A 53,644-nucleotide genomic window follows, 5' to 3' on the forward strand; every position below is an offset into this window, starting at 1 on the left:
GGCGGCGGGCGTGGCTGGAATCCCGATCACGGCACCGGCGTGATCAACGCGGCGGCGGCGCTGAGCTCTATGCGGATGCGGGCGCCACTGGTAGGCTGAGCCAGGGATGGAATGGCTGGTGACATATTGCGGCCCCGAGACGGACGAGGAAGTCCGTCGGCGCCTGCGTGCGGCGGGGGCGTCGGTCGATCCGGATGTCACCGCCATTCCACTGGGCGAGGCCGAGCGGGTTTTCGAGGTCAAGGCGCCTGGGGAAGTGGCAGCCCGGTTGTCGACATTGCCCGGTGTCAGGGGCGTTTACCCCCATTCCGAGCCAACGGCCTATTGAGCCGGTGCAATATTCACAGGATTGACCGCCCAGGCGTTGTCGGGCGATTGACTCTGGCTGCGGCAGCGCAATAGGAGGGGCGGGCTGGCCGCGTGGTGCGGCGGGCACCGTTTTCCGATGGAGATCACAGCGAAATGTCTGAACTGCGTGAAACCGCCCTCGCGTCCAAGGCCTGGCCCTTTGAAGAGGCGCGCCGGGTGCTCAAACGCTATCAGAAGTCGCCGCCGGAAAAGGGTTATGTGCTGTTTCAGACCGGCTATGGCCCTTCGGGCCTGCCGCATATCGGCACGTTTGGTGAGGTCGCGCGCACCTCGATGGTGCGGCATGCGTTTGAACAACTAAGCGACATTCCGACCCGGCTCATCTGTTTTTCGGACGACATGGACGGTTTCCGCAAGGTACCGACCAATGTGCCGATGCAGGAAGAATTGCGGCAGGACCTGCATCTGCCGCTGACCAAGGTGCGTGATCCGTTCGGTACGCATGAGGGGTTTGCCCAGCACAACAATGCGATGCTGTGCGACTTTCTCGACAGTTTCGGGTTCGAATACGAATTCGCATCGGCCACCGATTATTACACCTCTGGCCGGTTCGACGAGATGCTGCTGACAGCGCTGGCGCGGTTTGACAAGATTCAGGAGATCATGCTGCCGACGCTGGGGCCGGAGCGGCGCGAGACCTATTCATGCTTCTTGCCGGTTTCGCCCAAGACGGGGCATGTGCTGCAGGTGCCGACGCTGGAGCGCAATGTCGAAAAGGGCACGATCGTTTATCAGGAGCCGGATGGCGAGAAGGTCGAGATCCCGGTCACCGGCGGCAACGTCAAGATGCAGTGGAAGCCCGATTGGGCGATGCGCTGGGCGGCGCTGGGCGTGGACTATGAGATGTCGGGCAAGGACCTGATCGACTCGGTCACGCAGTCGTCGAAAATCTGCCGCGCGCTGGGCAAGCAGCCGCCGGAATCGCTGAGCTACGAGCTGTTCAATGACGAAATGGGGCAGAAGATTTCCAAGTCGAAGGGCAATGGCCTGTCGATGGAGGAATGGCTGACCTATGCGGCGCCGGAATCCCTCAGCTATTTCATGTATCAGAAGCCGAAAACGGCCAAGCGGCTGTATTTCGATGTGATCCCGAAGGCGGTGGATGAATATCACCAGCAACTTCGCGCCTATCCGGGACAGGAGTTGAAGGCGCAGCTGAACAACCCGGTGTGGCATATCCATGGCGGCGAGGCGCCCGAGAGCAATCTGGTGGTGCCGTTCGCGATGTTGCTGAATCTAGCCTCGGTGTCCGGGGCTGAGGACAAGGATACGCTGTGGGGCTTTATCCGCCGTTATGCGCCGGAGGCCAGCGCCGAGACGCATCCCGACCTGGATCAGGCGGCAGGCTTTGCGGTGCGGTATTTCAACGACTTCGTCAAACCCACCCGCCAGTTCCGCGCGCCGACCGAGCAGGAGCGCGAGGCGCTGGAAGCTTTGAAAACCGAACTGGAAGCCTATGACGGGCCGCTCGAGGACGAGGCGCTGCAATCGGTGGTCTATTCCGTGGGGCGCGAGCGGTTCGAACCGATGCGGGCCTGGTTTACCGCGCTTTACGAGGTACTGCTGGGGGCGTCTCAGGGGCCGCGTTTTGGCGGGTTCATCGCGCTATATGGCGTACCAGAGACGGTTGCGCTGATTGATCGGGCTCTTGCGGGCGAGTTGATCTGAGACCTCTTCGGGGCCTTGAGGGCCCTCATCGGACTGACCCGTTGGCCTGACGGCCTGCGGGGATGTGCCTTTTCGGAACTGTGCAGTTCAGCGGCGTGTTGCAACGGCACCGTCACGGTGCCACCAGTCGGGTTTAAGCTTTTTCCCATATTTCGGTTTCTCGCATTCGGGGGCACCCGAAAACGGGAACGACGCGCTTGTGGCGGCTTGCACGCGGCGCATTTGGGAAAGGGATACGTATGAACAAGGCGATCACCGACGGTATCGAGTTTATGCCGCCTCGGTTCAGGGACGGGCTGGATGTCTGGTCAAGCGGCGACGGCACCCCCGGATCGGACACCTATGACGGATCGGTCAGCGCCGCCTTTGTTCCGGCGGATGCGGATTTTGGCGGCTGCCTGGAAGTCTTGAAAACCGACACGCTGCAAAAAATCCGGTATATGGGTCAGACGCCGATCCTGCCGGGGTGCTATTTGCAGATCAGGGCGCGGGTCAAGGCGATCAGCGGACCGTTGCCCACGGTCCGGATTGCCGGCTGGGCCGGACGCGCTGGTGAGGTGCATCTGACCGGCGTGACCGAGGTTGGTCCGGCAACGACGCTTGTCACCTATGGCGATGTCGTCGAGATTTCCGCAATCGTGGGCACCGGATTTCGGGATGGTGTCGACCTGCCCTGGGGGCCGAGCGCGCTGTACGGCCATTTCGGCCTGAACATCGAAGGGCCGAACGGGTCGGTGCTGCGGGTGGACGATATCGAAATCGCGGATGTCACCGGGGTATTTCTGCGAGAGCTCATCGGGCTGGTCGATGTCCGTGACTTCGGTGCCAAGGGGGACGGCGCGAGTGACGATTCTGCCGCCTTCGAAGCGGCGGACCAGGCCGCAGGCGGACGCCGGGTTCTGGTGCCCGAAGGCAATTTTTTCCTTGGTCAGACGACCAGCATGAACGCGCGCGTCGAGTTCGAAGGTTCGGTGACCATGCCAGCAGACAAGATGCTGCTTTTGACCAAGAGCTTTGATCTGCCGACCTATGTCGCGGCGTTCGGCGATGAAACGCTGGGCTTCAAGAAGGCATTTCAGGCGCTGCTGAACAATTCGGATCATGAATCGCTCGATATGGGAGGGCGCAAGGTTTCGGTTTCCGCGCCCATCGACATGCAGGCGGCGGTTCCGAACCGGACAAGCTATGCCACGCGCCGGGTGATCCGCAACGGGCAACTGGATGTCAAATCCAGCGCGGCCTGGGATACCGAGACCTTCAGTTCGCAAGCGACCTATAGCTCGGGCAGCCCCTTTACGCTGACAAATGTTCTGAACGTCGCCAACATACCCGTAGGCGCGCTGGTGACCGGCAACGGGGTCGGGCGCGAGATCTATGTCTCATCAAAGAATGTGGGCGCGCAGCAAATCACGCTGAGCAACCCGCTATACGACGCGGAAGGCACGCAGAATTTCACCTTTACCGCCTTCAAGTACCTGCTGGATTTCAGCGGCTTCAGTTCGTTGCAGAAATTCGGGATGGAGGACATCGAATTTCAGTGCAATGGCCAGTGCAGCGCCATCCGGCTGGCCCCTACAGGCAGCACGTTTTCGCTGAAGAACTGTTTCATCAGCCGTCCCAGGGATCGCGGCATCACCTCGACCGGCAGCGGCTGTCAGGGGATGCTGATCGACGGGTGCCAGTTTCTTTCGACCGAGGACAGCCTGAACGTGCCGGCCCGAAACTCGATTGCCCTCAACACCAACAACAACGACGTCAAGCTGCGGCACAACCGGGCGACCCGGTTCAGGCATTTCGCGGTGCTGGGCGGCGACAACAACATGGTGCTGGGCAACCACTTCTTTCAGGGCGACGGCGTGGCCAATGGCAGCCGCACTGCGGGTCTGGTGATGATCGGAACCTATATCAGCTCGACCATCGCCGAGAACTATGTGGACAACTGTTCCATCGAATGGACGAACGAACACGATCCGAACCCTGATTTCGTTTCCGGGTTCTCGTTCAGTTCGATGAGCATCACCGACAACATCTTCCTGTCGGGCGACGTGGCGCCGTGGTTCAGCTATGTCGTCATCCGGCCTTATGGAACCGGGCATTTCCTGAACGGGCTGACGGTGACCGGCAACAAATTCCGTTCGATCAACGGCAGTATCGACCGGGCCGATCGGGTTGATACGACCTTTGCCGATCTGAATTACAGCCGGTTTGTGAACGTGGTTTTCGAGGCAAACATGTTCCACGGGGTCTCCGCAAAGAGCGCCAACCCGCTGCGGTTGCGGCACACGCAGAATACGGCGGCGCAGACATGGGTCGTCGATCCGGGGCAGAACCTGCCCTTTGGCGGTCAGGCACGCGGGTGCGACAGCGTTGTGGCGCTGGATGCGTTGAAGACCGGAGGCAATGCGATCCGGTATGCCTCGCCCTATGTCAGGCTGCAGCAGGGCGCGGACAACGACCAGATCAACCTTGTCTGGTCCGAGGCGTTGAAGGGAACGGTCGCGACCTCGATCCGCATCGACACGTAAATCCGGCGCGGGCGGGCCAGACCCGCCCCTTTCACTCAGAAACTCTGCCACACCGCCAGCTTGAGCCCGGGAAGTGAGATGGCGGAGTTCTTTTCGATCCCCACAACCCAGGCGGCTTTCCATTTCCTGGGCGTGATCATGATCGAGGGCGTCACGCTCCAGTACAGCGGTGCGCCGCTGATCTTCGAGGTTTCGATCTGCACTAAAGGGTTGATACGCCGCTCCGAGGACAGGCCCGCCGTTATGTCAAGCTTTCCGACCGTCTGCCGCCCCCTGAGAAAATCGGCGCCCGCGTCGACGGCGAGCCAGCCATTTGTGTTTCGAATGCGGAATCCTCGCCCGTATGACAGTTTCAGGCGCGTCATGGCGCGGGTCTCGCTTTGTTTGTGATAGGCCCCGATTCCGACTTCGGCGGCTAAGCGTCCGCCATGGTCAAGGGTCAGCACCGGCAACCGTGCAAACAGCAGGGCGTGACCGGCGAGGCCCTGATATTCGTGGGCGTCGAGGCCAATTGTCAGCCGGTCCCTGAGACCCCATTCGAAATAGAGCGAGTAATCGCTGCCGATCGCACCGCTGTCTTCGAGATGGACTGTGGTCGAGATTGCGGAAAAGCCGGTTCCCTTGTCACGCATCCAGGCGCCGGCCTGTGCGGTTCCCGCGGTCAGCAGGCATAGAAGAATGGCGGTCAGGAATTGGCGCACGGATTGTCCTCGTGCGGCAATCTTTCGCTAGTCTTGGTTAACGGATGGTTACGCGCAAGAACGTTGCGGTGCCAACGGCACGTGCAGCGACCCAAGTGATCTTTTCCCGGCGAAAGCACAAGAATTTCGGGCCCGGAAGTTACTGGATTAATGTCAGAAATCGGAAGCATTCCCAAAAACCTGTGCTAGGCTGGGACAAAAGAGGAGGAGCAAGATGCCGAAAATTTCAAAAGACGCATCCATTCAGACCGTCATCACTACATTCGAAATGACGCCGGGAACCTGTCAGGACCTGCTTGAGGCGTTGACCGATGCCTATTCCAATTTCATTTCGAAACAGCCCGGATTCGTTGCGGCGGGCCTGCATGTGAACGACGCGCAGACGCGGATCGCAAACTATTCCCAGTGGCAGCGGCGCGAGGATTTTCTGGCCATGCTGCGCACCGACGAGATGCGCGCCCGCAACCGTAAAATCAACGAACTGTGCAAAAGCTTTGAGCCGGTCATGTATGACGTCGCGGAGACCTTTGGCTGACCTGATTTGAATCAAGGCCGGACCGGCCGGAAAAGCTCAGACTCAGGCTATCTCAACAGGAGGCACAAGCCCATGTATCATAACATTCTTGTTCCGATTTCCTTTGATGCCGAGCGGGACGTGTCAGGCCCGATGAAGCTGGCCGAAAAGCTGGCGACCCCGGATGCCAGGATCACGCTGATGCACGTGGTCGAACATATTCCGGATTATGCGATCTCGTACATGCCGGTCGAGTATCTGGACGAGGCGCGCAAAGCGATTCAGACGGAGCTTGACTCGTTGGCCACCAAGCTGCCCAACGCGCGCGCCGAGGTGGTCGAGGGCCATTCGGGCCGCACCATTCTGGACTGGGCCGAAACCAACAAGCCCGACCTGATCATTCTGGCCTCGCACCGTCCGGGCATGCAGGACATCTTTCTGGGCTCGACCGCGACCCATGTGGTGCGCCACGCGCAATGCGCGGTGCTTGTGGTCCGATAAGGGATGGTCCCCGGCCCCGGAACGGGGGCCGGGCCCGGCAGTGTCAGTGGGTGCAGCAGAAAGAGCCGTGCCGGGCATCCTTCATCAGGCGGTCGAAATCGCTGCCTTTCATCTCGACCAGGGTTTGGTGATCACCGGCCTCGAACCAGACGCGGTCCAGACCGGTCAGGCTGTCATCCACGATCGTCGGCACGTCATAGGCCGAACCGACCGGCGGTGCCGCGCCAAGATCGCAATCGTCAAAGACCTCTTCGACCTGGGCCTCGGGGGCCAGTCCGATGCGGCGCGAAAGAATTGATTGCAGGTTGGTCAGGTCGACATGATGGTTTGACGGCACGACGGCCAGCATTGGCCCTTCTTCCATATGGATCAGGACGGATTTGGCCAGATGGTCGCCGGGCACATGTGCGGCTTCGGCGCATTCCGCCGCCGTGGGCGCATAGGGGTGCGGGACCATGTCGAAGGGCAGGCCTTGGGCTTCGAGGTGATGTTTCAGGCGCGTGGCAATGGTCATGGTGTCCTCCATGGATCCATCGGCAACCCGGCCATGCGCAACTGGCGCGCCAGGCGCCGAGTTTGGTGTGCGAGAGTTCCAGTCTGCGCCGTTCAACCGAGTCGGGCAAGCCCGGCGTCAGAAATCGGTGGCGTCCAGACGATAGGCTCTGCCGAATCCGGCATTGAGCAACTCGTCGGTCACGTCGAAACGGACAAAGCGGAAATCGGCGAAATCCGCGTAAAGCGCGGCCTTGGGGCGTAGCGACAGATAGCGGGCGCGCGCCCGGTCATGTTCCGGCGTGCCGCGCGGGATCAGATCGGCCGTGCAATGCAGTGTCAGGCGCGGGTGGATCAGCGGATTGCCCCTTGGGCCGGGTTCTCCGATCAGCAGGGCACAGGCCGGGTTGGCCTCCAGCGCCTGCGTGTGGCCGGCGAGGTTGGAGATCAGCGAAACCGGGTGCCCGCCGAGGTCGGTCGCGAGGGCGATGCGGGTGACGGAGGGCAGGGCGGTGCCCGGTTGCAGAACTGCCAGCGCTGCGTGGGTCGCGCCCTGGATCAGGTCGCGGGCCAGTGCCCGCGCGCTGTCGTCGGCGGGTAGGAAAGGATCTGTGCGGGCCATCGTGATGCCATATTCCGAAACTATCCCAGCATTCATGGCAAAAGACCCGATGTCGAGCGAAGAAATCATTCCGAACCCCCGGTCCAGCCGACGGCACCTGCGGGCCGACGCGTTGCGCCGCAAGGCGCTGTCGCCGGTGCGCATCCTGATCATGATCCTTGCGCTGCCGATCTCGATTGCCAGCATTTCCCTTGGCGTCTACATGCGCACCAGCCCCTATGTGCCAGCCGAAAGCCTGTTGCATATCGTGGCGCTGGCGGGTTGCGATGCGGCGCGGGCGGTGGACGTGGCCCCGGCCTATCGCGGCATGCTGGGTTATCACCCGCGCAACGATCCGGACGGGGACGGGGTGGCCTGCGGCGAGGGTCGCCCGGTGGATGCCGGACCCGCGATTGTTTCCCAAACCGCAGCGCCCTCGCCGGAAGTGAAACAACGGATGGTCGGCGGCGCGAAATTCGTGCGCCCCTGAGCGGGCGCGCAGCGTGGGCCTGAACGCCGCGCCAACAGGTGTCGCCCAAAAGATCAGCCCGCGCCTGCCGGACGGTAGGCAAACCGGTACGCCAGCGCGACGCCGCCCGCACCTCCGGCGATGTTGCCGAGGGTGACCCAGAACAGGTTTCCCAGGGCGGCTGCCCAGCCGATCCCGGCGCCTGCGAATGCGCCCTGCGGCAGCAGGTACATATTGGCGACCGAATGTTCGAGGCCAAGCAGGACAAAGCCCGATATCGGCCACAGGATCGCAAGAATTTTCCCTGCCGCCGTGCGCGCGGCGAAGGTCAGCCAGACGGCCAGGCACACCAAAGCGTTGCAGAGCGCGCCGCGCATGAAGGCCTCGACCGGCGACAGCGTGGCCTTGCCCCGGGCAATGGCCTGCGCGGTGTCGCCCATCGGCCCGTCCAGCAGCCCGGTCAGCGCAAAGGCCACGGCCAGCCCGGCGGCGCCGGCCAGATTGCCCGCATAGACCAGCCCCCAGTTCCGCAACAGCGCGCGGAGCGTGATCCGCCGGTCCACCGCCGCCATCGTCATCAGCGCGTTGCCGGTGAACAGTTCGGCCCCGCCCACGACCACAAGGATCAGGCCCAGCGAAAACACCACGCCGCCCAAAAACCGCGCCGGGCCGAAACCGGCATCGAGGCCGGTCATCACCATCGTATAGGCCGCGCCGCCAAATCCGATGAAAGCGCCGGCCAGCAAGGCCAGCGTCAGGGTCTGGCCGGTGGCAAGCCGCGCCTTGGCCACGCCGGCGGATTCGACCAGCCGGGCAATCTCGGCTGGCTTATAGACGTCAAGACCGGTGGGGTTGGTGCGGGTCATGGCGAGTGTCCGACCTTCTGTTGTGCCGCCCGCAGGTTAAGCGGATGGGCCAGGCCTGCAAGCCTGAAACCGAGGTTTGCATATGTCATTTGCAATGTGTTGCGAACGGATGCCGCCAAAATTTCCGTCGCTGCAACAGGATCGGCCGACGGAGCTGTGACCGCAAAGGCGAAGCCCCCGGCGATGACCCGGGGGCTTCTGGCAGCGCGGCACGGGGTGCGCGTGTTCAGTTGATCGACACAGGGGCCAAGGCGTTCGACAAGCTCGCCTCTCCCTGACCGTGAATCGCGGGATTGTAACCGAGGATAGTATCCGCGCGCGCTGTTGATAAAAGCTGATTGGCGACATCCGAAGGGGTCGCCGTAGTAAATTTGTTCGACAAGACAGCCGCATAGCCGGCAACGATCGGTGCGGCGAACGATGTCCCCGCCAGGGCGGTCGTACCGCTTTCGACGCCGACGACCAAAAACTGATCCTGAACCGTCACATCGGTTCCGGCATAGTTGGAATAGCTGGCCAGGGACGCCTTGCTGGCGGTCGAGCCATGCCCGTCAAGCGCGCCCACGAAGACTGCCGAAGGTGCCCCGATCAGGTTTGTCGCCAGATAGTCGATCTGGCCCGCATAGGTGCCCGTGGCGATGACATCCCCGATCGCCACGCTTTCGTTTCCGGCCGATTTCGACACAAAGGCCGATCCGTCAAATGCGTAGTTGACGATTGAAGTTTCCTGCGCGTCCAACCCGCCGTAATTCGAGGGAAGCTCCACCCAGCCATAACTCGCATTGATGACGTTGAACCCGTCGCCGAGCGAAAACCCGGCCCCGGAGGTGAATTCATGCGAAGCCATGGTCGCGGACGGGGCCAGCATGGAGATCTGTGCCGAGGTCCACTCGCCATGCCGTTTGCGCTTCAGGCCTTCGCCCAGATTGCCGAACAGCTTGGTGCGGCTGTTGAAATCGTCGACCACGGTGACCGTGACGTTCTGACCCAGATATCCGGCGCTCCACGCGTCCTGAATGTCCGAGTGCATCCAGGAGTAATATGTCGGGGTGCTCGGGGCAGGATCTTCGCCGCCGCCGTTTCCGGGTTTGTCCGGTTTGTTCCCGCCGCGTGCGGCGATCAGCAACGGGCTGTCCTCAGAGAAAACCGGGGTTGGTGCAAAGCTCATGAGCGCGACGGCAGAGGCGAGCATGGGTGTCAATAATTTCAATTTCATCTGGCCCTCCATTTGGCAGCTGGACATTGGGCGATCCAATAAGAGTTAAAAATTACGGTGAAAATTTGACATTAATGCAGACATATTGTCATTTTGGCGCGAATTTATTGGATTATTGCGCACAGCCTGGTTCAATCCTTCGGGTTTGTTTGGATTGTCGTCAAAAGCGGAACAGATATCGCACGTGAAGCTGCAGCCGCTCCATCGGCGACTCATCGAACATGTAGTCCAGCGTCTCTTCCGGCGGCAGGGAGGACGCGGCCAGCCGACAATTGACCGTCTGGACACCGCCGATGGCACCATAATTCGCGGTGCAGCTTTTTTCGCTCAGATTGCCGCCGATCAGACCGAGCACCGACAACGATAACGTGCTGCTGCGCGTCGGTTGCGTCTGATAGACGAATCCCAGTCTCAGCGCCGGATCAATGGTGTATTTTTCACCACGCTCGCCGGTGCTGAAACCCCAGTAGACGCCGAAATTCGGGTGAAACTCGGTCATCCATGTGAAATGGGTATCTGACCATCGGCTGCCATACCACTCTCCGAACGACACCCGCCCTCCATTGGCCAGTTCATATCCGTTGCGCCCAACCTTGCGGACGCTGTTCGACAGCGACGATCCGTCATTCGCCGAGATAAAGTGGGTTTTGCTCCACCAGTGTTGCGCATGACCCGCGGCGGGCGACAGGCAGGTGAAAACCGCTGTAAGCAGCAAGGCGAGTCCGTTTCGTCGGACATTCAGCACTCTCCGGGGCGCGGGGTGGGTGCAAACCTTGTATGCAGAACCAGGTTTCATCTCCGGACCGCCTCGGCCAACCTGCGACAATGGTGTGTCAGGGGTGGCACGACAACCTGCCAGGTGACGGTTGAAATCAGCAGCGGCAATGACACCGGCGCGGTAAGCAGCAAGACCCAGGCAAAACTCATTTTGGCGACACCCTCCCATTGGCAGCTGGATTTCGGGCTGTTCAAAGAGAAAGGAAAATCACGGCAAATGTGGGGAGCAATTTGAGCGAAGGCGGCAATTGTGTGGCGGAACGCGAATCACCGTTTCCGTCATCAATTCAATGGTACGTTTCGGAGCGGAATGGCCTCAGAAGCGAAACAGATACCGGACCTTTAGCCGGACCTTTTCGACGGGAGAGCCGTCGAACAGGCGCGACAGGGAATCGCGCACGGGCCGTGATTCCTTGGGCCGGCAGTGCCCTGACCAGTTCACGGTTTCACCGGGGTCGAGCGATCCGCAGGAGGACCCGCCTTCCGTGGCGGGCGCAAGGTCGAGCAGCGAAAAGGACAGGGTGCTGTTTCTCGTGGTTTCCGCCTGCAGGGTCAAACCCTGACTGAAGGCAAAAGAGGTTTGTTCTGTCTCTTGCGGCTTTGATGGGTCTTGCGGGTAATATAAGTCCGCCTGCGTCGCCGCGTTGGATTTCCAGCGGAAGTTCGGGCCATTCCAACCATTCGGAATGAGATCGCGGAAGCTCCACTTCTTGTCCGCCCCGGGTGCTGCGTCACCTGTGGGCGAGTAAGGAGTCGTCACGGCGTCTGCGGGCGACAGACCATACTGCAATCCGTCACCGCCGTCCTGCTGGGCCAACGCTGGTGTCGAAAGAAAGCAGAGCAAGGACATGGTAAGAAATGCCAGCCGCCAACAAAGGGCTGCCGGGCCGGTTAGGTGAATGCGCTGCGCTGCCTTTCCGGTCACGTCCATGTCCTGTGTGGAATCGCCTTGAGCGGAGCTGCAGAATATCAAAACTCGCGACGGGCGGTGTGACTTTCATACAAACCGGTTGGCGGGTGTGGCATTGCAGCATCAAAGAGGCCGGTTCCCCGGGCAGCGACAGGCGCTGCGTTGCTCTTTGGACCCCCAAGTTGCCACGGAAGCGCCGGCGCGGGGCGGCGGCCTCTTCCACCTGATCGGATTATCCGCTAAACGCGATCCGACCCGAGATTACTGGCGGATTGCGACCGATGAAATTCACTCTTTCCTGGCTCAAGGATCACCTGGATACCGACGCATCGGTTGACGAGATTGTCGAGGCGCTGACCGACCTCGGGCTTGAGGTCGAAGAGGTCGTGAACCCGGCGGATTCGCTGGGGGCGTTTACCCTTGGTTTTGTCAAACATGCCGAAAAGCATCCTGATGCCGACAAGCTCCGCGTGTGCAGGGTGGAAACGGACGAGGGTGAGTTGCAGATCATCTGCGGCGCGCCCAACGCGCGCGAGGGGATCACCGCCGTGATCGCCAAGCCGGGCGTTTATGTGCCGGGCATCGACACCACCATCGGGGTTGGCAAGATCCGCGGCATCGAAAGCCATGGCATGATGTGTTCGGAACGCGAGATGCAGCTTTCGGAAGAGCATGACGGCATCATCGAACTGCCCTCGGGCGAGGTCGGCGACCGCTTTGTCGACTGGCTGGCCGAGAACGATCCGGCCAAGGTCGATCCGGTGATCGAGATCGCCATCACTCCCAATCGTCCCGACGCTCTAGGCGTGGCCGGGATTGCCCGCGATCTGGCGGCACGCGGGCTTGGCACGCTCAAGATTCGCGATTACGCGCCGGTGCCCGGCGATTTCAAAAGCCCGATCGCCGTCAGCATCGACGACAACACGCTGGACGGCGCGCCGCATTTCACCGGGCGTCTGATCAAGGGCGTCAGGAACGGCCCCAGCCCGCAATGGCTGCAGGATCAGCTGCGCGCCATCGGTCTGCGCCCGATCTCGGCGCTGGTCGATATCACCAACTACATGACCTTCGATCACAACCGTCCGCTGCACGTGTTCGACGCGGACAAGGTACACGGCAACCTGCGGGTTCACCGTGCCAGGGGCGGTGAAAAGCTGGTGGCGCTGGACGAAAAGGAATACACCCTGCAACCCGGCATGATGGTGATTTCGGATGACAACGGCCCCGAATCGATTGCCGGGATCATGGGCGGGATGGAAACCGGCTGTACCGAAGCCACCGTCAACGTGTTTCTGGAAAGCGCGTTCTGGGATTACGTGCAGATCGCGCTGACGGGCCGGGCGCTCAAGATCAATTCGGATGCGCGCTATCGGTTCGAGCGCGGGGTCGACCCGGAATATACCCGCGAAGGGCTGGAACACGCCACCCAGATGATCCTCGATATCTGCGGCGGCGAGGCGTCTGATGTGGTCGAGGCCGGCAAGGCGCCGGACCACGCGCGCGCCTACAGGCTGGATGCCGAGCGGGTGCAGTCGCTGGTCGGCATGGATATTCCCGAAAGCGAGCAGCGCCAGACCCTGACGCGCCTGGGTTTCCGGCTGGAGGGCAGCATGGCCCACGTGCCCAGCTGGCGCCCTGACATCATGGGCGAGGCCGATCTGGTCGAGGAAGTGGCCCGGATCGCGTCCCTGACCAAGCTAGAGGGCAAGCCGCTGCCGCGCATCTCGGCGGGCATCCCGAAACCGGTGATGACCCCGGCGCAGCGCCGTCAGTCGATGGCGCGCCGGACCTGCGCGGCGCTGGGTTACAACGAATGCGTCAGCTATACCTTTATCGACAGAACCTCTGCCGCGCTCTTTGGCGGTGGTGACGACGCCACAATGCTGGAAAATCCGATCTCGTCCGAGATGAGCCACATGCGCCCCGACCTGTTGCCGGGTCTGTTGCAGGCGGCGGCGCGCAATCAGGCGCGCGGGTTCTTGGATCTGTCGCTGTTCGAGGTCGGCCCGGTGTTCCACGACGGCGAGCCGGGCGAACAGCAGAGCCAGATCACCGGCTTGCTGGTTGGCCGCTCGGGGCCCAAGGACACGCACGGCGCGTCGCGCCCGGTCGACGTGTTCGACGCCAAGGCCGATGCCGAGGCCGTGCTGGCCGCCATCGGCGCGCCCGCCAAGGTGCAGATTCTGCGCGACGGGCCGGACTGGTGGCATCCGGGGCGGCACGGCAGGATCTGCCTTGGCCCCAAGAAGGTTCTGGGCATATTTGGCGAGTTGCACCCGCGCGTGTTGCAGGCAATGGACATCAAGGGCCCGGCGATGGCCTTTACCATCTGGCCCGACCAGGTGCCGCTGCCGCGCAAATCCGGAGCTACGCGGCAGGCGCTGGAACTGCGCGACCTGCAGGCGGTCGAGCGCGACTTTGCCTTTGTCGTCGACGCGCAGATCGAGGCGCTGACGCTGGTCAACGCTGCCGCCGGGGCCGACAAGGCGCTGATCGAAGAGGTGCGCGTCTTTGACGAGTTCATCGGCGGCAGCCTGGGCGAGGGCAAGAAATCGCTGGCCATCACCGTCCGGTTGCAGCCGACCGAGAAGACGCTGAAGGAAAAGGACATCGAGGCGGTGGCCGAAAAGATCATCGCCAAGGTCACCAAGGCCACCGGTGGGGTGCTGCGCGGCTAATCCCTCCTCACCATGACATCCGGAAAACGCGCCTTCGGGCGCGTTTTTTTTTGGTCGCCGTGCGATCTCGGCCCGAACTTTGCCGGGGTCAGGCCGACAAAAGTGGACCCTGAGAAACTTGTCTTGTCAGGTGACAGGCGGGGCGTTTTTCGTGGCCAGAAATTCCCCCAACAGATCGAAGACCAGCCTGATGCGCCGGCTGGTATGAAGCTCGCGATGCGTGGTCAGCCAGACCGGAAACCGGATCGGGTCCATGGGCGGCAGAACCGGTTCCACCTCGGGGAATTTTTCGGCAACGCTGTCTGACATCGCCATCACGCCGAACCCGTTGCGTACATATTCCCAGGCCACGACGCCGTTTTGCGTCTCAAGACGAAAGTTCCGGTGCCGCAGATGAATGTCCAGCGGCGCCATGAATTCCATCATCCGGGCGGGATCGCCAATGGCGATAAAATCCAGATCGGAAAGCTCCGGTTTTCCGGCCGGGCGGCCCACCCGGTCCAGATAGGCCGAGGCCGCGTAAAGTCGCGCATTCGCCTCGCCGACAAGGCGCGCGATCAGGTCGGGCTGTTCGGGCCGGACATGGCGAATGGCGATATCCGCCTCGCGCCGCATCAGGTCGCGGATGTCGTTGGCCGCGATGACTTCGATCTCAAGCAATGGTGCCTGGCCGCGGATTTCCCGCAAGGCCTCGGGCAGATCATAGGCCGACAGGATGTCGCTTGCGGTGATCCTAACCCGCCCCTCGACCGATTGCGCCTGGCCCGAGGCGGCCAGAGCGATCCGGTTTGCCGCTTCTCCCATCGCCCGCGTGTGTTCCAGAAGTTCCAGACCGGCCTGTGTCAGCTCCAGCGACCGGCCGATGCGTTCGAACAGCAAAACCCCCAGATCGGCCTCAAGCGCGGCGACCTGCCGGCTGAGCGTCGGCTGTGACTGGCCCAGCCGCCGCGCCGCCGCCGACAAGGAACCCTCCTGTGCCGTCTCCAGAAACGCCCGGACGTGGTTCCAGTCGAAGTCCCTGAATTTATCCATTCGTAAATGTATAAGCGTCCTGCAGTTTTCGGCAATTTCTATTTCAATTCCGCATGTCTATTTTGACGACAAGGAGAACGATCATGAATGCCACCGCAAAATTCTGGGACGGAATCGCCGAGAAATATGCCCGTACACCGGTTCGGGATATGGAGTCCTACGAACATACTCTGGTGCGGACATCGTCCTTTCTGAATCCCACCGATCGCGTTCTGGAACTCGGGTGCGGCACCGGCACGACCGCGTTGCGCCTGGCGCCGAAGGTGGCCGCAATAACTGCAACCGATGTGTCGCCGGGGATGCTGGCCGTCGGTCATCGCAAGGTTGCGGAACAACGGCTGGCAAACGTGCGGTTTGCACGGGCCGATGCCGCATCCCCGCCCGTGGGGCCGTTCGATGTGGTCCTGGCATTCAATCTGTTGCACCTGGTCGATGATCTGGATGCGGCCCTGTCTGCTGTCCGCGCGGTGATGCAGCCCGGCCGGCTGTTCATCTCCAAAACCTTTTGCGCGCCGCCGGCCGGGGGCAGCCTGAAATACCGGATGATGCGGTTGATCTTGCCGGTCATGCAGCTTTTTGGGCGGGCCCCGTTCGTCCGCTTCATGACCGAGGCAGAGCTTGACGCGGCGATTGAGCGTGCCGGGTTCGAGCTTGTCGAATGCGACAGCTTTCCGGTCAGGGACGCGCGACGGTTCATCGTCGCCAGAAAGGTCTAGCCGCTCGGGTCCTGTATCGCGCCGGTGAATGGTGGCCGGAGAATTCAGCCGCCTGTCCTTTGCCTTGCTGCCGTGATACACGCGCGGCGAACAAGGGAGATTGCAATGGGTTTGAACGTTTACCTTTCGGGCGAGATTCACACGGACTGGCGCGAACAGATCATTGCCGGCGCGCAGGGGCTGGACATCACCTTCAACAGCCCGGTGACCGATCACGCTGCGAGCGATGATTGCGGTACTACCATCCTGGGCGCCGAGCCGAACAAATACTGGCACGACCACAAGGGGGCGATGGTCAATGCCATCCGTACCCGTAAGGGCATCGCGGATGCCGATGTCGTTGTGGTCCGGTTCGGCGACAAATACAAGCAATGGAATGCCGCGTTCGACGCGGGCTATGCCGCCGCTCTGGGCAAGTCGATCATCGTCCTGCACGGCCCCGATCACCAGCACGCGCTGAAAGAGGTCGATGCCGCCGCTCTGGCGGTGGCCGAGGAGCCGCATCAGGTGGTGGAGATTTTGCGCTATGTCCTGACGGGCAAGCTGCCCGGCTGAACGCAGCGTTACGGGGAAAACCGCCAGGTCATGCCCCTAGACCCACGCAACGGGGTCTGAAATACCGCGCCAAATCCGCGAATCGGCGCGGTTTTTTGCATTGAACTAAGGAGAGGCCGGTGGAAGAGGTCATGACACAGGCCGGAGCATTCGCTCCGCTATTGCTGAACGCGGTCAAGGCGTTGATCGTACTTTTTTTGGGGTGGGCCGTCGCCGTTGCCATCAGTGGCATGGTCCGCAGGCGCATCAACTCGACGCCGAAGATCGACCCGACGCTGGGCAACTTCATGGCGAGCCTGGTGAAATGGGTGATCCTGGCGATGGTGCTGGTCGCCGTGCTGGGCATCTTTGGTATTCAGGCGACAAGTATTGTCGCGATTCTGGGTGCGGCGTCGCTGGCAATCGGCCTGGCACTGCAGGGCACGCTCAGCGATCTGGCCGCCGGCGTCATGCTGGTGGTGTTCAGACCCTACAAGCTGGGCCAGTATGTCGATATCGGGGGCACCGCCGGAACGGTTATGGACCTCAACCTGTTCACCACTGAACTGGTGACGCCCGACAATGTGCAGATCATCGTGCCGAACGGGCAGGCCTGGGGATCGATCATCACCAATTATTCGGCCCATGACACCCGCCGTGTCGATCTGGTGTTCGGCATCGACTATGGCGACAGCGCCGACAAGGCGATGGAGATCATTCTGGAAGTGGCCAGAGGCGATAACCGGATCATGGCCGACCCGGAGCCGTGGGTGAAAGTGACCAACCTGGGTGACAGTTCCGTGGATCTGACCGCGCGTCTGTGGTGCGCGGCGGCCGATTACTGGGACGTCAAGTTCGAACTGACCAAGGCGGTCAAGGAAGCCTTTGACGCCAAGGGCATCTCGATTCCCTACCCGCATTCCGTCGAAATTCAGAGAGCGGGCTGAAAGCTCCCGCCCGTCGTCACGGCGCGTACGCGCCATTCCTCCGGTTGGGCCCGGCGCCGCGCGTGTCGCGCGGCGCTGTCGGTGTTGGCCGATGGCGCCCCTGAAACGAAACCGCGCCGCGCCTATGGCGCGGCGCTTGGCCCAACGTTGGTAAGCGGCCTCGTCGCGAGGCCGCTTTCAATGGCGGGAGCGCGCCCCTCGTTTTGGATTACAGCAACGAGTTGGGGTCGACCACGTCAAGGCCCAGCGCCGCGCCGACCGCGTCATAGGTCAGCTTGCCGGCATGCACGTTGAGACCCGCCAGCAGGTGCGGATCATTGGCGCAGGCCTGTTTCCAGCCCTTGTCGGCCAGAGACAGCATGAACGGCATGGTGGCGTTGCCCAGCGCGATGGTCGAGGTCCGCGCAACTGCGCCCGGCATGTTGGCCACACAGTAATGCATAACGCCATCAACGTCATAGACCGGATCGGCATGGGTGGTAGCTTTGGAGGTCTCAAAGCAGCCGCCCTGGTCGATGGCGACGTCGACCAGCGCCGCGCCCGGCTTCATGGTCGACAGCTGTGCGCGCGAAATCAGCTTCGGTGCGGCTGCGCCCGGGATCAGAACCGCGCCGATCACCATGTCTGCGGTCTCGATCAGCTCGGCCACGGCGCCCGCGGTCGAATACTGGTTCTTGAAGGTGTCGCCAAAGACGTCGTCGAGGTAACGAAGGCGCGGGATCGACCGGTCGAGGATGGTCACGTCAGCACCCATGCCTGCAGCAACCTTGGCTGCGTGGGTCCCGACAACACCGCCGCCGATCACGATGACCTTTGCCGGGCCAACACCCGGAACGCCGCCCATCAGCACGCCGCGGCCGCCATTGGCCTTTTGCAGGGTCCATGCGCCGACCTGCGGTGCCAGACGACCGGCAACCTCGGACATCGGCGCCAGCAGCGGCAGGCCGCCATTGCGGTCGGTCACGGTTTCATAGGCGATGGCGGTACAGCCCGAGGCCAGCAGGTCATGGGTCTGATCCGGGTCCGGCGCCAGATGGAGATAGGTGAACAGCAGCTGGCCTTCGCGCAGCATCTTGCGCTCGATTGCCTGCGGTTCCTTGACCTTGACGATCATGTCTGCAGTGGCGAACACCTCTTCGGCGGTGTCGATGATGCGCGCGCCGATGGCGGTGTAGGCAGCGTCGTCAAACCCGGCACCCAGGCCGGCGCCGGTTTCGATGATGACCTCGTGGCCGCGCGCGATGGCTTCATGTGCGGCATTCGGCGTCATGCCGACGCGGAATTCCTGAGGTTTGATTTCTTTGGGGCACCCGATTTTCATTTTTGCGGTCTCCGTTCATAAACTGCACAAATTATGTGCAACTTCACCTGCAATTTCTGTGAAACCCCGCTCGCGTTTTGCGGAAAATTCGGGATAATCTTCGAAAGTTCTTAAATCTCTTGCAATGGATGTGCGTGAATGAGCCTTGATACAACCGATAGAAAGATTCTCGCGGCCCTTCAGCGCAAGGGGCGCATGTCCAATGCCGAACTGTCAGAGCAGGCAAACCTGTCGCCTTCGGCCTGCCATCGCAGGGTTCAGCGGCTGGAGGCCGAAGGGTATATCCGCGACTATGTCGCCCTGCTGAACGCGCGCAAGATGGGCGTGCCGACGACAGTGTTTGTCGAGATCACCCTTCAGGGTCAGGCCGAAGAGGTTCTTGATGCATTCGAAAAGGCCGTGGCGCGCATCCCCGACGTTCTGGAATGCCACCTGATGGCGGGCACGGCGGACTATATCCTCAAGGTCGTCGCGGAAAACACCGAGGATTTCGCCCGCATCCACCGGCAATACCTGTCGCGCCTTCCGGGCGTGGCGCAGATGCAAAGCTCTTTCGCGCTGCGCACCGTGTTCAAGACGACCGCGCTGCCGGTCTGACCGGCTCAAATCGGGGCGGGATAGGTGAACAGGGCGAGATGGGCAAAGTTGAAGGCGAAATGCATCGCCACCGGAACCCACAACCTGCCGGTCGCCCAATAGCCCAGCCCGCAGGCCAGTCCCAACAGGGCGGCGAAGCCGGCAAGGACCGGCCCGCCGCCGATATGCGCAAGTCCAAACAGCAGGCTGGCAGTGGCCACACCCGCCGCCGGTCCGATCCGCCGGACCAGACCGGTTTGCAGATAGCCGCGAAAAAAGGCTTCTTCCGCCATGCAGGTCAGGAACAGGTTGGACAGGGCAAAGATCGGCCACCAGTCCGGCAGGCCCGGTTCCGGCCGCAACGCGCCCGACAGACCGGCCAGAATGAACAGGCCGGGCAAAAGGATGATCCCGCACATCAGGGCAAGCGGGTGAAGGCGGGTTTTTGACCGCAGGGCCGCAGGGCAGGCCAGAAGCACGGCGAAAAACACCATGGGTTTGTCGAGGTTGTAATACAGGCTGAACGGAGCGCTGCCGGGGCCCGAGTGAACCGCGTCGAGCACCAGCAGGTTTCGCACGCCGGGAACGACATGCGCCCCCAGCGCGATGCACCACAGAACAAGGGCGCCATGCCCTGCCCACGATGCCCAACCGCTCAGCCGGGGCAGCCGCGCCGCGCCCGCCAGTCCCAGGGTAATAACCGTCAGTGCCAGCGGGGACGCAATCTCAAGCGCCAGCAGCACTGCGCCGAACACCGCCAGCAGCGTCAGGGCCAGCGCCACACGCCCGAAAAACGCCAGTGTCAGGGCGACAAACAGGATCAGCCAGGGCCAGATACCCGGCAGCAGGGACAGAAATGCGGGCATTGACGGGCCTCTCCGGTGGTTCCGCCCTTGGTGGCGGCAAGAAAGCGTCAATTCAAGGCCCGGGTGGTTGTATCCGCCGGATTTGAGGTCCACATTCGATTTTCGACATAGTACCTCTCAGGCATCCGGAACGCCCGGTGCCGTCGCGCATTTTCGCGTCGGCAGGCCGGGCCGGCACCCATCGGGAATACTTGAGAGACGTGAACGGACAAGGAGCGGACATTGGCTTACGAAAAAGAAATTTCTCCGGAAGATTGGCTGGAAGCGGAACTGCAGGACACGTTCGACGAGGATATCGAGATCGAGTTCAATGAACCGATGCTGTCGATGGAAGTTCGCAAGATCTATCGCGACCAGCACCCCGAGATGCTCGATCGCGGGGTTTATTTCCGCAATCTGCTGCGTCTGCAGGCGGAACTGATCAAGGTACAGGACTGGGTGGTGCATACCGGCGCCAAGGTCTGTATCCTGTTCGAAGGCCGCGACAGCGCCGGCAAGGGCGGGGTGATCAAGCGGATCACCCAGCGCCTGAACCCGCGCGTCGCCCGTGTCGTGGCCTTGCCCGCCCCCAGCCGCCGGGAACAAAGCCAGTGGTATTTCCAGCGCTATGTGCCACACCTGCCCGCCGCCGGTGAAATCGTGTTTTTCGACCGCTCGTGGTACAACCGCGCCGGGGTCGAGCGGGTCATGGGCTTTGCCTCCGAGGATCAGGTCGAACAGTTCTTTCAGGACGTTCCCGAATTCGAACGGATGCTGGTACGGTCAGGCATCATTCTGCTGAAATACTGGTTCTCGATCACCGACGAGGAACAGCAGCTGCGATTCCTCATGCGTATCCACGACCCGATGAAGCAGTGGAAACTGTCGCCGATGGATCTGGAATCCCGCATCCGCTGGGAGGCCTACACCAAGGCGAAAGAGGATATGTTCTTCCGCACCAACATCCCCGAGGCGCCCTGGTACATCGTCGAGGGCAACGACAAGAAACGTGAACGGCTGAACTGCATCGAACACCTTTTGACCAAGATCCCCTACGAGGACGTGCCGCAGGAAAAGGTCACGCTGCCGGACAGGCGCTACAACCCCGACTATGAACGCCGGGTGCTGCCGGACGAGCTCTACGTGCCCAAGATCTATTGATCGGGGTTCGGGTCGGCGCGCCATGAGTTGGCGCGCCGACTCGTGAGTGGTGGTCAGAACAGAAAGACGGTCGTGGCCGCACTCGCGTTTGCGATGCGCCCGGCTGGGTTCGAGCGCGTGTCGCCCCGGCAGTTATCCGCAAGATCGTTCACGCGTGTCTCCAACGCCGAGGGGGTCGTTCCGTTGGGTCCACAGGCCGCGTCGATCAATTTCGGACTCTGCCGTTCGAGAGTGGCTGCTGCCGACATAATGTGCCTCCTGATGCGCCTTTTGTTTCCTTGATTAGTGGCGGCATTGAGGCAAGGACGTGTCGGATTTGGCGCGTGGGCAGAAATCAGACGATTTCCGGGCAATAACCTTATGGTTGGTCGGGTCAAAAACGAACCGCGCCGCCGGAAACCCGTGTTGGGCAATCGCGCCGGTCATATTTTGGTGACCTGGCCCGCAAACGACCCCCTGGTCGTTCGGAAACAAGACGGGGTTTGTTGCTCTGGCATCCTCCGTGGCCTGACTGCCAGAATCTGTCACTCGGGGATGCGCATGACTTCCAGCCCTTCTTCGCCTTCGGTCACTGCCTTGAACTTTGCGGATAACCACCCCTTACAGGGTATCGGTTGGTTGCTGCTGGCGACCACGTTATTTCCGATTCAGGACGTGATCATCAAAAGCCTCAGCGGCGAATTCGCCGTCCATCAGATCGTGTTCTGGCGGGGCGTTTTCGCCTTGCCGATCGTGGTCGGGATCGCGTGGTGCGAAGGCTCGCTCCGGCCACTGAAGCTCGGCTCGATGCCGCTGCAGTTTCTGCGCGCGGCGTCCGGATTCTGCTCCTATCTGCTCTATTACATGGCGCTTGCCGCCATCGGAATGGCCGAAACCGCCGCCATCACGTTTTCGACGCCCATTTTCGTCACCATACTGGCGACCATATTCCTGGGCGAACGAATCGGGGTTTTCCGCTGGCTTGCGGTGATGCTGGGCCTGGCTGGTGTCGTCGTGATCGTGCAGCCCGGAGCCTCGGTGTTCGAACCCGCAGCCGTACTCGCATTGCTGGCGGCCGTGACCTACGCAATCTCGATCATCTGCACCCGGCGGATCGGTCACCGCAGCAACGGCGGCACGATGACACTTTTCTCGGTGGTGTTCTTTATCGCTGCGGGCGGCCTGTTGGGGATCGTCTTTTCGATAGCCGAGGTCACCTCGCCACATCCAAGCGTTGCATTCCTGTTTCGGCAATGGGCGGAACCCAGCACCACCGACTGGGGTTTCCTGCTGGCGCTGGGCTGTATCTCCGGCGTCGGGTTCTTTGCCCTCAGCCAGGCGTATCGCCTGGCCGAAGCAAGCGTCGTCACCCCTTTCGAATACACCTATCTGCCATGGTCGGTTTTGTGGGGGTATCTGGTCTTTGGTGCGCTGCCGGGTCTGACGACCTGGGTCGGGCTGATTCTGATCGTCGGGGCTGGCGGGATGATCATCATCCGCGAGACCTTGCAGGGCCGCCGCGTGGTACGCCGCCGCGGGCTGGGCGTGATGCGGCAGCGGTGAATTCGCCCCGAGCTCTTTTGTACAATCCGATCAATCGCGGCACGAAACCCGGTACAAAAACGACAAACCCCCGGGGCGGGGCCGCGGGGGTCGTCAAATAGTGTCATCCAAAGCCGGAGGAGATTTGCTCAGAGCAGACCTTCACGCTGGAGCTTCTTGCGCGCCAGTTTACGGGCACGGCGGATCGCTTCAGCTTTCTCGCGCGCTTTTTTCTCGGACGGTTTCTCGAAATGTTGCTTGAGCTTCATTTCACGGAACACGCCTTCGCGCTGCAGCTTTTTCTTCAGGGCACGAAGCGCCTGATCGACATTGTTGTCGCGAACACTAACCTGCATGTGGTTGTCACCACCTTTCTAGATAGAGTTGCAAGGAAATTGCAGGAAGTGGCCGTATAGCAAAGCGCGGTGAACTTGTCTAGTACTGGGGCCAGAACAAGGAGAGCGGCGATGACAACGGCATATGAAGACGCAAAAGAACAACTGCTGGACGCGGCCCTGTCCCATGTTCCCTTCGACGGCTGGTCCGAAGCCACGTTCCGCGCGGCCATCGCCGACAGCGATATGGACGAAGGACTGGCGCGTGCGATCTGCCCGCGCGGGGCGGTCGATCTGGCCCTGGCTCTGCACGCGCGCGGCGATGCCGAAATGCTGCGGCGGCTTGAAACAGAGGACCTCGGCGGCTTGAAATTTCGCGAGAAAATTGCGGCTGCCGTGCGATTTCGGCTGGAGGCTGTCGAGGACAAGGAGGCGGTTCGCCGTGGCGTGACCCTGTTTTCGCTGCCTTCCCATGCCGCCGATGGCGCCAAGGCAATCTGGGGCACCTGCGACCTGATCTGGACCGCGCTCGGGGACACGTCCGAGGATGTGAACTGGTATACCAAGCGTATGACGCTGTCGGGGGTCTATTCCTCGACCGTGCTGTTCTGGCTGGGCGACGACTCGCCCGAGCATCAGGCGACTTGGGAGTTTCTGGATCGCCGGATTGGCGATGTGATGCAGTTCGAAAAGGTCAAGGCGCAGGTCAACAAGAACCCGTTGTTCAAACCGTTCCTCGCGGTGCCGAACTGGCTGGCCGGTCAGATTCGCGCGCCATCGAAATCCGGCACGGATCTGCCCGGTTCGCTGTCCCCCCGGAAATAGATCGAGATCGGTCGCTTGCGGCTTTGCCTTCGGGATGCCGCCTGCTAGGCAGGGGACAAAGGAGATTTGCCGATGACCCAAACGATGCGTGCCGTCGAGATCACCAGCCCCGGCGGGCCGGATGTGTTGCAATTGACCGAACGCCCGGTGCCCGAACCGGCAAACGGGCAGGTGATTCTGAAAGTGGCCTATGCCGGCGTGAACCGTCCCGACGCGCTGCAGCGCGCCGGGGCCTATAACCCGCCGCCGGGCGCCTCTGACCTGCCGGGTCTGGAAGCCTCGGGCGAGGTTGTGGCCGTGGGTCCGGGGGTCGAGGGGCTGTCGGTCGGCGACAAGGTCTGTGCGCTGTTGCCGGGCGGCGGCTATGCCGAATATGTCGCGACCCCTGCGGCACATTGCCTGCCGGTCCCGGCGGGTATGGATATGAAACAGGCCGCCTGCCTGCCCGAAACCTTCTTTACCGTCTGGTCCAATGTTTTCACCCGTGGCGGGTTGAAAGCAGGTGAGCGGTTTCTGGTTCATGGTGGCTCCAGCGGCATCGGGACGACCGCGATCCAACTGGCCAACGCGTTTGGCGCACGCGTCTTTGCCACCGCCGGATCGGACGAAAAATGCGCGGCCTGCGTCGAACTGGGCGCGGAGCGGGCAATAAATTACAGGGACGAGGATTTCGTCAAGGTGATGCGCAGCGAAGGCGGCGCGAACCTGATCCTCGACATGGTGGGGGGCGATTATATCCCGCGCAACGTCAAGGCGCTGGCCGAGGACGGGCGTCTGGTCCAGATCGCCTTTCTGCAAGGGCCGGTGGTCGAATTGAACTTTGCCCTGATGATGGTCAAGCGGCTGACCCTGACCGGCAGCACGCTGCGCCCGCAAAGCGACCTGGCCAAGGCGCAGATCGCCCAGGACCTGCGCGAAGCGGTCTGGCCGCTGCTGGAGGCGGGCAGGGTGGCCCCGGTCATGGACAGTGAGTTCGATCTGGCAGAGGCCGCGAAAGCGCATGCGCGGATGGAAAGTTCAGGCCATATCGGGAAGATCGTGCTGAAGGTCGCGGGGTAGCGCGCGGGCGAAACCGCACCGGCCCCCGCGCCGGTGCGTGCCGGGAATCCGGTTCAGGCGACGGCCCGGCGATAGAGGTGCCAGGTGGCGTGACCCAGCAACGGCATGACGAAGATCAACCCGAGCAGTAGTGGGATCGACCCCAGCACCAGCAGTGCCGCAACGATGAAGCCCCAGGTCAGAATGACTACAGGATTGTGGCGCAGGACCCGGACCGACGTCACGATGGCCACCGGCACGCCGACATGACGGTCGAGCAGCAGCGGGAAGCTTACCACGCTGATCGCGAGCGCCACCAGCGCAAAGCAGAAACCGACGGCGGTTCCGACCGCGATCATCGTCCAGCCTGCGCTCGTGGTGAAGGTGTCGCGAATAAACGACGACAGGGAGGCCGGGGCATCAGGGCCAAGCGTGCTGGCATAGATGCTTTGCGCCGCCATCAGCCATATCAGGAACAGCATCGTCAGGTAGAAGCCGAGCGCGAGGATCGCCCCGAAAGACGGAGAACGGAACACGCCGAAAGCGTCCAGCCAGTGCACCTCTTTGCCCATTTCGCGGCGGCGGCTGATTTCATACAGGCCCACGGCGGCAACCGGGCCCAGAATCGCGAATCCGGCGACCAGAGGCGCCAGAAGCGGCACCATGTCCTTTTGCAGCCCGAAGCCGAACAGCACGATCCCGACAAGCGGGTAGATTACCGCGATGAAAATGGCGTCGGCGCGGGTTGCCAGAAAATCCTCGCGGCCCGCCTGAAGCGCCGCCTTGATATCCTGCATTGTCAGGGTCTGCACCATCGGCGGATGCTCGATATCGGCACTGCCGATCTGTCCGATGCTGTCGGTTAGGTGATCGCTGGTGGCGCCGAGATTGCGGGCGGCCCAGCTGATCGGGTTTCCGATTGTTTTCGCCATGATCATCCCTTTCCTTGGCGGAGATGCGCCACGGAACGATCCGGCTGTATTGACGCTCTTGGCCGGACCCACCGGCAGCGCCTAAAGATAGTATAGCACAATTGATCTTCGATCGCGGATCACCTCTCTGCGATGCAGGGATTGTTCAATGGGCATGGTATGTTAGCCTGAAGCGGAACCGGAGGAGACAGTCATGAACGATATCGCGCGCACCGTTGTCATTCACCAAACCGGCGGCCCGGAAGTTCTGCAAATCGAAAGCCGCGCGGTCGGCGAACCGGGACCCGGAGAGGTTCGTATTCGCCATCACGCGTGCGGACTGAACTTTATCGATGTCTATCAGCGGTCCGGCCTTTACCCGCTGGCGTTGCCGCATGCGCTGGGGATGGAGGCGTCCGGCGTCATCGACGCGGTCGGCGAGGGCGTGACCCATCTGGAACCGGGACAGCGCGCGGCTTATGCTGCGGCACCTCCGGGCGCCTATTGCGAAGCGCGGGTAATGCCCGCCGCGCAGGTTTGTCCGTTGCCGGACGAGATCGGTTTCGACGAAGCCGCCGCAATGATGCTCAAGGGATTGACTGTCGAGTATCTGTTTCACCGCACCACGCCACTGAAACGCGGCGACAAAGTGCTGTTCCATGCGGCGGCGGGCGGGGTCGGCCTGATCGCCTGCCAGTGGGCCAAATCCGAGGGGATCACCCTGATCGGAACCGCCGGATCGGACGAGAAGTGCAAACTTGCCCGATTTCATGGCGCGGCGCATTGCATCAATTACCGGACCGAGAACTTTGCCGAAAAAGTCAGGGACCTGACCAATGGCCAGGGGGTGGATGCGGTCATGGATTCGGTGGGCGCGGACACGTTCGAAGGATCTCTGGATTGTCTGAAACCGCTGGGCATGATGATCTCGTTCGGCAACGCCTCGGGTCCGGTGCCGCCTGTCAATCTGGCAGTGCTTGGGCAGAAGGGGTCGCTGAAAATCACCCGCCCGACGCTGTTTACCCATATCGCCGAACACAGCGTCTGTCAGGCGATGGCGCGGCGTCTGTTCGGCAAGGTGACCGGAGCGGAGGTCAAGATTCGCATAGACCAGCGTTTCCCGCTTGAACAGGTGGCCGACGCACATCGGGCGTTGGAGGCGCGGCAGACCACCGGCAGTACGATTTTGAAGCCGTGACGGGTGCTGCCGCCGATGGATTTCATCGCCCGGTAAGGATGATTTCGACCGCTTCACGAATGTCCCTTGCCACGGCGGTCGGGGCGGGCTGGAAACGGTTTTCGTCACCGCTGCGGTATTTGCCGGTCTGGACGAGGATGCCCTGAGACACCCCCGCGTCGATCGCACCGGCCACGTCGCTTTCGGCATCGTCGCCGACCATCACCACGTTACGTGGGAGGCATCCCATGCTGTGAATCCCTGCCAGAAAGAATGTCTCGGCCGGTTTGCCGAAAAGGTGGGCTTGCCGCCCGCTCGAATACTCAAGTGCCCGGATGAAGGCTCCGGCGTCGAGGCTCAACTGGCCATCCTGATCCTTGAACACCCGGTTGGCCGCAAGCGCCAGAAACGGTGCGCCCGCTTCGATCTGGCGAAAGGCTGCGTTGAGGCGTTCGAAGGTGAAAAAGCGGCCGGCATCGCCCACGACAACGGCCGGCGGGGCACTTTTCGGGCAATCGGCAAAGTCTTCCTCGAGATCGGGGTGAACCAGAAGGTGAGGCCGGAAGGTGTTGGCGATCAGCCAATCGCGGGCCGCCGCCGCAGGTGTCAGAACCTCTTCGGGGCGGGCGGGAATACCGATTGAGCCGATTTGCTCAAGGATTTTACGTTTGGGGCGGCGGGTTGAGTTGGTCAGAAAGCGGATGGGCAACCCATGGGACCGCAGTTCCGAGACTGCATCGGCAGCGCCAGCGATGCCCTGACCGCTTTGGGACAGCACCCCGGCAATGTCCAGCAGCACACCTTTTATCATCTCTGCGTCATCGCTTTGTGCACCTTTCCAGTGGCCGACCCGATTAGCCGCTTGGATTCTAGCACAAATTTCCGCCGTACATGAGTTTTGCACCAATCGCCGGTGACCTGATGCAAACGGGTGTCGGCCAACTCGGCCTCTATCGCCGGATTATGCGAAATCCGCTGATGTCCGGGTTCAGTGGCGCGGCCTGTGTATCCACGGCGGCCACCCGAGCGGCGGGCGGGCCTTTGGAAAGAACGTCCAGCATCGCGTCGACCCTGTCATCGGGGCCAATGATCAATGCGGCCACCGAACCGTCTGCTTCGTTCCGAATCCAGCCGCAAAGGCCAAGGCGTTCGGCCTCGGCCCGAGCCCAGGCGCGAAAGGCCACTCTTTGTACCCGTCCGGTGACTCTCACGTTCACTGCAATTTTGTCCATGGCCGCTCCTTCCGCCGGTGAGACCTAAAGGATAGCACAGGAAGGCGAGCATTTTCGCCAATCCGGAATCGGAAGCGTTGCAAAAAGAAACCGGCGCGGTGGGCGCGCCGGTTCAGGGAATATCCTGCCTCTTTCAAATCAGAGAGGCAGGATATGCAGTGTCACTTCAGCCGAAAACCCTGCCCAGCGCACCGTCAACGGCGTCGGTGATCTGGTCGATATCGTCTGCGGTTGCGATCAGCGCAGGCGAGAAGCACAGCGTGTTGTTGCGGCTGGGGATCGAGCGGTTGGTGGCACCGATAATGACGCCCTGCGCCATACAATCGGCAACGACCGCCTGAACGCGTTTCTCGTCCATCGGGTCTTTGGTCGTGCGGTCAGTCACCAGCTCGGCGCCCAGGAACAGGCCTTTGCCGCGCACGTCGCCGATCACTTTGTGCTTTTCCATCAGCGCCTGCAGGTTACCCATCATACGGTCACCCATGTCGATGCAGTTCTGCAGCAGGTTCTCGTCTTCGATGATGCGCATGTTCTCGATCGCGGCAGCCGGGCCGGCGGTGCAACCGCCAAAGGTCGAGATGTCGCGGAAGTAGTTCAGCGGATCCGAGGCGTCGTCTTTGAACATGTCAAAGACTTCTTCGGTTGTGACCATGCAGGCAATCGCCGCATAGCCCGAGGCAACGCCTTTGGCCATGGTAACGAAGTCCGGCTTGATGCCGTATTGCTGATAGCCGAACCATGTGCCGGTCCGGCCCACGCCACAGACAACCTCGTCGATGTGCAGCAGGATGTCGTACTTCTTGCAGATTTCCTGAACGCGCTCCCAGTAACCTTCGGGCGCTTCGATCACGCCGCCACCGGCGGTCACAGGCTCAAGGCACAGGGCGCCAACGGTTTCGGGACCTTCGCGCAGGATCACTTCTTCGATCGCATCTGCGGATGCCTTGCCGAACGCCTCACCGGACAGGTCTTCCATGCCCAGCTCGTGCTTGCGGTATTCCATGCAGTGCGGAACGCGGATGAAGTCAGGCGCGAACGGGCCGTACTGCACCGTACGCTCGTCCTGACCGCCTGCCGACATGGTCGCCAGGGTCGAGCCGTGATAGTCGCGGTCGCGGTACAGGATCTTGGTCTTCTTGCCGCCATAGCGCTTGTGCGCGATCTGGCGAACCATCTTGAAGGCCTTCTCGTTCGCCTCGGAGCCGGAGTTGGTGTAGTAGACGCGGCTCATGCCCGGCATCTTGTCGATCAGCTTCTCGGCAAAGATGGAGCCGGGGATCGAGCCTGCGGAATTGGCGAAGTAGCACAGCTTCATCAGCTGGTCATAGACCGCCTTGCAGATCGATTCGCGGCCATAGCCGACATTGACGGTCCACACACCGCCCGAAACGGCGTCGAGATGTTCCTTGCCGTTCTGATCCCAGACGCGCATGCCCTTGCCTTCGACAATGATGCGTGGATCATTGGTTTCAAAGGGTTTATGCTGGATCAGGTGGTGCCAGATATGAGCGCGGTCAGCTTCGACTACGCGGGAGAGATCGTTTTCGTTGAACGTGCCGTCCATGACATGTCCTTTCAGAATGAAGCGGTACTCAGTCTACGGGGCGCAGCCCGCCTGAGCAGATTGTTTTCCATAACTCAGATCACCGCGAAAGGGCATTGTTAGATAGGGCCAGTTCCGCCTATCACTTATCTCCAGTCCATTGGTGGCGGGTATTATTACGGATTTGTCAGAAGTAAACCTTTGTGCTCAAACTCGGATCGAAGATCACGGAGGAATGGCAGATGACGAAGACCAACATTTATGAAAGCCATCTGGACAAGAATCGTGCCAATCACGCATCGCTGTCTCCGCTCAGCTATCTGGAGCGCACGGCCGCCATCTATCCCGATTACCCATCCGTCGTATATGGTGAGCGGCGCTTTACCTGGGCCGAAACCTATGATCGCTGCCGTCGGTTGGCGGGGGCTTTGTCGGCGCGGGGCGTCGGGCGTGGCGACACGGTTTCGATCATTGCCGCCAACATCCCCGAGATGTACGAGGCACATTTTGGCGTTCCCATGACCGGCGCAGTCCTGAACGCCATCAACACGCGTCTGGACGCGCCCATCATCGCCTTCATTCTGGGCCATGCCGAGGCCAGGGTCCTGCTGGTCGATCCGGAATTTTCCGGCGTCGTGAAAGAGGCGCTGGCGCAGGCGGACCGGCCCGACCTTCTGGTGATCGACATCGAGGATGCGAGTTTTGAGAGCGGCGAAAAGCTGGGGGCGCTGACCTATGACGCGCTGCTGGCCGAAGGGGCGGCGGATTTTGCCTGGGATTTACCCGCTGACGAGTGGGACGCGATTGCGCTCAACTATACCTCGGGCACCACCGGAAATCCCAAGGGCGTCGTATATCATCACCGGGGCGCGGCGCTGAACGCCACGTCGAACATCCTTACCTGGGGGATGCGGCAGCATTCGGTCTATCTTTGGACCCTGCCGATGTTTCATTGCAACGGCTGGTGTTTTCCCTGGACCATGGCCGCCAATGCGGGCACCTCGATCTGTCTGCGCGCGGTGCGGGACGAGCCGATCTATCGCGCCTTCCGGGAAGAGAAGGTGACTCATTTCTGCGGCGCGCCCATCGTGCTGAACATGTTGGCGAACGCGCCCGATCACCTCAAGGATTTCGATCATGAAATCAAGGCGATGACTGCCGGTGCACCACCGCCCGCGGCAGTGATCGAAAAGATGGAGGCGATGGGCGTCGAGGTCACGCATGTCTATGGCCTGACGGAAACCTACGGCCCATCCGTCGTTTGCGCGTGGAAAGAGGAATGGAACGGGAAGGCGGCTGAAGAGCGTGCGGCGCTCAAGGTGCGGCAGGGGGTCAAATATCTGGCACTGTCGGGTCTGATGGTGGCCGATCCCGAAACGCTGGAACCGGTTCCGGCGGATGGCGAGACCATGGGCGAGATCTTCATGCAGGGCAATATCGTGATGAAGGGATACCTGAAAAACCCCGACGCCACCGACAAGGCGTTCAGGGGGGGATGGTTCGCTTCGGGGGATCTGGGTGTGATGCATCCCGATGGCTATGTGGCGCTCAAGGACCGGTCCAAGGATATCATCATCTCGGGGGGCGAGAACATTTCCTCGGTCGAGGTCGAGGGCATCCTCTATAAACACCCGGCGGTAATGGAGGCTGCCGTGGTGGCGCGGCCGGACGAGAAATGGGGCGAAACCCCCTGCGCTTTTGTTGAACTGAAACCCGGACAGGCGGCAACCGAGGACGAACTGATCGCCTTTTGCCGGGACAACATGGCCCATTTCAAGGCCCCCAAAACTGTCGTGTTCGGGGCGCTGCCAAAAACGTCGACCGGCAAGATACAGAAATTTGTTCTGCGAGATCAGGCGCGGACGCTGTCCTAGGCGCCGGGCGTGTCGAAGATCGACAGGTCAAGCGCAAGCATCTCGCCCATCCAGATCGCCCGGTCGCGGTGATCGGTCAGGTGATCGCCGGTTTCCGGGTGGGTGAATACTGTCAGGCCCCGTCGGTTGAGCATCAGCCAGGGGATCACGCGGTCGAATGCCTCGGGGCCGAACGCCAGCTGACAGCTCCAGCGCGGATGCGGGCCGACATTTTTCGCATGCATGCGGCCCATCTGCACCGGAAACAGGCGCGCGGCGTCCTCGCAGACCTGCCGGGCCGTGCCCTGCGTGTCGGCGTCGAAATAGATGTGGGCGTGATAACCTGTGATGTCGGGCATGCCGTTCTCCGGGAAGGTGTCCGGCCAAGTGTAACAGTTGGCGCTTTTCGGGCAATCCATCGTCTCAAAACAGACCATGTGCGCAATTGCGGCCTGTTGGCATCGGCAAGAAAACGGTTCACAATACCGCGTTTCTCCCGTAGAACACGCCATTCTTCTATTGTCTGGCCATGATCATGTCACAGAACCGATCCGAATTGCTGATGCCTGCGGGCAACCTGCGCAAACTGAAGATGGCGATCCTTTACGGGGCCGATGCTGTCTATCTGGGCACGCCGGATTTGTCGCTGCGCACGAAATCCGAGTTCTCGCTGGAAGAAGTGATCGAAGGGGTCGAGTTCTGCCACAGCCACGGGCGTCGCGCGTATCTTACGCTGAACCTGTTTTCGCACAACAAGGACATCCCCAAGCTGGATGAATATATCGACACGGTTCGCAAGGTTCGGCCCGACGGGCTGATCATCGCCGACCCAGGTGTCTTTCAATACGTCCGTGAACGCGCCCCGGAACTGCCGCTGCATATCTCGACCCAGGCCAATATCTGTTCCTGGCTGTCGGTGAAATTCTGGCAGGATCAGGGGGCGGAACTGGTGGTTCTGGCCCGAGAGGTTTCGTACCCCGAACTGGTCGAGATTCGCGAGAAATGCCCCGATATCAAGCTTGAAGCCTTCGTTCATGGCGCCATGTGCATGACCTATTCGGGCCGATGCCTGTTGTCGAACTTCATGGCCGAACGCGGGGCGAACCAGGGCAATTGCGCCAATTCCTGCCGCTGGAACTATGGCCTGAAACTGCGCCTCAAGGACGGCACGCGCGAAGAGATCCGCATCACCGAGGAAAACGCCGACCTTTTCGAGTTCCTGCTGGAAGAAGGCTGCCGCCCCGGCGAACTGATGCCCATCGAGGAAGATGACCGAGGATCCTATATCCTCAATTCCCGCGATCTGTGCATCATGCCCAAGCTTGACGAATACCTGAAGATCGGTGTCGACAGCCTGAAGGTCGAGGGGCGCGGCAAGTCTGAATATTACGCCGCCATTGTCGCCCGCGCTTATCGCATGGCCATCGACGACTATTTTGCGGATCCCGAGAACTGGGACCCGAAGCCCTATATGCGCGAGCTGGAGGCGGTGGGAAACCGGGGCTATACGCTGGCATTCCATGAAGGGCGGCTGACCAACTATGCGCATGACTACGAACACACCGCCTCGCTTGCTCAGTGGGAATATGCAGGTGTGGTGACCGAAGTGACCGAGGATGCGTTTCTGGTCGAGGTCAAGAACAAGCTTGAAGCCGGAGAGGTGCTGGAATTCGTCTCACCCATTGCGCGCGAGACGGTTTTGCTGAGGGCCTATGATTTCGAACGCGCCGAAGATGGCGAGCGGCTGGAGGTGATCCACGGCAGCACCAAGACCGTGATCCGCCTGCCGTTCACGCTGTTCGACCACGAGGATATTGACGAATTGCGCGCCCGCTTTCCGGTCTTTTCGGTTCTGCGCAAGGAACGCGCACTTACGGACGAACAATGGAACAGGGTCCGGTTCGACAAGCTGACGCAGGGGTTGGAAATCTCGGGCCGTGACAACCCCAAGGCTTACGCTCGCCGTCGCGATGCGCTGGTCGACAGCATTGGCGAGGGCGCGGGTGACCGGCGGTTCAAAACCAATCGCGTCGGCACCGAGGGGTGTTGCGGACGGGGTTGCAACGGGTGCCTGATCTTCTGGCAGGATGACCAATACGCGCAGGCACGTGAGGTTCTGCTGAAGCGCAAGCAGGGCGAACAACTTACCCGCGCCGAAGCTTCGACCCTGCGTCAGGTTGAATTGACACGCTAAAGAATGTGCCGGACGGCGCTTTTTTGCGTTCGTATTCATTGGGGTCGCAATGGCCCGAAATCAATCTTGACAAAAATACTAGGTAAAAATATTCCCGCCTTCAGACGGAGGCCATGATGTTTTTCCACCTCGACAGCCTGAAAGCTTTTGGCGACCGCCCGTGCCTGGTCTTGCGCGGCGGAAAGGTGACGACCTATGTCGAACTTGCCGATATGGCAGAGACATTCGCGCGGCGCCTGCCAAAGGATCGCGGCCTGATCGCAATCGAGATGAACGCGACACCGGCGGTTATCGGGGCCTATATCGGCGCGCTGGCGGCGGGTCATGCTGTGATGCCTTTGCCTGCCGGGGATCCCGAGACGGCGCGCAACCTCGAAGCCCGGTTTCGCCCGGTTGCCAGCTTGCGCAAGACAGGCGGGCGGCGGCGGTTGTTGACGCATGACTGGCAACTGCCGGACCTGCATCCCGAACTTGCGTTGCTGTTGCAGACATCCGGCAGCACCGGGCACGGGAGCGGCGTGCGCCTGTCGTCGGAGGCGGTCGGGGCCAACGCCAGGGCCATCGCCGAATATCTGGAAATCGGGGCGGATGACCGGGCGGCGCTGGTGCTGCCGCTGCACTATTCCTATGGGCTGTCGGTTCTGCATTCGCATCTGTCCGGCGGCGCCAGCCTGTGGCTTGCGCCCGGATCGGTTCTGGACGCGGAGTTCGCCGGGCAGCTGGCGCAATCCGGCGCGACCAGCCTGGCGGGTGTGCCGCACCATTTCCGTCTGCTGGAAAGCGCCGGGCTGGCGGAGGCGCTGCCTGACGGGATGAGGACGCTGACAGTCGCAGGCGGCGCGATGCCGCCCGAGCAGGTGCTGCAATGGGACGCCCGGATGCGACGGCGCGGCGGGCGGTTCGTCGTGATGTACGGCCAGACCGAGGCAACCGCGCGGATCAGCTGGCTGCCGCCCGAACGGGTCGCGGCCCATCCCGACGCTATCGGAATTGCGATACCGGGCGGGCGGATGTTTCTGCGCGATGGTGACGGGCATGAGGTTTCGGAGCCGGAGGCCGAAGGAGAACTGGTCTACGAAGGCCCCAATGTGATGATGGGCTATGCCAGCGATTTCAGCGACCTGTCCAGACCGGCGGAACTCGACGTTCTGGCGACCGGCGACCTGGCCCGTTGCGGCGCGGACGGGAATTTCCGGATTACCGGCCGTTTGTCGCGCATGTCCAAAATCGCGGGCCTGAGGATCGGCCATGACGCGTTGGAGCGGGCGCTGGCCGAACAGGGGCATGAGGCTGCGGTTTGGGGAGATGACAGGACCATCGCGGTCGCCGTGCGCGGTCCGGAGGTCGGGGTGGCCGAAAAAGCGGCGCAGCTGGCGGGTGTCGGCCGTCAGCATTTCCAGGTTCTTTCCCTCGCGGATTTGCCCCGCCGACCGAACGGCAAAATTGACTATCCGGCGTTGAAAGCCAAGGCCGCGGCATTGAGCGCACCGCCGGACCATGGCGTCCTGGCGGCTTTCCAGTCCGCCTTTGCGCCCAGGGCCGTCGGGCGGAACGACAGCTTTGCCTCTCTGGGCGGGGACAGTCTGCGTCATGTGGAACTGTCGCTGGCGCTTGATACCTGTCTGGGTGGCGCGCCGGACGGTTGGGAGAAAATGCCGATCGGGAAACTGGAACAGGCCCGGCCCAATCACTCGTCCCGCCTGCCAGCCGAGATCATGGCCCGCGCATTGGCCATTCTGGCGGTTGTGACCGCGCACCAGACATTGTGGCCCGTCTATGGCGGTGCGGCCGCGATGGTGATGCTGATGGGAATGAGCGTCGCCAGCTATCGCTGGGAGGCCCTGAAGGCCGGGGAATTCCGCGCGTTCTTCTTGCCCATGACAGCGGTTCTGGTGCCGTATTACCTGATCCTTGCCGTCAATGCCGCGGTTTGGGGGCAGGTGCCTTGGGCATCCGTCGTTTTGCTCGGAAATCTTGCTCTGACGACCCCCGAAACACATTTGATGCTGCCCTATCTTTACTGGTTCGTCGAAGCCTATGTGCAGATGACCCTGCTTGTGGCCGCGCCCTTTGTGTTCCCGCCGCTGCGAAACTGGCTGGCGCGGCACGGCCGCTTTGCCGTCGGTCTTGGATTGCTGGCCTTTGCCGTGGCCTTGCGTGTCACGGTTCCCGAGATGTTTCCGATGCATGGGCGGGCGCAATTCACCGTGCCATGGGTCTTTTACCTGTTCGCGCTGGGATGGTGCATCGTATCGGCGCGTACCCCGGCGCAGCGCCTGATCCTGCTGGGGGCCGCTTGTCTGATCATGCCGATGGCGGCCTACATGGGCGGTAACTGGTATGGCGGCTGGATCAAGTATATGAGCCTTCTGGCCCTTGCCGCGCTGCTGATCTTCGTGCCTCGCATACCCGCGCCCAGAGTTCTGGTGCGCCCGGTGATGCGGCTGGCGCAGGCGGCCTTCCCGATCTATCTGCTGCACCGTTTTGTCCCCGAACTGCTTTTGCCACTTGCCGGAATCGAAGGGGATGCGCCGTGGGTCGACGCGCTGGCGATTGCGGGCGGGCTGGCCATCGGGCTTGTGGTTGCCGATCTGCAAAGGCACTTGGGCAAAACCGGATTTGTCTGGCGGTCGCGGCAAACGCGCGCGCAGGCGTGATGTGAGCGTGCCTTATCCAGCCTCGGGCGCATTGGCGTCGGGGTGGGCGGCGGCAAACGCGGGGTGGTCCGCGCAGGCGGCCTCGACCGCAAGCAGGCGCGGCATGTCCGAGATATCCACTTCCCAACGGCGCGCGTTGTAGATCTGCGGCATCAGGCAGATGTCGGCCAGCCCCGGCGCGGTGCCGGTGCAATAGGGGGCCTGATCGAATTCAGCCAGCAGCGTTTCAAACGCCGTCAGGCCCGGGCGGATGAAATAGCGCATCCAGTCGCCCGGCATGCCTTCGGCCCCGCCGCTCAAGATCGTGGCGTGTTTGGCGACCTGAAGGTTGCAGACCGGGTGGATGTCGACCGCTATCGCATGGGCCAGTGCCTGTGCCATTGCGCGCTGGGCGGGATCCTTTGGCAACAGGTTCAGCCCGCGCGTCTGATCGAGATAGTCGAGAATGGACAGTGATTGCGTCAGCCGCAGACCGTCGATTTCCAACACCGGGACAAAGCCCTGAGGATTGCGGGCCAGATGTTCCGGGCTGCGTTGCGCGCCCGTGGTCAGGTCCACCACGACCGGGCGATAGGCGATCCCCGCGAGGTTGAGCGCAATCCGCAGCCGATAGCTGGCCGACGACCGCCAATAGTCATAAAGCACCACATCGCTCATTCCGCACCTCCCAAATGACAAGGCAACCGGCGCGGAGCCGGTTGCCTGTATCGTATCACCCCTGCCGTCAGAGGTTACTCAGTTCCTTGGCGTGCAGCCAGTCCGCGTGTTTGGGCGCCTTCTTGGTCTTTGACCATTCCTCCAGCATTTCCCATTTCACATCGTCCAGCTTGGCCAGCAACTTTTCCTCTTCCGGGTCCGGGCAGGCCAGTTCGATGCGGTGGCCGCTGGGATCGAAGAAATAGATCGAGTGGAAGATCGAGTGATCGGTGACGCCCAGAACCTCGACGCCGTTGGCTTCGAGATGATCCTTGAACTTCAGCAGCTCCTCGCGATCCTTCACCTTGAAGGCGATGTGCTGCACCCATTTGGGCGTGTTCGGATCGCGGCCCATTTCGGGCTTGGTCGGCAATTCAAAGAAGGCCAGAACATTGCCGTTACCGGCATCCAGAAACAGGTGCATATAGGGGTCGGGCTCGTGCGTCGATGGCACATGATCCTCGGCAATTGCCAGGATAAAATCCATGTTCAGCATCTTGCCGTACCATTCGACGGTTTCCTTGGCGTCCTTGCAGCGATACGCCACGTGGTGGATTTTCTCGATTTTCATTGGGGTTACTCCTCCTGCAGGGCGGCGGCCTTGATTGCCTGGGTCAGAACCGACTGGTCACCGATATGGTTGGCCAGAACCAGAACGAGCCGGGCGTTCAGCGCGTCGCTATCAGCTTTCTCGAGCCCTTCATGTGCGGCCAGAAGGGCGGCATAGAAATTGTCGGCATTGTCGATATTGGGTGTCAGATTCAGATCGGCCATAGTCTCACTCCTTGCCGGTGGCCCGGCGGACGGCATGCCGGAACGAGTTTTCTTCAAACGTATCGCGGCGCGCCGCGACGTGCTGGTCGGGCCGGATCAGGTAGACGCCGCTGGTGGACTCGCCCAGATAACGGCGTTTGAGCTCCAGTGTCGGGTCGTCCTTGATCGATAAGGCCAGACGGTTGACCACGATCCCGTCCTCTTCGATCTGGTCGGGGGCATCCGCGTCGATGGTCAGCAGCGTGAACTTGCCGCCCAGCATCGGCAGCAAATAGCCATCCTTGAGCTTGACATCGGGGCAGGGAGAGCCGGGCCGCGTGCGTGCCGGACCGTTCAGCGCATCCGCCGAATTCAGTGGCGAGCCGTCATAGGTACAAGGTACGCTCAGGCGGCCGGAGTTGACCAGCGGGCGCGCGAACTCATAGTGCTCACTGAGATCCAGCACCGCGTCGCGCATGATGCGGGACATGTCCGATTTCGGCGTGATGAAATCGGTCGAGCGGGTCGAGTTCATGATGTTCTCGTCCGCGCCATGGATGCGTTCGTAGTCATAACTGTCCAGCAGGCTCTCCGGCGCATTGCCGTCAAGCACCAGCTTGAGCTTCCAGATCAGGTTGTCGGTGTCCTGCAGGCCCGAGTTTGCGCCACGAGCGCCAAAGGGGCTGACCTGATGCGCAGCATCGCCGGCAAAGATCACCCGGCCATGACGGAACTGTTCCATGCGGCGGCACTGGAAGGTGTAGATGCTGACCCATTCCAGTTCGAACTGCACATCCTCGCCCAGCATCGCCTTGAGGCGGGGGATCACATTTTCCGGGCGCTTTTCGCGTTCCTTGTCAATGTCCCAACCCAATTGCAGATCAATCCGCCACACGTTGTCGGGCTGCTTGTGCAATAGTGCCGACTGGCCCTTGTTGAACGGCGGGTCGAACCAGAACCAGCGTTCGGTGGGAAAATCGGCCTCCATGATCACGTCGGCGATCAGGAAGTTGTCCTCGAACACGCGGCCCACGAAATCCTTGCCCAGCATCGCCCGGATGGGCGAGCCCGCGCCGTCACAGGCGATCAGCCAGTCGGCCTCAACCGTGTAGGAGCCTTCGGGGGTCTCGACCTCGACCTTGACGTGATCGGGATGGGTGCCGATGGCCTCGACCTTGTTGCGGCCGCGGATCTCGATCGGAGCGCCGGCGGCCTGCAACTCGCGGACGCGGTTCACCATGTATTCTTCGAAATAATATTGCTGCAGGTTGATGAATGCGGGGCGCTGATGCCCTTCCTCGGGGAGCAGGTTGAACTCGTAGACCTGCCGGTCGTCAAAGAATACCTTGCCGATATTCCACTCGACACCTTTGTCCACCATCGGCTGGCCGCAACCCAGACGGTCGAGAATTTCCAGTGGCCGCTTGGCATAACACACGGCCCGGCTGCCGAAACTGACCTTGTCGTTGTCGTCCAGCACCAGAACCTCGATGCCTTGTTGCGCCAGATCGATTGCCGCACCCAGACCGATGGGGCCGGCGCCGACCACGATCACCTTGTGGCGAACTGGTGTTGGCGCGTCCTGATCCGGGCTGTGCTCATAAGCATAGAGCGGGACTTCGAAGATTTTGTTCATGGGCTCTCCCCCCAAATAAAGTGCGCACATGGCGCAGGTCTCCTGTCCTCCGCCACGGGCGCGCCGGAGGGATTATCTTATCCTTTCATCGTTTTCCGGGCGGCGACACGATCTGGATCAATGTCGCCGCAAACCCCGGATCAGCCTTGCAATGCCTCCCACATTTCAAGGTCACGTTGCGCGGTCCAGATCCGCGGTGTGTCGATGCCTCGCGCCTCGTCATAGGCGCGGGCGACGTTGAAGGGCAGGCAATGTTCATAGATCGCGTATTCGGCGAATTTCGGGTCGCATTCGGCGCGCACCGCATCCCATGCCTCTTTCAGCGATCCGCCGCGTGCCGCGACCTTCGCCGCCGGGCGATAGGTGCTTTCGACGAAATCGCGCGTGTTCTCGATGGCGGCGTTGACCATATCCTTGCCGACCAGCGCATCGCCCCGTCCCGGTGCAATGGCGTCCACGTCGAACCACTTGATTTCGTCCAGGGTGTCACCCCAGTCGCCGAAATGCCCGTCGCCGCAATAGCAGGCCGAGTGATATTCGACGATGTCACCGGTGAACATCACGTTCTGATCGGGGACGTGGATGACGATATCGCCCGCCGTGTGCGCGCGGCCCAGATGCATCAGGTCGATCCGGCGCTTGCCCAGATAGACTGTCATCGTGTCGCTGAAGGTTGTGGTGGGCCAGGTCAGGCCGGGGATGCTTTCATGCCCTTCGAACAGGCGCGGAAAACGCTGGAACTCGCTGTCCCAATCCTCCTGCCCGCGTTCGACGACCATGGCGCGCGCCATGTCCGACATCAGGATCTGCTGCGCGCCGAATGCGCTGGCACCCAGCACGCGCACGGCGTGGTAGTGGGTCAAAGCTACGTGGGTGATCGGTTTGTCCGTCACCGAGCGGACGCATTCGATCACCTTTTTCGCCAGACGCGGCGTGGCTTGTGCCTCGACGATCATAACGCTGTCATCGCCGATAATGACGCCCGAATTGGGGTCACCCTCGGCGGTGAAAGCATAAAGGCCCTCGCCGACTTCAGTGAAGGAGATTTTCTTTTCGGTCATGTCGCCTTGCGACGCGAATGCTTTGGCCATGGTGTTCAATCCTGTTTTCGTTGCGGCGAAGGTGTGCTGGGAACGCCTCCGGCGGGAGTATTCGTGAAAAGATGAAGGTCAGCGCGTCATCTTTTGTAAGGGTTTTCGAGTGCGGGCAGAACGGTGCCGGTGCAGTCACCGAAGCCGATGGTATAGCCGTCGCCCCTGGCAGCGCCCCTGAGGGTCAGTGTGTCGCCATCTTCGATGAAGCTGCGGGTCTCGCCGGTGTCCAGCGTCAACGGTTCTTTCCCGCCCCAGCTGAGTTCCAGCAATGAGCCGCGTTCCGGCTTGGTCGCGCCCGAAATGGTGCCCGAGCCCAGCAGGTCGCCCGCATTCATCGGACAGCCCGAGGTGGTGTGATGCGCCAGTTGCTGCGCTGCGGAATAGTACATTTCCCTGTAGTTCGTCCGCGCGATGGTCGAGGCGGCCTTGCCCTCGGGTGCCATCGTCACCTCAAGCTCGATGTCATAAAGCATCGGACCGCAATCCTTGAGATGATCCAGCAGTTCGAACTCGCGCGCGGGGGTGTCGCAGCGGAATGGTTCCAGCGCCGCCCTGGTCACGATCCAAGGAGAGATCGAGGTGGCGGTCGCCTTGGCCTGGAACGGACCAAGCGGCTGGTATTCCCAGGCTTGTATGTCGCGCGCCGACCAGTCGTTCAGCAGCACATAGCCAAAGATATGATCGTCTGCCTCCTGCACCGAAATCGGGCCTTCCGAAGCGGTGCCGACAATCGCACCCATCTCGAGTTCGATGTCGAAGCGCGCGCAAGGGGCATGCCGGGGCAGCGGATCGTTCGGTCCTTTCAACTGGCCCCAGGGGCGGCGGACGTCAGTGCCCGAAACCACGACCGATGACGCGCGCCCATTGTAGCCGATGGGAATGTGCAGCCAATTGGGTGGCAGGGCGTTTTCCGGTCCCCGGAACATGGTGCCGACGTTGAAGGCATGATTTCGGCCCGCATAAAAATCGGTGTATTCGCTGACGGCAAACGGCATGTGCATCTCGGCGTCGGTCATTGGCACAAGCAGGGCCTCGACCTTTTCCCGTTCAGCCGATCCTTCCGCCAGCAACGCGATCAGGCGGTCGCGCAGCGCCGCCCAGACGGCGGGGCCTTCCTCCATCAGGTCGTTCCAGTAGGGCACGTCGAACAACGGGAAATCGGTCAGGGCAATCAGGCCCTCGGATTCCGCTTCGGTGATGTCCAGAATCATGTCGCCGATGGCAACGCCGCAGTGGGGTTCCCCGCCCGAAGTCGAAAAGACCCCATAGGGCAGGTTGTTCAGAGGAAACGGGTGGTTGGCGTCATTGGCCGAAGCCACCCAGGATTTCATCAATGGCATGGTCTCTCCAAACCTTGGTCAGGGTGCGGCAGGATTTTTCGACGAAAAATCTCAACCCAAATCGTTGTCATTTCTTGCCGGGTGTGCCGTCGAATTTCTTTTCGATGTCGCTCCAGCAGTCGATATAGTCATCCTGCAGCGGCGCCTCATTGGCGGCGAACGCGGTCAGGTGCTGTGGGAAACGGGTTTCGAACATGAAGGACATGGTGTTTTCCAGCTTGTCCGGTCCGAGATTCGAATTCGACGCCTTTTCAAAGGCTTCCTTGTCCGGCCCATGCGGCAGCATCATGTTGTGCAGGCTCATGCCACCGGGAACAAAGCCCTGCGGCTTGGCGTCATATTGGCCATAGATGTTGCCCATCAGTTCCGACATGATGTTCTTGTGATACCATGGCGGGCGGAACGTGTCCTCCATCACCATCCAGCGTTCACGGAACAGGACAAAGTCGATATTGGCCGTGCCCGGCTGACCCGAGGGGGCGGTCAGGACGGTAAAGATCGACGGATCGGGATGGTCGAACAGGATCGCGCCGACGGGGCAATAGTTGCGCAGATCGTATTTGCAGGGCGCATAGTTGCCGTGCCAGGCCACCACGTCGAGCGGGCTGTGGCCAATCCTGGTCGTGTGGAACTGGCCGCACCATTTGATCGTCACGGTCGACGCAACCTCGCGGTCTTCGAACGCGGCGACCGGGGTCTTGAAGTCGCGCGGATTGGCCATGCAGTTGGCGCCTATGGGACCACGCCCCGGCAATTCGAATTTCTGGCCGTAATTTTCGCAGACAAATCCACGGGCCGGCCCTTCCAGCACCTCGACACGATACAAGAGGCCGCGCGGGATGATGGCAATTTCCTTGGGCTCCAGATCGATGATGCCAAGCTCGGTGGCGAATCGCAGACGGCCCTCTTGGGGTACCACCAGCAATTCGGAATCGGCGGAATAGAAATAATCGTCCACCATCGACTCGGTGACCAGATAGATGTGGCTGGCCATGCCGACCTGCGTGTTCACGTCGCCTGCCGTGGTCATGGTGCGCATGCCGGACAGCCAGGTCAGACCCTCATCCGAATGAGGGACCGGATTCCAGCGGTACTGGCCCAGGCTGATCACATCCGGATCGACGCAAGGGGCGGATTTCCAATAGGGCAGGTCGATCTTTTCGTACCGGTGCGAATGCTTCACCGAGGGCCGGATGCGATAACACCATGTCCGCTCGGGATGCGGCGCGGTAAAGGCCGTGCCGCTGAGTTGTTCACCATATAGTCCATAGTTACATTTTTGCGGGCTGTTCATGCCCTGGGGCAGGGCGCCGGGCAAGGCTTCGGTTTCAAAGTCGTTTCCAAAGCCGGGCATATAGCCCTGGTGCGTGCCAACAGGCGTGCTGGCCTGGGTCATTTCGTGCGGGTCAGCCGGATGGTTCATTGCGCGTTCCTCCGTTTACACTTGTCGGATAATAGTTGATTTTGTAACTAACAAGCATGGGACATGAAAAAATCACTGAAAAAGATGACTTCGATCTGCGAAATTTCCTGCCTTTTCTGCTGAATCAGGCGGCCGAGGAAAGTTCGCTGGAGTTTCAGCGCGTTTACAAGAATCGCTATGGCATGCTGCGCACCGAATGGCGCGTGCTGTTTCATCTGGGCAATTATGGAGAGATGACCGCCACTGAAATCGGTGAACGCGCCAAGATTCACAAAACCAAGGTCAGCCGCGCCGTCAACAAACTGGCGCAGCGGCGGTATCTGACGCGGCAACGTGACGAAAAGGATCGCAGGGTCGAGCGGCTGACACTGACGCCTGCCGGAACAGCGGTTTATCGCGAATTGCGCGGGATTGCAGAGCAGTATGATGCAAAACTCGCTTCGCATTTCACCAAGGGAGAGGCTGCGCTGTTGAGAATGATGTTGCGCAGGCTTGCGGGAATGGACTGACGCTCTGGACATCTGGGGCCGGTATTCCCAAGTCAGTCCCACTCTGATTGGAGTTGATGAAGCACATGACCGACGCATCCCATCATGCCGATGCCCTGATCAGCTGGCTTTTGCAGCAGGGTCTTGAAGGGGCAAGCCAGCAAGATATCCTGAAAGGGTACTGCCAACGGCTGATCAAGGCGGGCGTGCCGCTGATGCGGTTTCACGCGGCGCAAAGCGCATTCCATCCCAGCTATGGCGGCTCGGGCTATAACTGGAACCGGGACCGGGATATCGAGCAGGAACACTATTTGCGCGCAAACAACGCCAGTGAGCAATGGGTTCGAAGCCCCATGTACGAACTGTTGAAATCCGGCGCCAGGGAATTGCGTGAGAGGTTGCTGGATCAGAACGAGCCAAGCCGGTTTCCGATACTCAATGAACTGCGTCAGGACGGGGCGACCGACTATGTGGCGATGGGGCTGGTGCTGGACAAATGGGACCCCGAGGAATCTCTGGACCCAAACAATGCCCCCGAGGGCGTTTTGATGTCCTGGACGACCGACCATGCCGACGGGTTCAAAGATGAAGATCTGAATTTCCTCCGCCAGGCCATGCCGCATCTTGGACTGGCGCTGAAATCGGCGGCCAACCGGAAGATGGCTCATGATCTGCTGCAGGTCTATTTGGGCCGGGACGCCGGGCACCGGGTGCTTTCGGGTGAGATACAGCGGGGGTCCCTGCAGGAGATCGACGCGGTGATCTGGAACTTCGACCTCGCTGGTTTCACCAGTCTGGCCGAGCGCCTTCCCGGCCCGGACCTCATCGCGATGCTGAACGACTATCTCGCGGTGGCCGTCGGCGCGGTGCATGATTGCGGGGGCAACATCCTCAAGTTCATGGGCGATGGCCTGATGGCGATGTTCGATGTGGGTGACAGCCGCGAAGATGCCTTGGCCGCGCTGCAGGCGGTTGCCCTGTTGCAGGACAGGATGGACGAAAAGAACGCCGAACGTGAAAAGGCCGGGTTGCCCGTGACGGGATTTACCCTTGCCCTGCATGCCGGGGAAATCCTTTATGGCAACATAGGTGCCGAAAGCCGGCTGGATTTCACCGTGATCGGGCCGGCCGTGAACCAGGCGTCACGGATCGCCGGGATGCACCGTGCGTTGGATCAGGGTATTCTGATGTCCGACGACGTTGCCCGCGCCGCCGAAGACAGCGAACATGACCTTGTGTCGCTGGGCCGCTACATGCTGCGCGGAGTGTCCGAGCCGAAAGAACTGTTCACACTGTTCAGGCCGGGGGGCTAGAGCGCGAGCAATTATTCCGGACGATGTTCGCAATGAGCCCGAATTGACAGGTGCTGCAAAAGCCACGAATTTGCAGCCTTGGGCGGATTCCGGACGTTCACAGCACGCGCAAACCGGCTAGGCGCCTTCAACGGAAGCCGCCATTCACTCAACCTTGAATCTTGGCCATTCGCTGCACCGCCGCAGGTCAGCTTCGAACCGCGTGCGGCGAGGCGGCTCTGCCAGTCTGATCTCGATCGCTTCCCGATGGCCCGCATCCGCGCAATGTCGATCTGGCGGGGATGGCCGAGTCGCCTACGATGATTGGTTGCGGCTTGTGTTCCAGCGCCATTCATGACTGCAATAATGACGCCCACCACTGGGCCGTTCCGCCCCCGGCAAGGGGGCGGTGGCGCCAAAGGTATTACGCGACGGTGGCGGCGGCGTCCTCGACCAGAATGCGCTCTGGCTGACCGGCTTCGTGGACCCGGAAAATCACGAGCTTGACCCCTTCAGCGCCAGTGCGAACCGTGTGCACGACCTTGTAGGGGACCTTGAGGGCGTCACCGGCCTGCACGGTGGTGTCCTCGGCATTCTCCTGCCAAAGCGTCAGGCTTCCGTCCAGCACGTAGACGAATTCCTCACCCGGGTGCCAGTGCTTGGGCAGGGTGAAATTCGGGGGAAGGATGACGTGGCTCAGGACCACCTCGGTGCCCTCCGCACCGACCAGCGAAGCTTCCATCATATTGTTGAACTGGATCTGCGACATGATGTTTGCCTTTCGGGTTTCGCCTCGGGCGGTTTGGAACCTTGTCCAGCCGTCGGCGGTTGCTGTTGATGTGGATCACGATGCCAATCTTGATGGCGTTGCAGAATTGGCCTTTAATAGCGTTCTGTAGTGCAAAAACGGGCACCCCCATGGCGAAACCGAAAACCGCAGACATGCAGGACACAAGCAGATCGCTCGAATGGAGCGATTTGCAGGTGATCCTTGCGCTCTGCCGAACCGGGAGCGTCAATGGGGCCGCTAAGGTGCTTGGCAAGACGCGCAGCACAGTCTTCCGAAACATCAATGCGATCGAGGAACGCACCGGCGTGCGGTATTTCGACCGCTTCGATAGCGGCTATTTCATGACCGACGCCGGGCGGGTTGCGCTTGAGACCGCCGAGCGGATCGAAGCGGAAGTGAAGGCGCTGGAAGTCCTGGTCATGGGCCAGGACGAGCGCCTAAGCGGGCGCATTCGCATGACCTGCATGGATGCATTCGCGACCGAGGAAGCCCCGCAGATCGTCGCCCGCTTCAACGCCCTGCATCCCGAAATCAGCGTCGATGTCAGCCCGGGGCTTGGACATGTGGACCTTGGCCGGCGCGAGGCCGAGGTCGCCATCCGCGCCACGAAAAAGGCGCCCGAGTCGAGTTTCGGACGCAGGCTCTGCCCGTTTCGCTTCGCGCTTTATTCCACCGACGCCTATATGGAGACAGCCGGTGACAGACCGCTTGCCGAGCATCAATTCTGCTTCGTCGAAGGAATGGCGAGCTGGCGGGTTCCCACGGTGTGGTCCAGCAAGGAAGACGGTGAGGACCGCGCGGTCTTTCAGTGCAGCCGCGCCCGGGCGGTGCTGAACGCGACCGCACTCGGGCTCGGGGTGACGATCATGCCGTGCTACGCGGGGGATACCGACGACCGGCTGATCCGGGTTTCGGACACGATCCGGAACCTCGACATGCACCTTTGGGTGCTGACTCACCCGGACCTGAGAAACACCGCCCGCGTCCGGACGCTCATGTCATTTCTCTACGACGATCTTGGGTCGCGCGCCGAAACATGGTCGGGCGAAAATAATTCGCCGGACCGGTGGAACCTCATTCCCCGCGACGCCACGTGAGGCGCCAGGTACAGGGCCACCATCCGTTGTCCTTACAGATCGTAGCCGACCTCCCCCCAACCGGATAGTTCTGACAGAACAGGCGGACCCGGCTTCGACGTTGTAATCCACAAGGGCGTGGTTCGCGAGCATCTCGACGTCTCTGAGGATCAGACGGCACTTGTAGGACAAACAGACCCCGGCCTTGCAGGCAACGGTCCGATTCTTGCCAGTTTAATCCTGCCGTGGCGAACAGCGGCTATCAGCAGCGGATGTTCGTGAGGCGCACGGCGATCGACCACTGGGAGCCCTTTGTGTAGGTGCCCAATTGATTCAAACCAGTTGGGAAAAAACGCGGTCGCCAAAAACGAGAAACTCTGATTGGATATTCTTAACTACGCTGAGGGTGAAAGAAATTGTGCCTTCGTGTTCAGGATGAGAAAAAGAAAATGCCAACTCCATCTGCTTCGGGTCCATTGTCCCGAATTCATAGTCTATCGTTAGAATAGCCCCGTCCATTTCATTGTCATGTATGTGGATTTGGCTCTCATAGGCTGCGCATAGCTGCAAAAATTCCAGTGTGCGACGCACGTCATCACCCCTAAAAATAGGGCCATCAGGATAGCTATCCAAAAGTTCATCAAGGTGTGTTTTTGATTTCAGCGCACTAAGCCAAGAGCTTGCCTCTCCTGACTTGCTGAACGTCTTGTCTTCAATCGTTTGCATTTCGAATCCAGTATCTTCATCGGAATGTCGCAGATATAGCCGTTAGATACTGGCAATAATGTGGAAGGCAGCTAAGTCCGCAAAGCGGTCACTCATGATACTTCAGCGAATGACGGCACCGAGCCCAAAGGAGACGAATATGCCGCTATACGAACGTCGTACTTATCAGGTGCAGGTTGGCCGAATGCCCGAACTCGTCGCGCTCTACCGTGAGAAAGCTTGGCCCGCAATCGAAGCGGCCGGTCTCGCGAAACACTGCGTGGGATATTTCACAACCGATACTGGCGCGCTGAACCAGTTGGTGCACATTTGGAGGTTTGAGGATGACGCTGATCGCCGCGATTTCTGGGAGACGCTCCTTGGTATCGACGCTTTCCCCTTAGCAGAGATCCGGTCGTTACTAGTCAGTCAGGAGAACCAACTTATGCGCGGCGCGGAGTGGGGCCCGGCGGCGTGAAACATCGGGTGATTGGCGGCCCTGTCCGCATAGCGAACCCGAACCATCAAAAATCAATCTCCACACCTGGCAGGTTCAGTTCTTTCATCATGTCGCGCAATTCCTGACGGGCTGCGATGTTGGAAATATTGAGCTGTTTGACGCCAATATCCTTGAGATCCAGCAGGGTCAGGCCGCGGGGAAACAATTCACGGAATATGACCCGCTCGGAAAAGCCCGAAGCGACGCGGAAGCCGATGCGCTTGGACAGCATCTCGATCGCGCGCTGCATCTTTTCCTTGTTGACCATGCGCTGGGTGCCGACCCGGTTGCGCACGACCACCCAGTCGATCGGTTTCAGCCCGGCCTGCGCCCGCAACTGACGGGCGTTCCAGACCATTTCGGAATAGACCGAAGGCCCGAGGATCTTTTCGCCTTTGCTGTCGATCCGCGCCAGCAGGTCGAAGTCGATGAAGCTGTCGTTGAGAGGGGTTATCAGAGTATCGGCAAGCGAATGCGCCACCTGGCTGAGCCGGGTGTGAGAGCCGGGGCAATCGATCAGAATGAAATCGCTGTCGCCTTCCAGGCGTGAGACGGCAGCGGACAGACGGTGGTCATAGATGTTCTCGCCCGGTTTCAGCGTGGTCGGGTCGATTTCGGGCAGGTCGTGGTGGTCGGGGCTTGGCAATTTCATCGCCGAGCCATTCAGATAGTTGCCTCTGTTTTCAAAGTATCGGCCCAGGCTTCGCTGTCTGAGGTCCAAATCCAACGTCGTAATCGAGTGGCCAAGCCGGGCAAGCGCCGTGGCCACATGCATCGAAACTGTCGATTTGCCCGCACCACCCTTTTCGTTTCCGACCACGATAATGTGTGCCATGCCTGTCCTTCTCGTCTCCCACACGCTTGTCGGCGTTTTGTTGCCACACACTATATGTTGTGGCGGTGGTGAAGGGAAGCGGTGTAACCGGGTCATTTTGTAAAAACAGACCGAGTGCGGGCCGCGGTTTCGTGCCCCTGGCCGGATCAGATTGACTTCGCCCGACGTAAGGTGCGGAAAAGGTTTGCCAATGCTGCAATGGCGGGTAAATTTCCACAATCTTACCGCAACACGAAAGGCATTCAGATCATGGCAGGGAAATTTGAGCTGTATACGGACAAGGCCGGGGAATTCCGGTTCCGACTCAAGGCGGGCAACGGGCAGGTCATTCTGGCCAGCGAGGGGTACAAGCAGCGCGCCAGCGCCGAAAACGGAATCGAGTCGGTGCAGAAGAACGCTCAGGACGATGCGCGGTTCGAACGCAAGGACACCAGCAACGGCAAGTGGATGTTCAACCTGAAGGCCACCAACGGCCAGGTCATCGGCACCAGCGAAGTCTACGAAAGCACTGCGGCGCGGGACAACGGCATCGAGTCGGTCAAAAAGAACGCGCCCGAGGCCGAAACGGTGGATCTCACCTGATCTTTTGTCTGGCCGCAGGCCGGTCGACCGTGCCTGCGGCCAGACATGAAAGCAATACGATCCAGACACCAAGTCATCGTGTTGAACTGACCGGTACATAACGGGTGGCACTTGGACATTCGTTTGCGATACTCTGGGCGACGAACCGGCGACGCCTGAAAAACACCCACAATGCGGCGCGAAAAACGAGGCCGAAAGCTGCGGTCAGATGACAAATAATGGAGTTTGGATTTGAAGTTGGGGATTCTGATTGTCTATTTTGTGCGACCAAAATTGAACTGGTTCATAAAGCTCCAACTGAGACAGATTCGGCAGAATACAAAAGGGGTGGACTACCAGATATTCGCTGTTCCTCTGCGCCTGCATCCGACTACTCTGAGTATTCTTGAAAACCACCCGCGAGTCAGTCTAATTGAAAGCGATGCAGAGCGAATTGGGAATCCGAGCAGGGAACACAGCCATTATCTTGACCAGCTTGTTCGCAGCGCTGCAAACTCGGGATGTACGCATTTTGTGACACTCGATGCAGATTCCTTTCCGATCAAGTCGGGATGGGTTGAACAACTCAGCGTGCAACTTACCGAACAAACACCACTGGCCGCTGTTTTCCGCGCTGAAAATCAAGATGTCTGCTTGCCTCATCCATCTGGCTTGATGTGTCGAATGGATTTTTTCGAAAAGTATGAGCCGTCCTTTTTCCCGTGTGAGCAGGATCGCGAAGAACTTGAAGCATTCTCCAGAGCTACCGGTCAGAGAATCGATTCCGGTATCGGCTATGCTATCGGACTGCAAAAGAATGGATTGGATTGGATTCGCCTTTACCGTTCAAACGCCGTTGACGTTCACCCGGTTCTGAGCGGTATTTACGGTGATGTTTTCTACCACCTGGGAGCGATGGGTCGCAGGCCACAGACGTACTCTGACTGGGCCGCTTCGTATTTCAGACTGTTTATCTTCAGAAACAGGCGTTTGCCGCCGTTTAGACCGGTACACAGGAGGCTGGTCAAAAAAATCACCAACCGGAATGAAAAGATTCAAGCAACGATCCTGGAAAACCTGCGTACGGATCCGGAGAAATACTTCGATGTGTTGTCTGGTGTGTCCAATAGTTGAATTTCCGGCCGCTTCTGACGTTTGGGTATCGGCAGCAGTGCAGGGGATGGTTGTTGTGACAAAGCGGGGTCGGCTCTTTCAGCAATATCTGTTGTCAACATCGCTCGTCATCGGTTTTCAACGACCATGCTAAAGTGGTCCCGCGCGGATATCCAACGCGGCCAAAAAAAAGACCGCCCAATTTGGGCGGCCCTTACGCATTCGAATTGGTCCAGGTTCAGAAACCCAAACCTTCGTATTTCTTCTTGAACTTCGACACACGGCCGCCCGCGTCCAGCAGGCGCGAGGTCCCGCCAGTCCACGCAGGGTGCGAGGAGGGGTCGATTTCCAGGGCCAGCTGGTCGCCTTCGGCGCCCCAGGTGGATTTCATCTGAACCACGGTGCCGTCGGTCATTTTGACGTCGATGATGTGGTAGTCGGGATGGATGTCTTTTTTCATCTTTCCGCTCCTTACGCCTCGGCGCCAGCCTTGGGCTTGTAGTTGGTGACTTCTGCGATACGCGCGGATTTCCCACGGCGCGAGCGCAGGTAATACAGTTTGGCGCGGCGCACGCGGCCACGGCGAACGACGGTGATGCTTTCGATGTTGGTCGAATACAGCGGGAACACACGCTCCACGCCTTCGCCGAACGAGATTTTGCGGACGGTGAACGAACCGGCGATGCCTTCGCCGTTCTTGCGCGCGATGCAGACGCCTTCGTAGTTCTGCACACGGGTGCGCGAGCCTTCGGTCACCTTAAAGCCGACGCGGATGGTGTCACCGGCTTTGAAATCGGGAATATCCTTTCCCAGGGCGGCAATCTGTTCCGCCTCAAGCTGTGCGATCAGATCCATCGCAATTCTCCTATCTGCTCGTGGTTGGTCCACGAAGTTGAGCACGGCCTGAGAGCTCTTGGTCTTCATCGGGTTCCGCCGTCCGCAGCCCGCCAGAGGTCAGGTCGAATGTTCCTGTCGTTCGGTCTGTCCGCGCAGTGCCGTGGCTGAAGAAAGCCTGGCGAAAGGATACGAAACAAGCCAAAACACCGGAGCCGCAGAAAGCGATTCCGGATTGCGGTCGTTTAGGGAATTTGTGGCCCCGGATCAAGCCCCGATTGGCGCATGGGTCCGAATTGCCGCTCAAACGGGCGCGGGCCGGCAAGAATCCGGTTGTTTTCGATTTGCCATGTTGTTTTCCGCTACAGAACCCGCATGCTGTCGTCCAGAGGCCAATAACAACAAACCGATTTGAGATGGAGCAGGTTCATGCGCCTTTTTCTGCCGCTGCTGTCGGCTCTTTTCGTCTTGATGTCGTGCGGGCGACCCGCGCCCGTGTCGGTTGCACCGGCGCAACCAAACTATTCCGCAAAAGCGGCATCACTGGTGACCTACCCCAAGTTCGGTGACGCCGATCCGCACCCATGGAAAGGGCGCGGGCCGCGGTCCTTTCCGGTTCATGGCATAGACGTCTCGCGCTGGCAGGGGGATATCGATTGGTCAACCGCGAAAGCGTCCGGCGTGAATTTCGTTTTCATCAAGGCGACCGAGGGCGGCGATTTGGCCGACCCGATGTTTGACAACCATCGCAGCGGCGCGCGGGCGGCTGGTGTGCCCTGGGGCGCGTATCACTATTACTATTTCTGCCGTCCGGCCGATGAACAGGCGCGCTGGTTCATTCGCAACGTCCCGAAGGGCGCGGACCTGCCGCATGTTCTGGACATGGAGTGGAACCATCGATCAAGAACCTGCCCACTGCGCCCCGACGGGGCCACGGTCCGGGCCGAGGCGGCCCGGTTTCTGGATATACTCGAGGCGCATTACGACCGACGTCCGGTCGTATATACCACAGTCGATTTCTATCGCGACACAGATATCGGGCGCCTGCGCCGGACCGAATTCTGGTTGCGATCGGTCGCAGGCCATCCGCGTCAGGTCTATCCGGGCGCGTTCTGGACATTCTGGCAATACACCGGCACCGGCCTTGTTCCGGGCGTGAACGGCAAGGTCGACATCAACGTCTTTCGCAGCGGAGCGGAAGTCTGGCTCCGCTGGGCGGCCGGAGAAATCGGATAGGGCGCCGTGTCAGGGGGCGCAATCCGGTTCGCAAGCCGGATCAATCCTGCCGCTCACCTTTCACGCGTTGGTACGCGTCCCACAGGTCCGTTCGGCGGGCCTTGGTGATTTCCTCTGACTGGCGGTGCCGCCACTCGGCCACTTTACCGTGATGCCCTGACATCAAAACCTCGGGAATTGGCCGTCCCTTCCATTCAGCGGGACGCGTGTATTGCGGGTGCTCCAGCAAGCCCGAGGTAAAGCTTTCCTCTTCGGTCGAGGACTGATTGCCCAGAACGCCTGGAATCAGCCGGACGGTCGCATCAATCAGCGCCTGCGCGGCAATCTCGCCGCCGGTCATGACGAAATCGCCAAGACTGACCTCCTGAACGCCATAATGTTCCAGCACCCGCTCATCCACGCCTTCGAAACGCCCGCACAGCAGGGTGATACCGTTGCATTGCGCGAACGTCTTCATCAGCGGCTGGTCCATCCGGCGTCCGCGCGGGCTGAGATAGATCAGAGGCCAGTTGCCGCGTACACCCTCCATCGCGTGTTCGATGGCTGCACCCAGAACATCGGCGCGCAG

The 53,644-nt window shown here is 60.8% G+C and carries 58 protein-coding genes (2 of these 58 only partly in view); 28 read left to right on the plus strand and 30 right to left on the minus strand.

Going from position 1 to position 53,644, the window contains the following annotated elements; genetic code table 11:
• From ACR0AO_RS11155 to ACR0AO_RS11170, 4 genes are all read left to right on the plus strand, one after another.
• Nucleotides 1–99, plus strand: the final stretch of a protein-coding gene (locus ACR0AO_RS11155; protein ID WP_480603397.1) for a S8 family peptidase. It extends 1,278 nt beyond the left edge of the window; 99 of the gene's 1,377 nt are visible here — the last part of the coding sequence; its start codon lies beyond the left edge, outside the window; it ends in the stop codon at nt 97–99.
• A gap of 7 nt (nt 100–106) precedes the next feature.
• Nucleotides 107–328, plus strand: coding sequence for a hypothetical protein (locus ACR0AO_RS11160; protein ID WP_480603399.1), 222 nt, complete (start codon nt 107–109; stop codon nt 326–328).
• 134 nt (nt 329–462) lie between these two features.
• Nucleotides 463–2,037, plus strand: coding sequence for a lysine--tRNA ligase (locus ACR0AO_RS11165; protein WP_480603401.1), 1,575 nt, complete (start codon nt 463–465; stop codon nt 2,035–2,037).
• Between the two features lie 239 nt (nt 2,038–2,276).
• The gene (locus ACR0AO_RS11170; protein WP_480603403.1) at nt 2,277–4,562 is read left to right on the plus strand and encodes a glycosyl hydrolase family 28-related protein; all 2,286 of its coding nucleotides are present in this window, start codon (nt 2,277–2,279) and stop codon (nt 4,560–4,562) included.
• A gap of 35 nt (nt 4,563–4,597) precedes the next feature.
• Here the strand turns inward: ACR0AO_RS11170 and ACR0AO_RS11175 are convergent, their stop codons facing one another.
• Nucleotides 4,598–5,263 carry a hypothetical protein gene (locus ACR0AO_RS11175; protein WP_480603405.1) on the minus strand — a complete coding sequence of 222 codons (666 nt, stop codon included), beginning with the start codon at nt 5,261–5,263 and terminating at the stop codon, nt 4,598–4,600.
• Between the two features lie 214 nt (nt 5,264–5,477).
• Between ACR0AO_RS11175 and ACR0AO_RS11180 the strand changes: the two genes are divergently transcribed.
• Nucleotides 5,478–5,798, plus strand: coding sequence for an antibiotic biosynthesis monooxygenase family protein (locus ACR0AO_RS11180; protein ID WP_480603407.1), 321 nt, complete (start codon nt 5,478–5,480; stop codon nt 5,796–5,798).
• 72 nt (nt 5,799–5,870) lie between these two features.
• A complete protein-coding gene (locus ACR0AO_RS11185; protein WP_480603409.1) occupies nt 5,871–6,278 on the plus strand; it encodes a universal stress protein in 408 nt (135 codons plus the stop codon).
• Between the two features lie 43 nt (nt 6,279–6,321).
• Here the strand turns inward: ACR0AO_RS11185 and ACR0AO_RS11190 are convergent, their stop codons facing one another.
• Nucleotides 6,322–6,792, minus strand: a complete 471-nt coding sequence (locus tag ACR0AO_RS11190; RefSeq protein ID WP_480603410.1) for an aminoacyl-tRNA deacylase — start codon at nt 6,790–6,792, stop codon at nt 6,322–6,324.
• Nucleotides 6,793–6,909: 117 nt separating this feature from the next.
• The gene (locus ACR0AO_RS11195; RefSeq protein WP_480603411.1) at nt 6,910–7,461 is read right to left on the minus strand and encodes a HugZ family pyridoxamine 5'-phosphate oxidase; all 552 of its coding nucleotides are present in this window, start codon (nt 7,459–7,461) and stop codon (nt 6,910–6,912) included.
• On the opposite strand from ACR0AO_RS11195, the gene ACR0AO_RS11200 reads away from it, so the two are divergent.
• Nucleotides 7,442–7,861, plus strand: a complete 420-nt coding sequence (locus ACR0AO_RS11200; RefSeq protein WP_480603413.1) for an excalibur calcium-binding domain-containing protein — start codon at nt 7,442–7,444, stop codon at nt 7,859–7,861. The genes ACR0AO_RS11195 and ACR0AO_RS11200 overlap by 20 nt on opposite strands.
• Before the next feature lie 53 nt (nt 7,862–7,914).
• Here the strand turns inward: ACR0AO_RS11200 and ACR0AO_RS11205 are convergent, their stop codons facing one another.
• The 3 genes from ACR0AO_RS11205 to ACR0AO_RS11215 form a co-directional block, all read right to left on the minus strand.
• Nucleotides 7,915–8,706 (minus strand): formate/nitrite transporter family protein, encoded by a 792-nt coding sequence (locus tag ACR0AO_RS11205; RefSeq protein WP_480603415.1) that lies wholly within the window; start codon nt 8,704–8,706, stop codon nt 7,915–7,917.
• Nucleotides 8,707–8,932: 226 nt separating this feature from the next.
• Nucleotides 8,933–9,922, minus strand: coding sequence for a S8 family serine peptidase (locus ACR0AO_RS11210; protein WP_480603417.1), 990 nt, complete (start codon nt 9,920–9,922; stop codon nt 8,933–8,935).
• 160 nt (nt 9,923–10,082) lie between these two features.
• Entirely contained in the window at nt 10,083–10,718 is a 636-nt protein-coding gene (locus tag ACR0AO_RS11215) for a hypothetical protein (protein ID WP_480603419.1), read from the minus strand.
• 63 nt (nt 10,719–10,781) lie between these two features.
• Here ACR0AO_RS11215 and ACR0AO_RS11220 point away from each other — a divergent pair, with 63 nt between their 5' ends.
• Nucleotides 10,782–10,934, plus strand: coding sequence for a hypothetical protein (locus ACR0AO_RS11220; RefSeq protein ID WP_480603421.1), 153 nt, complete (start codon nt 10,782–10,784; stop codon nt 10,932–10,934).
• Nucleotides 10,935–11,015: 81 nt separating this feature from the next.
• On the opposite strand, the gene ACR0AO_RS11225 is transcribed toward ACR0AO_RS11220, so the two are convergent.
• Nucleotides 11,016–11,624: a hypothetical protein gene (locus ACR0AO_RS11225; protein ID WP_480603423.1), complete on the minus strand. Its 609-nt coding sequence runs from the start codon at nt 11,622–11,624 to the stop codon at nt 11,016–11,018.
• 266 nt (nt 11,625–11,890) lie between these two features.
• Between ACR0AO_RS11225 and pheT the strand changes: the two genes are divergently transcribed.
• Nucleotides 11,891–14,287 carry a phenylalanine--tRNA ligase subunit beta gene (gene pheT / locus ACR0AO_RS11230; protein ID WP_480603425.1) on the plus strand — a complete coding sequence of 799 codons (2,397 nt, stop codon included), beginning with the start codon at nt 11,891–11,893 and terminating at the stop codon, nt 14,285–14,287.
• A 126-nt stretch (nt 14,288–14,413) separates the two neighbouring features.
• Here the strand turns inward: pheT and ACR0AO_RS11235 are convergent, their stop codons facing one another.
• On the minus strand, nt 14,414–15,319 hold the full coding sequence (locus tag ACR0AO_RS11235; protein ID WP_480603427.1) for a LysR family transcriptional regulator: 906 nt from the start codon (nt 15,317–15,319) through the stop codon (nt 14,414–14,416).
• Nucleotides 15,320–15,402: 83 nt separating this feature from the next.
• Here ACR0AO_RS11235 and ACR0AO_RS11240 point away from each other — a divergent pair, with 83 nt between their 5' ends.
• The 3 genes from ACR0AO_RS11240 (at nt 15,403) to ACR0AO_RS11250 (ending at nt 17,516) form a co-directional block, all read left to right on the plus strand.
• Nucleotides 15,403–16,035 (plus strand): class I SAM-dependent methyltransferase, encoded by a 633-nt coding sequence (locus ACR0AO_RS11240; protein WP_480603429.1) that lies wholly within the window; start codon nt 15,403–15,405, stop codon nt 16,033–16,035.
• A gap of 105 nt (nt 16,036–16,140) precedes the next feature.
• Nucleotides 16,141–16,590 carry a YtoQ family protein gene (locus tag ACR0AO_RS11245; RefSeq protein WP_480603431.1) on the plus strand — a complete coding sequence of 150 codons (450 nt, stop codon included), beginning with the start codon at nt 16,141–16,143 and terminating at the stop codon, nt 16,588–16,590.
• Between the two features lie 119 nt (nt 16,591–16,709).
• On the plus strand, nt 16,710–17,516 hold the full coding sequence (locus ACR0AO_RS11250; RefSeq protein WP_480603433.1) for a mechanosensitive ion channel family protein: 807 nt from the start codon (nt 16,710–16,712) through the stop codon (nt 17,514–17,516).
• Nucleotides 17,517–17,724: 208 nt separating this feature from the next.
• Here the strand turns inward: ACR0AO_RS11250 and ald are convergent, their stop codons facing one another.
• On the minus strand, nt 17,725–18,837 hold the full coding sequence (gene ald, locus ACR0AO_RS11255) for an alanine dehydrogenase (protein WP_480603435.1): 1,113 nt from the start codon (nt 18,835–18,837) through the stop codon (nt 17,725–17,727).
• Nucleotides 18,838–18,975: 138 nt separating this feature from the next.
• Between ald and ACR0AO_RS11260 the strand changes: the two genes are divergently transcribed.
• Complete coding sequence (locus tag ACR0AO_RS11260; protein WP_480603437.1) at nt 18,976–19,434, plus strand: Lrp/AsnC family transcriptional regulator; 459 nt, start codon at nt 18,976–18,978, stop codon at nt 19,432–19,434.
• A 5-nt stretch (nt 19,435–19,439) separates the two neighbouring features.
• On the opposite strand, the gene ACR0AO_RS11265 is transcribed toward ACR0AO_RS11260, so the two are convergent.
• Nucleotides 19,440–20,279, minus strand: a complete 840-nt coding sequence (locus tag ACR0AO_RS11265) for a CPBP family intramembrane glutamic endopeptidase (RefSeq protein ID WP_480603439.1) — start codon at nt 20,277–20,279, stop codon at nt 19,440–19,442.
• Between the two features lie 222 nt (nt 20,280–20,501).
• Between ACR0AO_RS11265 and ppk2 the strand changes: the two genes are divergently transcribed.
• On the plus strand, nt 20,502–21,419 hold the full coding sequence (gene ppk2, locus ACR0AO_RS11270; protein ID WP_480603440.1) for a polyphosphate kinase 2: 918 nt from the start codon (nt 20,502–20,504) through the stop codon (nt 21,417–21,419).
• Between the two features lie 53 nt (nt 21,420–21,472).
• Here the strand turns inward: ppk2 and ACR0AO_RS11275 are convergent, their stop codons facing one another.
• A complete protein-coding gene (locus ACR0AO_RS11275) occupies nt 21,473–21,667 on the minus strand; it encodes a hypothetical protein (RefSeq protein ID WP_480603442.1) in 195 nt (64 codons plus the stop codon).
• A 292-nt stretch (nt 21,668–21,959) separates the two neighbouring features.
• On the opposite strand from ACR0AO_RS11275, the gene ACR0AO_RS11280 reads away from it, so the two are divergent.
• Nucleotides 21,960–22,961 (plus strand): DMT family transporter, encoded by a 1,002-nt coding sequence (locus ACR0AO_RS11280; RefSeq protein WP_480603444.1) that lies wholly within the window; start codon nt 21,960–21,962, stop codon nt 22,959–22,961.
• A 128-nt stretch (nt 22,962–23,089) separates the two neighbouring features.
• Here the strand turns inward: ACR0AO_RS11280 and rpsU are convergent, their stop codons facing one another.
• The gene (gene rpsU, locus ACR0AO_RS11285; RefSeq protein ID WP_024088814.1) at nt 23,090–23,296 is read right to left on the minus strand and encodes a 30S ribosomal protein S21; all 207 of its coding nucleotides are present in this window, start codon (nt 23,294–23,296) and stop codon (nt 23,090–23,092) included.
• A gap of 111 nt (nt 23,297–23,407) precedes the next feature.
• On the opposite strand from rpsU, the gene ACR0AO_RS11290 reads away from it, so the two are divergent.
• Complete coding sequence (locus ACR0AO_RS11290) at nt 23,408–24,100, plus strand: COQ9 family protein (protein ID WP_480603447.1); 693 nt, start codon at nt 23,408–23,410, stop codon at nt 24,098–24,100.
• A gap of 72 nt (nt 24,101–24,172) precedes the next feature.
• Nucleotides 24,173–25,159, plus strand: a complete 987-nt coding sequence (locus tag ACR0AO_RS11295; RefSeq protein ID WP_480603449.1) for an NAD(P)H-quinone oxidoreductase — start codon at nt 24,173–24,175, stop codon at nt 25,157–25,159.
• Between the two features lie 53 nt (nt 25,160–25,212).
• Here the strand turns inward: ACR0AO_RS11295 and ACR0AO_RS11300 are convergent, their stop codons facing one another.
• Nucleotides 25,213–26,070: a DUF2189 domain-containing protein gene (locus ACR0AO_RS11300; protein ID WP_480603451.1), complete on the minus strand. Its 858-nt coding sequence runs from the start codon at nt 26,068–26,070 to the stop codon at nt 25,213–25,215.
• 193 nt (nt 26,071–26,263) lie between these two features.
• Between ACR0AO_RS11300 and ACR0AO_RS11305 the strand changes: the two genes are divergently transcribed.
• Nucleotides 26,264–27,247, plus strand: coding sequence for a quinone oxidoreductase family protein (locus tag ACR0AO_RS11305; protein WP_480603453.1), 984 nt, complete (start codon nt 26,264–26,266; stop codon nt 27,245–27,247).
• Between the two features lie 22 nt (nt 27,248–27,269).
• Here ACR0AO_RS11305 and ACR0AO_RS11310 read toward each other — a convergent pair whose 3' ends face one another.
• From ACR0AO_RS11310 to ACR0AO_RS11320, 3 genes are all read right to left on the minus strand, one after another.
• Complete coding sequence (locus ACR0AO_RS11310) at nt 27,270–28,037, minus strand: TIGR01458 family HAD-type hydrolase (protein ID WP_480603455.1); 768 nt, start codon at nt 28,035–28,037, stop codon at nt 27,270–27,272.
• Between the two features lie 139 nt (nt 28,038–28,176).
• Nucleotides 28,177–28,458, minus strand: a complete 282-nt coding sequence (locus ACR0AO_RS11315) for an acylphosphatase (protein WP_480603456.1) — start codon at nt 28,456–28,458, stop codon at nt 28,177–28,179.
• Between the two features lie 166 nt (nt 28,459–28,624).
• Nucleotides 28,625–30,022: an aminotransferase family protein gene (locus ACR0AO_RS11320; RefSeq protein ID WP_480603458.1), complete on the minus strand. Its 1,398-nt coding sequence runs from the start codon at nt 30,020–30,022 to the stop codon at nt 28,625–28,627.
• 221 nt (nt 30,023–30,243) lie between these two features.
• Here ACR0AO_RS11320 and ACR0AO_RS11325 point away from each other — a divergent pair, with 221 nt between their 5' ends.
• A complete protein-coding gene (locus tag ACR0AO_RS11325; RefSeq protein ID WP_480603460.1) occupies nt 30,244–31,875 on the plus strand; it encodes an acyl-CoA synthetase in 1,632 nt (543 codons plus the stop codon).
• On the opposite strand, the gene ACR0AO_RS11330 is transcribed toward ACR0AO_RS11325, so the two are convergent.
• Nucleotides 31,872–32,213, minus strand: coding sequence for a DOPA 4,5-dioxygenase family protein (locus ACR0AO_RS11330; RefSeq protein ID WP_480603462.1), 342 nt, complete (start codon nt 32,211–32,213; stop codon nt 31,872–31,874). The two genes, ACR0AO_RS11325 and ACR0AO_RS11330, sit on opposite strands and share 4 nt — an antisense overlap.
• 176 nt (nt 32,214–32,389) lie before the next feature.
• Here ACR0AO_RS11330 and ACR0AO_RS11335 point away from each other — a divergent pair, with 176 nt between their 5' ends.
• Together ACR0AO_RS11335 and ACR0AO_RS11340 are read left to right on the plus strand one after the other, a co-directional pair.
• A complete protein-coding gene (locus ACR0AO_RS11335; RefSeq protein WP_480603464.1) occupies nt 32,390–34,048 on the plus strand; it encodes a U32 family peptidase C-terminal domain-containing protein in 1,659 nt (552 codons plus the stop codon).
• A gap of 116 nt (nt 34,049–34,164) precedes the next feature.
• Nucleotides 34,165–36,705, plus strand: a complete 2,541-nt coding sequence (locus ACR0AO_RS11340) for an AMP-binding protein (protein WP_480603466.1) — start codon at nt 34,165–34,167, stop codon at nt 36,703–36,705.
• 12 nt (nt 36,706–36,717) lie between these two features.
• Here the strand turns inward: ACR0AO_RS11340 and maiA are convergent, their stop codons facing one another.
• The 7 genes from maiA to hmgA all read right to left on the minus strand — a co-directional run bounded on the left by maiA (nt 36,718) and on the right by hmgA (nt 43,647).
• On the minus strand, nt 36,718–37,362 hold the full coding sequence (gene maiA / locus ACR0AO_RS11345) for a maleylacetoacetate isomerase (RefSeq protein ID WP_480603468.1): 645 nt from the start codon (nt 37,360–37,362) through the stop codon (nt 36,718–36,720).
• Between the two features lie 67 nt (nt 37,363–37,429).
• Nucleotides 37,430–37,972 (minus strand): VOC family protein, encoded by a 543-nt coding sequence (locus tag ACR0AO_RS11350; RefSeq protein ID WP_480603471.1) that lies wholly within the window; start codon nt 37,970–37,972, stop codon nt 37,430–37,432.
• A gap of 5 nt (nt 37,973–37,977) precedes the next feature.
• The gene (locus tag ACR0AO_RS11355; protein ID WP_480603473.1) at nt 37,978–38,175 is read right to left on the minus strand and encodes a DUF2783 domain-containing protein; all 198 of its coding nucleotides are present in this window, start codon (nt 38,173–38,175) and stop codon (nt 37,978–37,980) included.
• A 4-nt stretch (nt 38,176–38,179) separates the two neighbouring features.
• Entirely contained in the window at nt 38,180–39,790 is a 1,611-nt protein-coding gene (locus tag ACR0AO_RS11360; RefSeq protein WP_480603475.1) for an FAD-dependent oxidoreductase, read from the minus strand.
• A gap of 140 nt (nt 39,791–39,930) precedes the next feature.
• Nucleotides 39,931–40,881 carry an MBL fold metallo-hydrolase gene (locus tag ACR0AO_RS11365; RefSeq protein WP_480603477.1) on the minus strand — a complete coding sequence of 317 codons (951 nt, stop codon included), beginning with the start codon at nt 40,879–40,881 and terminating at the stop codon, nt 39,931–39,933.
• Between the two features lie 86 nt (nt 40,882–40,967).
• Nucleotides 40,968–42,224, minus strand: coding sequence for a fumarylacetoacetase (gene fahA / locus ACR0AO_RS11370; protein ID WP_480603480.1), 1,257 nt, complete (start codon nt 42,222–42,224; stop codon nt 40,968–40,970).
• Nucleotides 42,225–42,291: 67 nt separating this feature from the next.
• Nucleotides 42,292–43,647: a homogentisate 1,2-dioxygenase gene (gene hmgA, locus ACR0AO_RS11375; protein ID WP_480603483.1), complete on the minus strand. Its 1,356-nt coding sequence runs from the start codon at nt 43,645–43,647 to the stop codon at nt 42,292–42,294.
• A gap of 56 nt (nt 43,648–43,703) precedes the next feature.
• Here hmgA and ACR0AO_RS11380 point away from each other — a divergent pair, with 56 nt between their 5' ends.
• Nucleotides 43,704–44,156, plus strand: a complete 453-nt coding sequence (locus tag ACR0AO_RS11380; RefSeq protein WP_480603485.1) for a MarR family winged helix-turn-helix transcriptional regulator — start codon at nt 43,704–43,706, stop codon at nt 44,154–44,156.
• 65 nt (nt 44,157–44,221) lie between these two features.
• Nucleotides 44,222–45,448 carry an adenylate/guanylate cyclase domain-containing protein gene (locus ACR0AO_RS11385; RefSeq protein ID WP_480603487.1) on the plus strand — a complete coding sequence of 409 codons (1,227 nt, stop codon included), beginning with the start codon at nt 44,222–44,224 and terminating at the stop codon, nt 45,446–45,448.
• 403 nt (nt 45,449–45,851) lie between these two features.
• On the opposite strand, the gene ACR0AO_RS11390 is transcribed toward ACR0AO_RS11385, so the two are convergent.
• Nucleotides 45,852–46,196, minus strand: a complete 345-nt coding sequence (locus tag ACR0AO_RS11390; RefSeq protein WP_480603489.1) for a dimethylsulfonioproprionate lyase family protein — start codon at nt 46,194–46,196, stop codon at nt 45,852–45,854.
• Between the two features lie 149 nt (nt 46,197–46,345).
• Between ACR0AO_RS11390 and ACR0AO_RS11395 the strand changes: the two genes are divergently transcribed.
• On the plus strand, nt 46,346–47,314 hold the full coding sequence (locus ACR0AO_RS11395; RefSeq protein WP_480603491.1) for a LysR family transcriptional regulator: 969 nt from the start codon (nt 46,346–46,348) through the stop codon (nt 47,312–47,314).
• 312 nt (nt 47,315–47,626) lie between these two features.
• On the opposite strand, the gene ACR0AO_RS11400 is transcribed toward ACR0AO_RS11395, so the two are convergent.
• Entirely contained in the window at nt 47,627–48,019 is a 393-nt protein-coding gene (locus tag ACR0AO_RS11400; RefSeq protein WP_480603493.1) for a hypothetical protein, read from the minus strand.
• A gap of 139 nt (nt 48,020–48,158) precedes the next feature.
• Between ACR0AO_RS11400 and ACR0AO_RS11405 the strand changes: the two genes are divergently transcribed.
• Nucleotides 48,159–48,476, plus strand: coding sequence for an NIPSNAP family protein (locus tag ACR0AO_RS11405; RefSeq protein WP_480603495.1), 318 nt, complete (start codon nt 48,159–48,161; stop codon nt 48,474–48,476).
• 46 nt (nt 48,477–48,522) lie between these two features.
• On the opposite strand, the gene ACR0AO_RS11410 is transcribed toward ACR0AO_RS11405, so the two are convergent.
• On the minus strand, nt 48,523–49,332 hold the full coding sequence (locus ACR0AO_RS11410; protein WP_480603497.1) for a division plane positioning ATPase MipZ: 810 nt from the start codon (nt 49,330–49,332) through the stop codon (nt 48,523–48,525).
• Nucleotides 49,333–49,581: 249 nt separating this feature from the next.
• On the opposite strand from ACR0AO_RS11410, the gene ACR0AO_RS11415 reads away from it, so the two are divergent.
• Complete coding sequence (locus tag ACR0AO_RS11415; RefSeq protein ID WP_480603499.1) at nt 49,582–49,914, plus strand: YegP family protein; 333 nt, start codon at nt 49,582–49,584, stop codon at nt 49,912–49,914.
• A 237-nt stretch (nt 49,915–50,151) separates the two neighbouring features.
• On the plus strand, nt 50,152–51,027 hold the full coding sequence (locus ACR0AO_RS11420) for a hypothetical protein (protein ID WP_480603501.1): 876 nt from the start codon (nt 50,152–50,154) through the stop codon (nt 51,025–51,027).
• A gap of 217 nt (nt 51,028–51,244) precedes the next feature.
• Here ACR0AO_RS11420 and rpmE read toward each other — a convergent pair whose 3' ends face one another.
• Together rpmE and rplS are read right to left on the minus strand one after the other, a co-directional pair.
• A complete protein-coding gene (gene rpmE / locus ACR0AO_RS11425) occupies nt 51,245–51,466 on the minus strand; it encodes a 50S ribosomal protein L31 (RefSeq protein WP_480603503.1) in 222 nt (73 codons plus the stop codon).
• An 11-nt stretch (nt 51,467–51,477) separates the two neighbouring features.
• Complete coding sequence (gene rplS, locus ACR0AO_RS11430; protein ID WP_480603505.1) at nt 51,478–51,861, minus strand: 50S ribosomal protein L19; 384 nt, start codon at nt 51,859–51,861, stop codon at nt 51,478–51,480.
• A 408-nt stretch (nt 51,862–52,269) separates the two neighbouring features.
• Between rplS and ACR0AO_RS11435 the strand changes: the two genes are divergently transcribed.
• Entirely contained in the window at nt 52,270–53,076 is an 807-nt protein-coding gene (locus tag ACR0AO_RS11435) for a glycoside hydrolase family 25 protein (RefSeq protein ID WP_480603507.1), read from the plus strand.
• A 40-nt stretch (nt 53,077–53,116) separates the two neighbouring features.
• On the opposite strand, the gene trmD is transcribed toward ACR0AO_RS11435, so the two are convergent.
• Nucleotides 53,117–53,644: the 3' portion of a tRNA (guanosine(37)-N1)-methyltransferase TrmD gene (gene trmD, locus ACR0AO_RS11440; RefSeq protein WP_480603509.1), read on the minus strand. The gene runs 282 nt beyond the window's last position; 528 of the gene's 810 nt are visible here — the last part of the coding sequence; its start codon lies off the right edge, out of view; it ends in the stop codon at nt 53,117–53,119.

The organism is Ruegeria sp. AF8 (genome assembly GCF_056541825.1).

Excerpts from the sequence above, each read along its gene's own strand:
- rpsU (WP_024088814.1), bottom strand. The coding sequence starts at position 23,296 with ATGCAGGTTAGTGTTCGCGACAACAATGTCGATCAGGCGCTTCGTGCC.
- ACR0AO_RS11205 (WP_480603415.1), bottom strand. The coding sequence starts at position 8,706 with ATGACCCGCACCAACCCCACCGGTCTTGACGTCTATAAGCCAGCCGAG.
- ACR0AO_RS11260 (WP_480603437.1), top strand. The coding sequence starts at position 18,976 with ATGAGCCTTGATACAACCGATAGAAAGATTCTCGCGGCCCTTCAGCGC.
- ald (WP_480603435.1), bottom strand. The coding sequence starts at position 18,837 with ATGAAAATCGGGTGCCCCAAAGAAATCAAACCTCAGGAATTCCGCGTC.
- pheT (WP_480603425.1), top strand. The coding sequence starts at position 11,891 with ATGAAATTCACTCTTTCCTGGCTCAAGGATCACCTGGATACCGACGCA.
- ACR0AO_RS11180 (WP_480603407.1), top strand. The coding sequence starts at position 5,478 with ATGCCGAAAATTTCAAAAGACGCATCCATTCAGACCGTCATCACTACA.
- ACR0AO_RS11355 (WP_480603473.1), bottom strand. The coding sequence starts at position 38,175 with ATGGCCGATCTGAATCTGACACCCAATATCGACAATGCCGACAATTTC.
- rplS (WP_480603505.1), bottom strand. The coding sequence starts at position 51,861 with ATGGATCTGATCGCACAGCTTGAGGCGGAACAGATTGCCGCCCTGGGA.
- ACR0AO_RS11415 (WP_480603499.1), top strand. The coding sequence starts at position 49,582 with ATGGCAGGGAAATTTGAGCTGTATACGGACAAGGCCGGGGAATTCCGG.
- ACR0AO_RS11365 (WP_480603477.1), bottom strand. The coding sequence starts at position 40,881 with ATGGCCAAAGCATTCGCGTCGCAAGGCGACATGACCGAAAAGAAAATC.
- ACR0AO_RS11330 (WP_480603462.1), bottom strand. The coding sequence starts at position 32,213 with ATGCCCGACATCACAGGTTATCACGCCCACATCTATTTCGACGCCGAC.
- rpmE (WP_480603503.1), bottom strand. The coding sequence starts at position 51,466 with ATGAAAAAAGACATCCATCCCGACTACCACATCATCGACGTCAAAATG.
- ACR0AO_RS11410 (WP_480603497.1), bottom strand. The coding sequence starts at position 49,332 with ATGGCACACATTATCGTGGTCGGAAACGAAAAGGGTGGTGCGGGCAAA.
- ACR0AO_RS11170 (WP_480603403.1), top strand. The coding sequence starts at position 2,277 with ATGAACAAGGCGATCACCGACGGTATCGAGTTTATGCCGCCTCGGTTC.
- ACR0AO_RS11390 (WP_480603489.1), bottom strand. The coding sequence starts at position 46,196 with ATGTCGCAGATCCAGTTCAACAATATGATGGAAGCTTCGCTGGTCGGT.
- ACR0AO_RS11295 (WP_480603449.1), top strand. The coding sequence starts at position 24,173 with ATGACCCAAACGATGCGTGCCGTCGAGATCACCAGCCCCGGCGGGCCG.
- ACR0AO_RS11310 (WP_480603455.1), bottom strand. The coding sequence starts at position 28,037 with ATGATAAAAGGTGTGCTGCTGGACATTGCCGGGGTGCTGTCCCAAAGC.
- ACR0AO_RS11325 (WP_480603460.1), top strand. The coding sequence starts at position 30,244 with ATGACGAAGACCAACATTTATGAAAGCCATCTGGACAAGAATCGTGCC.
- fahA (WP_480603480.1), bottom strand. The coding sequence starts at position 42,224 with ATGCCATTGATGAAATCCTGGGTGGCTTCGGCCAATGACGCCAACCAC.
- ACR0AO_RS11360 (WP_480603475.1), bottom strand. The coding sequence starts at position 39,790 with ATGAACAAAATCTTCGAAGTCCCGCTCTATGCTTATGAGCACAGCCCG.
- ACR0AO_RS11235 (WP_480603427.1), bottom strand. The coding sequence starts at position 15,319 with ATGGATAAATTCAGGGACTTCGACTGGAACCACGTCCGGGCGTTTCTG.
- ACR0AO_RS11350 (WP_480603471.1), bottom strand. The coding sequence starts at position 37,972 with ATGAAAATCGAGAAAATCCACCACGTGGCGTATCGCTGCAAGGACGCC.
- ACR0AO_RS11435 (WP_480603507.1), top strand. The coding sequence starts at position 52,270 with ATGCGCCTTTTTCTGCCGCTGCTGTCGGCTCTTTTCGTCTTGATGTCG.
- ACR0AO_RS11300 (WP_480603451.1), bottom strand. The coding sequence starts at position 26,070 with ATGGCGAAAACAATCGGAAACCCGATCAGCTGGGCCGCCCGCAATCTC.
- ACR0AO_RS11340 (WP_480603466.1), top strand. The coding sequence starts at position 34,165 with ATGTTTTTCCACCTCGACAGCCTGAAAGCTTTTGGCGACCGCCCGTGC.
- ACR0AO_RS11280 (WP_480603444.1), top strand. The coding sequence starts at position 21,960 with ATGACTTCCAGCCCTTCTTCGCCTTCGGTCACTGCCTTGAACTTTGCG.
- ACR0AO_RS11305 (WP_480603453.1), top strand. The coding sequence starts at position 26,264 with ATGAACGATATCGCGCGCACCGTTGTCATTCACCAAACCGGCGGCCCG.
- maiA (WP_480603468.1), bottom strand. The coding sequence starts at position 37,362 with ATGAGCGATGTGGTGCTTTATGACTATTGGCGGTCGTCGGCCAGCTAT.
- ACR0AO_RS11195 (WP_480603411.1), bottom strand. The coding sequence starts at position 7,461 with ATGATTTCTTCGCTCGACATCGGGTCTTTTGCCATGAATGCTGGGATA.
- ACR0AO_RS11400 (WP_480603493.1), bottom strand. The coding sequence starts at position 48,019 with ATGCAAACGATTGAAGACAAGACGTTCAGCAAGTCAGGAGAGGCAAGC.
- ACR0AO_RS11245 (WP_480603431.1), top strand. The coding sequence starts at position 16,141 with ATGGGTTTGAACGTTTACCTTTCGGGCGAGATTCACACGGACTGGCGC.
- hmgA (WP_480603483.1), bottom strand. The coding sequence starts at position 43,647 with ATGAACCATCCGGCTGACCCGCACGAAATGACCCAGGCCAGCACGCCT.
- ACR0AO_RS11265 (WP_480603439.1), bottom strand. The coding sequence starts at position 20,279 with ATGCCCGCATTTCTGTCCCTGCTGCCGGGTATCTGGCCCTGGCTGATC.
- ACR0AO_RS11210 (WP_480603417.1), bottom strand. The coding sequence starts at position 9,922 with ATGAAATTGAAATTATTGACACCCATGCTCGCCTCTGCCGTCGCGCTC.
- ACR0AO_RS11200 (WP_480603413.1), top strand. The coding sequence starts at position 7,442 with ATGTCGAGCGAAGAAATCATTCCGAACCCCCGGTCCAGCCGACGGCAC.
- ACR0AO_RS11290 (WP_480603447.1), top strand. The coding sequence starts at position 23,408 with ATGACAACGGCATATGAAGACGCAAAAGAACAACTGCTGGACGCGGCC.
- ACR0AO_RS11215 (WP_480603419.1), bottom strand. The coding sequence starts at position 10,718 with ATGAAACCTGGTTCTGCATACAAGGTTTGCACCCACCCCGCGCCCCGG.
- ACR0AO_RS11315 (WP_480603456.1), bottom strand. The coding sequence starts at position 28,458 with ATGGACAAAATTGCAGTGAACGTGAGAGTCACCGGACGGGTACAAAGA.
- ACR0AO_RS11160 (WP_480603399.1), top strand. The coding sequence starts at position 107 with ATGGAATGGCTGGTGACATATTGCGGCCCCGAGACGGACGAGGAAGTC.
- ACR0AO_RS11190 (WP_480603410.1), bottom strand. The coding sequence starts at position 6,792 with ATGACCATTGCCACGCGCCTGAAACATCACCTCGAAGCCCAAGGCCTG.
- ACR0AO_RS11405 (WP_480603495.1), top strand. The coding sequence starts at position 48,159 with ATGCCGCTATACGAACGTCGTACTTATCAGGTGCAGGTTGGCCGAATG.
- ACR0AO_RS11240 (WP_480603429.1), top strand. The coding sequence starts at position 15,403 with ATGAATGCCACCGCAAAATTCTGGGACGGAATCGCCGAGAAATATGCC.
- ACR0AO_RS11185 (WP_480603409.1), top strand. The coding sequence starts at position 5,871 with ATGTATCATAACATTCTTGTTCCGATTTCCTTTGATGCCGAGCGGGAC.
- ACR0AO_RS11275 (WP_480603442.1), bottom strand. The coding sequence starts at position 21,667 with ATGTCGGCAGCAGCCACTCTCGAACGGCAGAGTCCGAAATTGATCGAC.
- ACR0AO_RS11165 (WP_480603401.1), top strand. The coding sequence starts at position 463 with ATGTCTGAACTGCGTGAAACCGCCCTCGCGTCCAAGGCCTGGCCCTTT.
- ACR0AO_RS11380 (WP_480603485.1), top strand. The coding sequence starts at position 43,704 with ATGGGACATGAAAAAATCACTGAAAAAGATGACTTCGATCTGCGAAAT.
- ACR0AO_RS11395 (WP_480603491.1), top strand. The coding sequence starts at position 46,346 with ATGGCGAAACCGAAAACCGCAGACATGCAGGACACAAGCAGATCGCTC.
- ACR0AO_RS11385 (WP_480603487.1), top strand. The coding sequence starts at position 44,222 with ATGACCGACGCATCCCATCATGCCGATGCCCTGATCAGCTGGCTTTTG.
- ACR0AO_RS11320 (WP_480603458.1), bottom strand. The coding sequence starts at position 30,022 with ATGGACGGCACGTTCAACGAAAACGATCTCTCCCGCGTAGTCGAAGCT.
- ACR0AO_RS11335 (WP_480603464.1), top strand. The coding sequence starts at position 32,390 with ATGTCACAGAACCGATCCGAATTGCTGATGCCTGCGGGCAACCTGCGC.